Annotated in this window: 53 protein-coding genes (1 of these 53 only partly in view); 40 read left to right on the top strand and 13 right to left on the bottom strand. The window is 68.8% G+C overall.

Annotated elements, in window-relative coordinates; genetic code table 11:
• The 15 genes from BLU09_RS25800 to BLU09_RS25730 form a co-directional block, all read left to right on the top strand.
• Positions 1-2527: the 3' portion of a ligase-associated DNA damage response DEXH box helicase gene (locus BLU09_RS25800; RefSeq protein ID WP_090492149.1), read on the top strand. The gene continues 56 nt to the left of window position 1, outside the view; only the last 2527 of its 2583 coding nucleotides appear in the window; its start codon lies off the left edge, out of view; it ends in the stop codon at positions 2525-2527.
• Positions 2497-3150: a ligase-associated DNA damage response endonuclease PdeM gene (gene pdeM / locus BLU09_RS25795; protein WP_090492148.1), complete on the top strand. Its 654-nt coding sequence runs from the start codon at positions 2497-2499 to the stop codon at positions 3148-3150. The genes BLU09_RS25800 and pdeM overlap by 31 nt, the downstream gene beginning before the upstream one ends.
• A gap of 1 nt (position 3151) precedes the next feature.
• Positions 3152-3517: an HNH endonuclease gene (locus BLU09_RS25790; protein ID WP_090492147.1), complete on the top strand. Its 366-nt coding sequence runs from the start codon at positions 3152-3154 to the stop codon at positions 3515-3517.
• Positions 3518-3918: 401 nt separating this feature from the next.
• Positions 3919-4581, top strand: coding sequence for a cytochrome c3 family protein (locus BLU09_RS25785; RefSeq protein WP_090492146.1), 663 nt, complete (start codon positions 3919-3921; stop codon positions 4579-4581).
• On the top strand, positions 4578-7772 hold the full coding sequence (locus tag BLU09_RS25780; RefSeq protein ID WP_090492145.1) for a TAT-variant-translocated molybdopterin oxidoreductase: 3195 nt from the start codon (positions 4578-4580) through the stop codon (positions 7770-7772). The genes BLU09_RS25785 and BLU09_RS25780 overlap by 4 nt, the downstream gene beginning before the upstream one ends.
• A gap of 3 nt (positions 7773-7775) precedes the next feature.
• Complete coding sequence (gene nrfD / locus BLU09_RS25775; protein ID WP_090492144.1) at positions 7776-9215, top strand: NrfD/PsrC family molybdoenzyme membrane anchor subunit; 1440 nt, start codon at positions 7776-7778, stop codon at positions 9213-9215.
• A 5-nt stretch (positions 9216-9220) separates the two neighbouring features.
• Positions 9221-9766, top strand: coding sequence for a DUF3341 domain-containing protein (locus BLU09_RS25770; protein WP_011556030.1), 546 nt, complete (start codon positions 9221-9223; stop codon positions 9764-9766).
• Positions 9763-10356, top strand: coding sequence for a c-type cytochrome (locus BLU09_RS25765; RefSeq protein ID WP_090492143.1), 594 nt, complete (start codon positions 9763-9765; stop codon positions 10354-10356). Before BLU09_RS25770 ends, BLU09_RS25765 begins: the two co-directional genes overlap by 4 nt.
• A complete protein-coding gene (locus BLU09_RS25760) occupies positions 10353-11597 on the top strand; it encodes a hypothetical protein (RefSeq protein WP_090492142.1) in 1245 nt (414 codons plus the stop codon). The genes BLU09_RS25765 and BLU09_RS25760 overlap by 4 nt, the downstream gene beginning before the upstream one ends.
• Complete coding sequence (locus BLU09_RS25755) at positions 11594-12061, top strand: hypothetical protein (RefSeq protein ID WP_090492141.1); 468 nt, start codon at positions 11594-11596, stop codon at positions 12059-12061. The genes BLU09_RS25760 and BLU09_RS25755 overlap by 4 nt, the downstream gene beginning before the upstream one ends.
• A 36-nt stretch (positions 12062-12097) precedes the next feature.
• Complete coding sequence (locus BLU09_RS25750) at positions 12098-12979, top strand: SCO family protein (protein WP_090492140.1); 882 nt, start codon at positions 12098-12100, stop codon at positions 12977-12979.
• Entirely contained in the window at positions 12976-14022 is a 1047-nt protein-coding gene (gene coxB, locus BLU09_RS25745; RefSeq protein WP_090492139.1) for a cytochrome c oxidase subunit II, read from the top strand. Before BLU09_RS25750 ends, coxB begins: the two co-directional genes overlap by 4 nt.
• The gene (gene ctaD, locus BLU09_RS25740; RefSeq protein ID WP_090492138.1) at positions 14006-15676 is read left to right on the top strand and encodes a cytochrome c oxidase subunit I; all 1671 of its coding nucleotides are present in this window, start codon (positions 14006-14008) and stop codon (positions 15674-15676) included. The genes coxB and ctaD overlap by 17 nt, the downstream gene beginning before the upstream one ends.
• The gene (locus BLU09_RS25735; protein WP_090492137.1) at positions 15666-16334 is read left to right on the top strand and encodes a cytochrome c oxidase subunit 3 family protein; all 669 of its coding nucleotides are present in this window, start codon (positions 15666-15668) and stop codon (positions 16332-16334) included. Before ctaD ends, BLU09_RS25735 begins: the two co-directional genes overlap by 11 nt.
• Positions 16335-16348: 14 nt before the next feature.
• Positions 16349-16804 carry a cytochrome C oxidase subunit IV family protein gene (locus BLU09_RS25730; protein WP_090492136.1) on the top strand — a complete coding sequence of 152 codons (456 nt, stop codon included), beginning with the start codon at positions 16349-16351 and terminating at the stop codon, positions 16802-16804.
• A gap of 80 nt (positions 16805-16884) precedes the next feature.
• Here the strand turns inward: BLU09_RS25730 and BLU09_RS25725 are convergent, their stop codons facing one another.
• A complete protein-coding gene (locus BLU09_RS25725) occupies positions 16885-17877 on the bottom strand; it encodes a DUF481 domain-containing protein (protein WP_090492135.1) in 993 nt (330 codons plus the stop codon).
• A 211-nt stretch (positions 17878-18088) separates the two neighbouring features.
• On the opposite strand from BLU09_RS25725, the gene BLU09_RS25720 reads away from it, so the two are divergent.
• The 5 genes from BLU09_RS25720 to BLU09_RS25700 all read left to right on the top strand — a co-directional run bounded on the left by BLU09_RS25720 (position 18089) and on the right by BLU09_RS25700 (position 21429).
• A complete protein-coding gene (locus BLU09_RS25720; protein ID WP_090492134.1) occupies positions 18089-18760 on the top strand; it encodes a hypothetical protein in 672 nt (223 codons plus the stop codon).
• 76 nt (positions 18761-18836) lie between these two features.
• Positions 18837-19793, top strand: coding sequence for a GNAT family N-acetyltransferase (locus tag BLU09_RS25715; protein ID WP_244172021.1), 957 nt, complete (start codon positions 18837-18839; stop codon positions 19791-19793).
• A gap of 21 nt (positions 19794-19814) precedes the next feature.
• Positions 19815-20042, top strand: coding sequence for a hypothetical protein (locus BLU09_RS25710; protein ID WP_090492132.1), 228 nt, complete (start codon positions 19815-19817; stop codon positions 20040-20042).
• The gene (locus tag BLU09_RS25705; RefSeq protein ID WP_090492131.1) at positions 20039-20386 is read left to right on the top strand and encodes a YkgJ family cysteine cluster protein; all 348 of its coding nucleotides are present in this window, start codon (positions 20039-20041) and stop codon (positions 20384-20386) included. Before BLU09_RS25710 ends, BLU09_RS25705 begins: the two co-directional genes overlap by 4 nt.
• Before the next feature lie 56 nt (positions 20387-20442).
• A complete protein-coding gene (locus BLU09_RS25700) occupies positions 20443-21429 on the top strand; it encodes a hydrolase (RefSeq protein WP_090492130.1) in 987 nt (328 codons plus the stop codon).
• A 15-nt stretch (positions 21430-21444) separates the two neighbouring features.
• On the opposite strand, the gene BLU09_RS25695 is transcribed toward BLU09_RS25700, so the two are convergent.
• From BLU09_RS25695 to BLU09_RS25685, 3 genes are all read right to left on the bottom strand, one after another.
• The gene (locus BLU09_RS25695; RefSeq protein WP_090492129.1) at positions 21445-22047 is read right to left on the bottom strand and encodes a hypothetical protein; all 603 of its coding nucleotides are present in this window, start codon (positions 22045-22047) and stop codon (positions 21445-21447) included.
• Positions 22048-22865: 818 nt separating this feature from the next.
• Positions 22866-23273: a response regulator gene (locus tag BLU09_RS25690; protein ID WP_090492128.1), complete on the bottom strand. Its 408-nt coding sequence runs from the start codon at positions 23271-23273 to the stop codon at positions 22866-22868.
• A gap of 13 nt (positions 23274-23286) precedes the next feature.
• A complete protein-coding gene (locus BLU09_RS25685; protein WP_244172050.1) occupies positions 23287-23712 on the bottom strand; it encodes a DMT family transporter in 426 nt (141 codons plus the stop codon).
• A gap of 129 nt (positions 23713-23841) precedes the next feature.
• Between BLU09_RS25685 and BLU09_RS25680 the strand changes: the two genes are divergently transcribed.
• Positions 23842-25221 carry a DEAD/DEAH box helicase family protein gene (locus tag BLU09_RS25680; RefSeq protein ID WP_090492126.1) on the top strand — a complete coding sequence of 460 codons (1380 nt, stop codon included), beginning with the start codon at positions 23842-23844 and terminating at the stop codon, positions 25219-25221.
• 1 nt (position 25222) lies between these two features.
• On the top strand, positions 25223-26428 hold the full coding sequence (locus BLU09_RS25675) for a DUF790 family protein (protein ID WP_090492125.1): 1206 nt from the start codon (positions 25223-25225) through the stop codon (positions 26426-26428).
• A 29-nt stretch (positions 26429-26457) separates the two neighbouring features.
• On the opposite strand, the gene BLU09_RS25670 is transcribed toward BLU09_RS25675, so the two are convergent.
• Positions 26458-26823, bottom strand: a complete 366-nt coding sequence (locus tag BLU09_RS25670) for a helix-turn-helix transcriptional regulator (RefSeq protein WP_090492124.1) — start codon at positions 26821-26823, stop codon at positions 26458-26460.
• A 140-nt stretch (positions 26824-26963) separates the two neighbouring features.
• Between BLU09_RS25670 and BLU09_RS25665 the strand changes: the two genes are divergently transcribed.
• Positions 26964-27323: a response regulator gene (locus BLU09_RS25665; protein ID WP_244172020.1), complete on the top strand. Its 360-nt coding sequence runs from the start codon at positions 26964-26966 to the stop codon at positions 27321-27323.
• A 19-nt stretch (positions 27324-27342) separates the two neighbouring features.
• Complete coding sequence (locus tag BLU09_RS25660; RefSeq protein ID WP_090492122.1) at positions 27343-28173, top strand: metallophosphoesterase family protein; 831 nt, start codon at positions 27343-27345, stop codon at positions 28171-28173.
• Positions 28174-28256: 83 nt separating this feature from the next.
• Here BLU09_RS25660 and BLU09_RS25655 read toward each other — a convergent pair whose 3' ends face one another.
• The gene (locus tag BLU09_RS25655; protein ID WP_090492121.1) at positions 28257-30491 is read right to left on the bottom strand and encodes a M4 family metallopeptidase; all 2235 of its coding nucleotides are present in this window, start codon (positions 30489-30491) and stop codon (positions 28257-28259) included.
• A 317-nt stretch (positions 30492-30808) separates the two neighbouring features.
• Between BLU09_RS25655 and BLU09_RS25650 the strand changes: the two genes are divergently transcribed.
• Together BLU09_RS25650 and BLU09_RS25645 are read left to right on the top strand one after the other, a co-directional pair.
• Positions 30809-31786, top strand: coding sequence for an NADPH:quinone oxidoreductase family protein (locus BLU09_RS25650; protein ID WP_090492120.1), 978 nt, complete (start codon positions 30809-30811; stop codon positions 31784-31786).
• A gap of 146 nt (positions 31787-31932) precedes the next feature.
• The gene (locus tag BLU09_RS25645; protein ID WP_090492119.1) at positions 31933-32238 is read left to right on the top strand and encodes a hypothetical protein; all 306 of its coding nucleotides are present in this window, start codon (positions 31933-31935) and stop codon (positions 32236-32238) included.
• 22 nt (positions 32239-32260) lie between these two features.
• Here the strand turns inward: BLU09_RS25645 and BLU09_RS25640 are convergent, their stop codons facing one another.
• Positions 32261-32662 carry a hypothetical protein gene (locus BLU09_RS25640; RefSeq protein ID WP_090492118.1) on the bottom strand — a complete coding sequence of 134 codons (402 nt, stop codon included), beginning with the start codon at positions 32660-32662 and terminating at the stop codon, positions 32261-32263.
• A 175-nt stretch (positions 32663-32837) separates the two neighbouring features.
• Here BLU09_RS25640 and BLU09_RS25635 point away from each other — a divergent pair, with 175 nt between their 5' ends.
• From BLU09_RS25635 to BLU09_RS25625, 3 genes are all read left to right on the top strand, one after another.
• Positions 32838-33950, top strand: coding sequence for an XdhC family protein (locus tag BLU09_RS25635; protein ID WP_090492117.1), 1113 nt, complete (start codon positions 32838-32840; stop codon positions 33948-33950).
• Positions 33947-34531: a nucleotidyltransferase family protein gene (locus tag BLU09_RS25630; RefSeq protein ID WP_090492116.1), complete on the top strand. Its 585-nt coding sequence runs from the start codon at positions 33947-33949 to the stop codon at positions 34529-34531. Before BLU09_RS25635 ends, BLU09_RS25630 begins: the two co-directional genes overlap by 4 nt.
• A 136-nt stretch (positions 34532-34667) precedes the next feature.
• The gene (locus BLU09_RS25625; protein ID WP_244172019.1) at positions 34668-35234 is read left to right on the top strand and encodes a hypothetical protein; all 567 of its coding nucleotides are present in this window, start codon (positions 34668-34670) and stop codon (positions 35232-35234) included.
• A gap of 87 nt (positions 35235-35321) precedes the next feature.
• Here the strand turns inward: BLU09_RS25625 and BLU09_RS25620 are convergent, their stop codons facing one another.
• The 3 genes from BLU09_RS25620 to BLU09_RS25610 form a co-directional block, all read right to left on the bottom strand.
• Positions 35322-35966, bottom strand: a complete 645-nt coding sequence (locus tag BLU09_RS25620) for an HAD family hydrolase (protein WP_090492114.1) — start codon at positions 35964-35966, stop codon at positions 35322-35324.
• A 45-nt stretch (positions 35967-36011) separates the two neighbouring features.
• Complete coding sequence (locus BLU09_RS25615) at positions 36012-37745, bottom strand: DUF6311 domain-containing protein (RefSeq protein ID WP_244172018.1); 1734 nt, start codon at positions 37743-37745, stop codon at positions 36012-36014.
• A gap of 89 nt (positions 37746-37834) precedes the next feature.
• Positions 37835-41122: an ATP-binding protein gene (locus BLU09_RS25610; RefSeq protein ID WP_090492112.1), complete on the bottom strand. Its 3288-nt coding sequence runs from the start codon at positions 41120-41122 to the stop codon at positions 37835-37837.
• A 152-nt stretch (positions 41123-41274) separates the two neighbouring features.
• Here BLU09_RS25610 and BLU09_RS25605 point away from each other — a divergent pair, with 152 nt between their 5' ends.
• The 4 genes from BLU09_RS25605 to BLU09_RS25590 all read left to right on the top strand — a co-directional run bounded on the left by BLU09_RS25605 (position 41275) and on the right by BLU09_RS25590 (position 46028).
• Entirely contained in the window at positions 41275-42345 is a 1071-nt protein-coding gene (locus tag BLU09_RS25605; protein ID WP_090492111.1) for a hypothetical protein, read from the top strand.
• A 94-nt stretch (positions 42346-42439) separates the two neighbouring features.
• Positions 42440-43699, top strand: a complete 1260-nt coding sequence (locus BLU09_RS25600) for a hypothetical protein (RefSeq protein WP_090492110.1) — start codon at positions 42440-42442, stop codon at positions 43697-43699.
• 6 nt (positions 43700-43705) lie between these two features.
• Positions 43706-45400: a sensor histidine kinase gene (locus tag BLU09_RS25595; RefSeq protein ID WP_090492109.1), complete on the top strand. Its 1695-nt coding sequence runs from the start codon at positions 43706-43708 to the stop codon at positions 45398-45400.
• Positions 45401-45653: 253 nt separating this feature from the next.
• A complete protein-coding gene (locus BLU09_RS25590) occupies positions 45654-46028 on the top strand; it encodes a hypothetical protein (RefSeq protein WP_090492108.1) in 375 nt (124 codons plus the stop codon).
• A gap of 7 nt (positions 46029-46035) precedes the next feature.
• Here BLU09_RS25590 and BLU09_RS25585 read toward each other — a convergent pair whose 3' ends face one another.
• The gene (locus BLU09_RS25585; RefSeq protein ID WP_090492107.1) at positions 46036-46887 is read right to left on the bottom strand and encodes a DUF1206 domain-containing protein; all 852 of its coding nucleotides are present in this window, start codon (positions 46885-46887) and stop codon (positions 46036-46038) included.
• Positions 46888-47091: 204 nt separating this feature from the next.
• On the opposite strand from BLU09_RS25585, the gene BLU09_RS25580 reads away from it, so the two are divergent.
• On the top strand, positions 47092-47808 hold the full coding sequence (locus BLU09_RS25580; protein WP_090492106.1) for a hypothetical protein: 717 nt from the start codon (positions 47092-47094) through the stop codon (positions 47806-47808).
• 117 nt (positions 47809-47925) lie between these two features.
• Here the strand turns inward: BLU09_RS25580 and BLU09_RS25575 are convergent, their stop codons facing one another.
• The gene (locus tag BLU09_RS25575; RefSeq protein ID WP_090492105.1) at positions 47926-48786 is read right to left on the bottom strand and encodes a hypothetical protein; all 861 of its coding nucleotides are present in this window, start codon (positions 48784-48786) and stop codon (positions 47926-47928) included.
• Positions 48787-48993: 207 nt separating this feature from the next.
• On the opposite strand from BLU09_RS25575, the gene gstA reads away from it, so the two are divergent.
• The 5 genes from gstA to BLU09_RS25545 all read left to right on the top strand — a co-directional run bounded on the left by gstA (position 48994) and on the right by BLU09_RS25545 (position 54777).
• A complete protein-coding gene (gene gstA, locus BLU09_RS25570) occupies positions 48994-49602 on the top strand; it encodes a glutathione transferase GstA (RefSeq protein WP_090492104.1) in 609 nt (202 codons plus the stop codon).
• A complete protein-coding gene (locus BLU09_RS25565; RefSeq protein ID WP_090492103.1) occupies positions 49599-49958 on the top strand; it encodes a VOC family protein in 360 nt (119 codons plus the stop codon). The genes gstA and BLU09_RS25565 overlap by 4 nt, the downstream gene beginning before the upstream one ends.
• 71 nt (positions 49959-50029) lie before the next feature.
• Entirely contained in the window at positions 50030-51244 is a 1215-nt protein-coding gene (locus tag BLU09_RS25560) for a GIY-YIG nuclease family protein (RefSeq protein WP_090492102.1), read from the top strand.
• Positions 51245-52270: 1026 nt separating this feature from the next.
• Positions 52271-54040, top strand: a complete 1770-nt coding sequence (locus BLU09_RS38370; RefSeq protein ID WP_143043203.1) for a hypothetical protein — start codon at positions 52271-52273, stop codon at positions 54038-54040.
• Positions 54041-54195: 155 nt separating this feature from the next.
• Entirely contained in the window at positions 54196-54777 is a 582-nt protein-coding gene (locus BLU09_RS25545; RefSeq protein ID WP_090492099.1) for a hypothetical protein, read from the top strand.
• Positions 54778-55033: 256 nt separating this feature from the next.
• Here BLU09_RS25545 and BLU09_RS25540 read toward each other — a convergent pair whose 3' ends face one another.
• Positions 55034-56230 carry a hypothetical protein gene (locus tag BLU09_RS25540; RefSeq protein ID WP_244172015.1) on the bottom strand — a complete coding sequence of 399 codons (1197 nt, stop codon included), beginning with the start codon at positions 56228-56230 and terminating at the stop codon, positions 55034-55036.
• Positions 56231-56241: 11 nt separating this feature from the next.
• Between BLU09_RS25540 and BLU09_RS25535 the strand changes: the two genes are divergently transcribed.
• Positions 56242-56463, top strand: a 222-nt coding sequence (locus BLU09_RS25535; RefSeq protein ID WP_482805278.1) for a transposase, incomplete at its 3' end; no start/stop codon positions are given.

The raw sequence follows: 56463 nt of genomic DNA, 5'->3' as shown, positions 1-56463 counted from the left end.
CCTGCGCGCCACCACCGAGCCTCCGGCCGCAGAGGCGCCGCGCAAGCCCAGGCGACCTCGCGTCCAGCGCGCATCGACTCGAGCGCAAACGAATGAACCACCCCTGGAGCGGCTGCGCGGCTGGTTCCGTGCGAAGGGTTGGACGCCCTACCCGTTTCAAGAAGAAGCCTGGGCCGCCCATGCGCGCGGCGAAAGCGGGCTCATCCACGTCCCCACCGGCGCGGGCAAGACGTACGCGGCCTACCTGGGTCCGCTCGCGGACGTCGCGGCGCATGGACAGCCAGGGCTTCAACTCCTCTACGTGACGCCGCTGCGCGCGGTGTCCCGGGACGTGGAGAAGGCGTTGCGGGAGCCCCTCACCGTGCTGGACGCGGACATCGCCGTGGAGAGCCGCACCGGCGACACGTCCTCGTCGGTGCGCCAGCGTCAGCGGGAGCGCCTGCCGCAGGTGCTCATCACCACGCCGGAGTCGCTGTGCGTCCTGCTCACGCATGAGCGGGCCCCGGAGCTGTTCGCGTCACTGCGCTCCGTCATCGTGGATGAATGGCACGAACTCCTCGGCTCCAAGCGGGGCTCGCAGCTGGAGCTGGCGCTGGCCCGCCTGCGCCGCTTCGCGCCGGGCCTGCGCACCTGGGCGCTGTCCGCCACGCTGGCCAATCTGGAAGAGGCCGCCCGTCACGCCGTGGGCACCGGCCAGACGCCCACGATTGTGAGCGCGGCGTTGGAGCGGCCCATCGTCGTCGAGACATTGCTGCCCGAATCCGTGGATGCGTTCCCCTGGGCGGGCCACCTGGGCTTCTCCATGCTGGCCCGCGTGGGCGCGTGGCTGGACGCGGAGCGCTCCACGCTCATCTTCACCAATACGCGCTCCCAGGCCGAGCGCTGGTTCGAAGGCCTGCGCTTCGCCCGTCCGGAGTGGGAGCACCTCATCGCGCTCCACCATGGCTCCATCGAACGCGAGGAGCGTGAGCGCGTGGAGAGCGGCCTCAAGGAAGGCTCGCTGCGCATCGCGGTGTGCACCTCGTCGCTGGACCTGGGCGTGGACTTCGGCCCGGTGGAGCGCGTGGTACAGGTGGGCAGTCCCAAGGGCATTGGCCGCACGATGCAGCGCGCGGGCCGCAGCGCCCACCGCCCGGGCGCCACCTGTCACATCCTCTTCGTCCCCACGCACGCGCTGGAGTTGGTGGAGATGGCCGCCGCCAAGGACGCGCTCCTTCGCCGCGAGGTGGAGGCCCGCACGCCGCCGGGCAAGCCGCTGGACGTCCTGGCGCAGCACCTGGTGACGTGCGCGTTGGGCGGCGGCTTCACGCCCGACGCCCTGCGAGACGAGGTGCGCACCGCGGCGGCCTTCGCCGGCCTCACCGACGAGGAGTTCGCGTGGACTTTGTCCCTGGTCCGCGAAGGCAGCCCGACGCTGCGCGCCTACCCGGAGTTCCGGCGCGTGGTGGAGCACAAGGGCCGCTGCGTCGTCGCGGACGCGCGCGTGGCCCGCCTGCACCGCCTCAACATCGGCACCATCACCTCCGACGCGGTGGTGCAGCTGCGTTACTGGAGCGGCGGGCGCCTGGGCAGCGTGGAGGAGTCCTACGTCAGCCGCCTCAAGCCGGGCGACACCTTCATCTTCGCGGGGAAGAAGCTGGAGTTCAGCCGCCTCCAGGACATGACCGCCTACGTGCGGCCCGCGAAGACGAAGGTCACCCGGACGCCGCGCTGGGGCGGCAGCCGCCTGCCCCTGTCCGGCTCGTTGGCCGCCGCCGTTCGGCGCACGCTGGACACCGCGCGCCACGGCGATGTCACGTCGGACGAACTGGCCGCCGCCTGGCCCGTGCTGGACGCGCAGGCCCGCCTGTCCCGCATCCCCGCGGCGGACATCCTGCTGGCGGAGACGTGCCAGACGCGCGACGGGCACCATCTCTTCCTCTATCCCTTTGAAGGACGGTTGGTGCACGAAGGACTGGCGGCGCTGCTGGCACTGCGGCTGACGCGCCTGCGCAAGGCCACCTTCAGCCTGTCGGTGAATGACTACGGTTTGGAGTTGCTCACGCCCACGCCCTTCCCCTTCGAGGAGGCGCTGCACCCCGCGCTCTTCACCCGCGAGCGCCTGGAGGCGGACGTCCTGGAGAGCGTCAACGTCGGCGAGCTGTCAAAGCGCCAGTTCCGCGACATCGCCCGCATCGCCGGGCTGGTGCTGCCGGGCCTGCCCGGCGCGCGCAAGTCCTCGCGGCAGGTCCAGGCCAGCGCGTCGCTGCTGCACGACGTCTTCATCAAATACGACCCGGACAACCTCCTGCTCGTCCAGGCCCGCCGGGAGGTGCTGGAGCAACAATTCGAGGAGGGGCGCCTGGAGCGGACCCTGGAGCGGCTTCAAGCCGCGCCCCTGGAGCTCATCCATGTCCGCCGGCCCACGCCCCTGGGCTTCCCGCTCGTCGTCGAGCGCATCAGCGCGAGCCTGTCGAGCGAGTCCCTGCTGGAGCGGGTGGAGCGATTGAAGGAGCGATGGACTCGCGAAGATGCCAGGTCCGCGTAGAGGGCACCCTGCTGGAGCTGCTCCCGGAGCGCGCCCTGTACTGGCCCGACACTGGCACCCTGGCCGTGGCGGACCTGCACTGGGGCAAGACGGAGAGCTTCCAGCAGCACGGCATCCCCCTGCCCACGGGCGTGCTGGAGGACGACCTGGCCCGCCTGTCCGCGGCGCTCACCACCACCGGCGCCCGCCGCCTGCTCCTGCTGGGTGACCTCATCCATTCACGCCAGGGCCTCACCCCCGCCGTGGTGGAGCGGCTGGCGGAGTGGCGGGAGTCCCACGCCTGGGTGGAATGCGTCCTGGTGCGGGGCAATCATGACCGGCACGTGAAGACACTGCCTGTCCGCTGGCGCCTGGACGTCCGCGAGTCCTCCATCGACGAAGGCCCCTTCCACTTCGCCCACCACCCGGAGCCCGTTTCAGGTCGCTATGTATGGGCAGGTCACCTCCACCCCATGGTGCGGCTGGGCGGCAGGAGCGACACACTGCGTCTTCCCTGCTTCCAGGTGGGACGCGGCGTGGGCGTGCTTCCGGCATTCAGCGCCTTCACGGGCGGAATCAACGTCTCCCGCCGCGCGGGCGATCGCATTTTCGCCGTCGCCGGCCCCGCAGTCGTCGAGGTGTAGGATGAGCTACGCCAAACGCCGCAAGATACTGGGTATCATCGAAACGGATAATACCTTCGAGCGCGCCAACCACCGGGGCCGCGAGGCGTGGCTCGGCAAGTGCTTGCACTGCAACGCGCACTTATGGGTCGGCCTGGATGGCGAGCCGATCAGCCGCGCCACCATCGAGCACATCCTCCCGAAGACGGCCGGGGGCACCGAGGCGCTGAGCAACCTGGGTCTGGCCTGCGCCCGGTGCAATCAAGGCAAGGGCACCCGGCACGACGCCCGTTATCACCGGGACGCGCGCGCCCGGGAGCTGGTGGAAAGGCTTCTGGCCCGGCGCCTCGCGCGCTGGCGGAAGCCGGAGACCGACGACGCGCCGTGAAACACCCGGAGTGATCCTCCCCGACGGGTGCTTTGCTCAATCGTCCCTACCTCCCTCCAGAAGAGAGATTCATCACCGCGCGACCGCGACTTTCCGCCCTCGCACGAGGAAGTGGTATCCCCGTGCCGCCACATCTGAATGGTTGACACTGCCGTGTCGATGCCCGATGGTCCCGCGCCGCATTAGGGCAGGGAGAGGAGGAGGGCCCCGCCCACGGCATTACTAATAGAGGTTTCGTTGGACGTGTCCGCTTCGCCTTCAGTGCGCCAGGAGCTACCGCCCACCCGCCCCAGTGGGGCCGGGAATGCCCCTCCGCTCCCTGTGCCCGGTAACGCCCACGCCTCGCCTTTCGTTCCCTTCACGAGTGCTGTTGTCGAAGCCCCCTTGCCCATGGTCCAGGTATGAGCGGCCCTCTCTTCCCACGTTGGACGAACACGGTGTCGCGGCTGTCCGCCGCGGCGCTCCTTGCCGTGCCCGCCATCGGTATTGGCGGTCTCATGGCCTACGTGCGCTCGCCGTACGTCACTGGCCAGCAGCGGCCCATTGAACAGCCGATCGAGTTCGATCACCGCCACCACGCGGGTGATGAGCAGATTGACTGTCGGTACTGTCACTGGTCGGTCGAGGAGTCGCCCTCCGCGGGCATCCCCTCCACCACGGTGTGCATGTCCTGCCACGCACAGGTCTGGAACAAGAGCCCGTACCTCAACGAGGTCCGCAAGGCGTTCTTCTCCGACCAGCCCATCCCCTGGGTCCGCGTGCACAACCTGCCGGACTTCGTCTACTTCAACCACTCCATCCACGTGGCCAAGGGCGTTGGCTGCGCCACCTGCCACGGCCGCGTCGACCAGATGGCCGCCGTGGAGCAGGCCGCGCCGCTCACCATGGCCTGGTGCCTGGATTGCCACCGCAATCCGGAGCCCCACCTGCGTCCGGCGGAGTTCATCACGTCCATGACGTGGACCCCGCCCGAAGACAAGGCCAAGGCCGCTGAGCTTGGCCGCCAGTTGGCTGAAGCGTACGACGTCCACTCGCGCGAGAGCTGCTCCACATGCCACCGATGAACACGAAGCGCGACGGCGCCCCGTCGCAGGACACCCCCTCCTCCTTCGCGCTCCCGGTCGTCACGGACCGGCCTGCCGCCAAGTCCGACGTTGTCGGCGAGGCGCTCGAGCACGCGGCCGCCAACGCCTCCCCCTCCGAGCCCGGCTATGGCCAGACGTACTGGCGCAGCCTGGAGGAGAAGCTCGGCACGCCCGACTACCTGGAAGAGACGCGGCCGGAGTTCCCCGTCGGCGCGGACCTGGCCCCCACGGGCTTCGCCCGCCGCGAGTTCATGCACCTGCTGGGTGCCTCGCTGGCGCTGGCCGGCGCCACGGCGTGCAGCACCCGTCCGGTGGATGAGCGCATCCTGCCGTACACCAAGACGCCCCCCGAGCTCGTCCCGGGCAACCCGCTCCACTACGCGTCCGGCATGACGCTGGCCGGTCACACCTCCGGTCTGCTCATCACCGCCCGCGAGGGTCGCCCCGTGAAGATCGAGGGCAACCCGGACCACCCGGTCAACCAGGGCGCCGCTGGCCCCTGGGAGCAGGCGTTCCTCCTGTCCCTGTACGACCCGAGCCGCGCCCGCGTGCTCCGTCAGGGCAAGAGCCCCCGCGCCCTCCGCGCCCTGCGCGAGGAGCTGATCAACGCCACCAGCAAGGCCGCCGCCAATGACGGTGGCAGCCGCGTGCGCTTCCTGTCCGAGCCCGGCAACTCGCCGCTGACCGGCGACCTGCGCAGCCGCATCCTGAAGAAGCTGCCGAACGCGCGCTTCCACAGCTACACCGCGCAGACGCACGACACGCAGGACGAGGCGCTCCGCGCGCTCTTCGGCGGACAGCCCGTTTCGGCCGTCTACGACTTCGCCCAGGCGGACATCGTCCTGTCGCTGGACGCGGACTTCCTGGAGAGCCGCCCGGAGAACCTGGGCTACGCGCGCCAGTTCGCCAACCGCCGCGACCCGAACAACGGTCCGCTCAACCGGCTCTACGTGGCCGAGGCCCGCTTCTCCATCACCGGCGGCATGGCCGACCACCGCCTGCGCGTGAAGTCGCAGGACGTGCTCGCGGTCGCCGCCGCCGTGGCCCAGGCCGTGGGTGGCCCCGCCGCCTCGCTGGCTGGCGCCGCCGCCAACAAGGCGTCGCTGAAGTCGGACCACACCGCCTGGGTGCAGGCGGTCGTCGCGGACCTGCGCGCCGCGCGTCCGGGCCGCACCCTGGTGGTCGCGGGTGAGCGTCAGCCGGCGGCCGTCCACGCGCTGGCCCACGCCATCAACGCCGCGCTGGGCAACACCGGCACCACGGTGAAGTACGTGCAGTCGTCCATCGCGGAGCAGGAGGGCCTGAGCCAGGTCCGCGCGCTGGTGGAGGACATCACCGCCGGCCGCGTGGACACGCTGGTCATCACCAGCTGGAACCCGGTGTTCTCGGTTCCGGCGGACACGGGTCTGAAGGAGCTGCTGGACCCGGCGACCAACCCCAACCGCGGCAACCTCACCGTGCTCTACACGGGCCTCTACGAGGACGAGACCAGCCAGTACGCCGACTGGTTCGTCCCCGCGGCGCACCCGCTGGAGACGTGGAGCGACGGCCGTTCGTTCGACGGCACCGTGGCCATTGCCCAGCCGCTCATCCAGCCGCTCTACAACGGCGTGCCGGAGTCCGAGCTGCTGGCGATGTTCCTCGACGAGCCCTACCGCCCCGCGTACCAGATGCTGCGCGACTACTGGCAGGGTCAGTCCGAGGGCCAGGGTGACTTCGAGGCCCGCTGGGAGAGCTGGGTGTCGGACGGTGCCATCCCCGGCACGCAGGCCGCTCCGGTGCAGGGCGCTCCGGACTTCGGCGCCGCCTCCGCGCTGGTGACGGGCTACACGGCCCCCGCCACGGGCGAGCTCGAGATCAACTTCGTCTACGACTACAAGGTCTTCGACGGCCGCTTCGGCAACAACTCCTGGCTGCAGGAGCTCCCGGACCCCATCACCAAGATGACCTGGGACAACGCCGCGCTGCTGAGCCCGGAGACCGCCAAGGGGCTGAGCCTCGAGCCCGGTGACCTGGCGGAGCTGACCTACGGCGGCCGCAAGCTGACCGTGCCGGTCTGGATCACCCCCGGCCACGCGAACGACACCGTGACGATGGCGCTGGGCTACGGCCGTGATGGCCTGCACGAGCAGGTGGCCAAGGCGGTGGGCTTCAACGCCAACGCGGTGCGCACCGTGAAGGCCCCCTGGTTCGACGGCGGCGCCACGCTCACCAAGGTGCGCGGCAGCTACAAGTTCAGCCTGACCCAGACGCACTGGCGGATGGAGAACCGCCCGCTGGCGCTGGACATGCCGCTGTCCGAGCTGAAGAACCCGTCCATCGCGACGCAGCACACGCTCCACCGCGTCAAGAGCGAGCTGAAGTTCGGCGTCCAGGACAACCTGCCGGCCTTCGACTACAACAAGGGCCCCAGCAACCCCCAGGGCTACAAGTGGGGCATGGCCATCGACCTGTCCCGCTGCACCGGTTGCAGCGCGTGCGTGATTGCCTGCCAGGCGGAGAACAACATCCCCGTCGTGGGCAAGCAGCAGGTCTCCGTCAGCCGTGAGATGCAGTGGCTGCGCATCGACCGCTACTTCGAGGGCAGCGAGAGCGACCCCCGGATGGTCATGCAGCCGGTGATGTGCGTGCACTGCGAGAAGGCCCCCTGCGAGTACGTCTGCCCGGTGAACGCCACCGTGCACTCGGACGAGGGCCTCAACGACATGGTGTACAACCGCTGCGTCGGCACCCGGTACTGCTCGAACAACTGCCCGTACAAGGTGCGCCGGTTCAACTACCTGCACTACACGGCGGACAAGACGGCCACCGAGAAGATGCTGATGAACCCGGACGTCACCGTCCGCAACCGCGGCGTGATGGAGAAGTGCACGTACTGCGTCCAGCGCATCGAGCGAGTGCGCATCGACGCCCGCGTCGAGAAGCGCCTCATCAATGAGAAGGAGCTGCAGACGGCCTGCCAGCAGACCTGCCCCACGCAGGCCATCACCTTCGGCTCCCTCAACGACCCGCAGCAGCGCGTCACGCAGCTCCACGAGGACGAGCGCGCGTACAAGCTGCTCCACGAGCTGGGCACCCGCCCGCGCACCGCGCACCTCATCCGCGTCCGCAATCCCAACCCCGCCCTCGAGCCCGCCGCGACGGCCGCTGCGAACCAAGGGAGCCACTAAGCCATGGCTGAAACTGCTTCCACCACGTATCACGACCCGCTCGAGCCACGACCCCTCGTCGCGCCGCACCATGACGACGCGACCCTGAACGAGACGCTGCTGGACCATGTCTGGCGCAAGCCGGGCAAGGGCTGGTTCATGCTCTTCGGCCTGTCGCTCAGCGCCCTGGGCCTGCTCGTCATCGGTGTCACCTACACGCTGGCTCGCGGTATCGGCGTGTGGGGTAACAACCAGCCTGTCGGCTGGGCGTTCGACATCATCAACTTCGTCTGGTGGGTCGGTATCGGCCACGCCGGTACGCTCATCTCCGCCATCCTCCTGCTCTTCCAGCAGAAGTGGCGCACGAGCATCAACCGGTTCGCGGAAGCCATGACGCTGTTCGCCGTCATGTGCGCCGGTCTGTTCCCGCTGCTGCACACCGGCCGTCCCTGGTTCGCCTTCTGGCTGTTCCCCTACCCCAGCACCCTGGGCGCGTGGCCGCAGTTCCGCTCGCCGCTGGTGTGGGACGTGTTCGCCATCTCGACGTACCTCACGGTGTCCGCGCTCTTCTGGTTCGTGGGCCTCATCCCGGACCTGGCGGCGCTGCGTGATTCGTCCAAGACGAAGCTCCAGCGGACCATCTACGGCCTGTTCGCGCTCGGTTGGCGCGGCTCCGGTCGGCACTGGCACAACTACAAGATTGCGTACCTGCTGCTGGCCGGTCTCTCCACGCCGCTCGTGGTGTCCGTGCACACCATCGTTTCGTTCGACTTCGCCGTCTCCCTGCTGCCCGGCTGGCACGCCACCATCTTCCCGCCCTACTTCGTGGCCGGCGCCGTGTTCAGCGGCTTCGCGATGGTGATCACGCTCATCATCCCGGCGCGCAAGTACCTGGGTCTGCGGGACGTCATCACGGACCGCCACCTGGAGAACATGAACAAGGTCATCCTGGCGACGGGCCTGCTCGTCTCCTACGGGTACCTGATGGAGCACTTCGTCGCCTGGTACTCGCAGAACCAGTACGAGCTGTGGACGTTCTACGTGAACCGCGCCACGGGCCCCTACGCCGGCGTGTACTGGCTGATGATCGCCTGCAACGTCATCACCCCGAACATCTTCTGGTTCAAGAAGTGCCGCACCAGCATCCCCATCATGTGGGTGGCGTCCATCGCGGTGAACATCGGCATGTGGTGCGAGCGGTTCATCATCATCGTCACCTCGCTGAGCCAGGACTTCCTGCCGTCCTCCTGGGGCATCTACACCCCGACGTGGGTGGACTGGTCCATCTACATCGGCACGCTGGGCCTGTTCGGCACCCTGTTCCTCCTGTTCCTCAAGTTCGTGCCCGCGGTCGCCATCAGCGAGGTGAAGGAGCTCCAGCTCGAGCTCAAGCACGCCGCTCACCAGCACGGCTCTGATGATGCGCTCGCCGGCGCCGGCACCCTCACCCACGGAGCTCACTAAGAGCCATGGAAGCCACCGTTCTCGATTCCTGGGTCCTGGCGGAGTTCTCGACGCCGGACGCCCTCGTGACCGCCACCCGCCAGATGCGGGAGAAGGGCTTCGAGGGAATGGACACCTACTCTCCGTACCCGCTGCACGGCGGGTCGGAGGCCCTGGGTCTGCCGCCCTCGCGCGTGCCCTTCATCGCCCTGTGCGGCGGTCTGACGGGCGTGGCCACGGCGCTGGCCATGCAGACGTGGATGAACACCATCGACTACCCGCTCAACATCGGTGGTCGCCCGCTGCTGTCGCTGCCGGCGTGGGTGCCCATCACGTTCGAGCTGGGGGTGCTGTTCGCCGCCTTCGGCATCTTCTTCGGTCTGCTGGGGCTCAGCCGCCTGCCCCAGCCGTACCACCCCGTCTTCGAGTCCGAGGAGTTCCGCACCGCCTCCACGCACGGCTACTGGCTGAGCGTGCCCCAGGCGACGGGCACGGACGCGGCGCCGGTCATGGATCAGCTCAAGGCCCTGGGCGCGACCCAGGTGACCCTCGTCACGGGAGAGAAGGAATGAGGTGGCTCATCCCCGCCGCCGGACTCGCCACGCTCACGGGCTGCAATGTCAGCTCGGAGTTCCTCCAGCGAATGGAGCACCAGGCGAAGTACGAGTACTACGAGGCGTCCGACTTCTGGGCGGACGGTCGCTCCATGCGCACGCCTCCCGTGGGCACGGTTCCGCGTGAGCGCTTCGACAAGCTCCCCGAGCTCAAGGACCCCACCCAGCGCCAGGTGGCCCTCACCGGCCGCAGCGCCGGCCAGCCGGTGGCCCACCTGCCCATCACGGTGGACCAGAACCTGCTGACCCTGGGTCAGAAGAAGTACAACATCGTCTGCTCGCAGTGTCACGGCGTGCTCGGCGATGGAAACAGCATCGTCGCGGAGAACATGGCCCTGCGCCTGCCTCCCTCGCTGCTGGACCTGGAGAGCAAGCCGGACGGCCACTTCTACGTGGCCATCAACGAGGGATACGGCGTGATGCCGTCCTTCTCTGGTGAGCTCGACCTGCGCGAGCGCTGGGCCGTGGTCGCCTACGTCCGCGCACTCCAGACGGCCCGCAATACCCGCACGGACGGCCAGCAGCCCGTTCCGCAGGAGAACCGATGAGTCCCCCCGTCACCAACTCGCACACCAACTTCGGGCCGTACACCGGCACGCCGAAGCTCATGGTGCCCGCGTTCGCCGTGGGCATTCTCTGCCTCCTGGCCACGCTGGGTGGCTTCTTCGCCACCGACGCCAAGGGTGAGACGGCGCACGCCTATCTGATTGGCTTCACCTACTGGGTGGGCATCAGCGTCGCCTTCCTCATCATGCAGGCCATCTTCCACACGGCGAAGGCCAAGTGGCTCATCGTGCTGCGCCGGACGATGGAGACGGCCTCCGCGGTGGTGCCGGTGTTCTTCGTGCTGGCCCTGCCGCTGCTGGCCATGGCCACCTACCTCTACCCCTGGTGGGAAGGCTCCGAGCTGACCAAGGGCTACTCCAGCCTGGAGCTGGAGCACCTGAGCCACAAGCAGCACGGGTACCTGAACAACCACCTCTCGTTCCCCCCCGGCGTGGGCGTTCGCCACATCATCTACTTCGGCGTGTGGACCTTCGCGGCCTGGCGGCTGCGGTCGTGGAGCCTGAAGCAGGACACCGAGGGTGGACTCGATTTCACGGTGAAGCAGCGCAAGTTCTCTCCGGGTGTGCTGCCGTTCCTTGCCCTCACCATCACGTTCGCTTCTTTCGACTGGCTGATGAGCCTCACGCCGCTCTGGCAGTCGACCATCTTCGGCGTCTATTACTTCGCCGGAAGCTTCCTGGCGGCCTTCTGCATCCTGACCATCGTCACGGTGAGCGCCCAGGGCAAGGACCTCTACGGCAGCGTCGTGAAGCTGGACCACTTCCACAACCTTGGCAAGCTGATGCTCGCCTTCACCGCGTTCTGGGCCTACATCGCCTTCTCCCAGTTCATGCTGGTGTGGATCGCGAACATCCCGGAAGAGGCGCCCTGGTACGGCCTGCGCATGTTCGGCCCGTGGCGGTCGATGTCCATCGCCCTGTTCTTCCTCCACTTCCTGCTGCCCTTCGGCATCCTGCTGTCGCGCAAGCTGAAGCTGCAGCCTCGGAAGCTGGCGGTGGTGGCCGTGTACCTGCTCATCATCCACGCGGTGGACCTGTACTGGCTGGTGTGGCCGGCGCTGACCGGCGCCGCGGGCCCGACGTTCCACTGGTCGCTGCTCACGGCCTTCTTCGGCGTGGGCGGTATCGCGGTGGGCTTCGCCCTCTTCCTGGCGCGTGGCCACTACACGCTCACGGTGAAGGACCCCTACATCGCCGAGTCCTTGAGGTACGTGCAGCCATGAAGAAGACCCAGGTTGAGCTCGAGTCGCGCGTCATCGTCGGCGCGCACGGCGTGGCGGCGGAAGAAGACCACCTGGTCATGGGCAAGGTGGTGGGCGTCGGCGTGGGTGCGCTCGCCATCTTCGCGGTGGGCATCGTCTGGGCCTACACCATCCAGGTCCGGACCATGGCCGACATCCAGCCAGACGGTCCGCCGCCGCGTCCCGCGGCGATGGGCCAGTACGAGGTGGGCATCGTCAACCAGCGCCAGTTCGAGCAGGACTGGCACGCCGTGGACAAGATCAGCGGCCAGGACCAGGCGCTGCGCGCCGGCTGGGGTGACCAGCCGGGCGTGAAGCAGCACCCCGGCATCGACGCCGCGATGAAGACGGTCATCGAGCAGAAGCGCAACCCGCCCCCTGCCCCGACCCCCGCGCCCACCCCGGAGACCCCTCCCGGGCAGACGCCTCCGGCACCGCAGCAGTAGCCTTCACCGCTCCCCTGTCGTAAGAGCCGTCCTGCAATGATGTCCACCCGCTCCTACATCCTTCCGCGCGCCCGCCGCGCGGGCTTCCTCGCCGCGGCGGCGCTGGTGCTGGCCGTCGCGGTGCCGGCCTCCGCCATGCCAGGTGCCGGGAAGACGCCCCGGGCCATCCTGGAGGCTCAGCAGGACCTGCCGCCCCCCATCCAGGGTGTGGACGTGCAGGAGCATCTGGGGGAGCTGGTGCCCATGGACACCCGCTTCCTCGACGCCTCCGGGCGCGAGGTGCGCCTGGGTGACGTGGTGCCGAAGGCGCGGCCCACCCTGCTGACGCTCGTCTATTACAACTGTCCCATGCTCTGTAACCTGGTGCTCAACGCCCAGGTGCAGTCCATGAAGGAGCTCGGGCTCGAGCTGGGCAAGGACTACGAAGCCGTCACCGTCAGCATCGACCCTGACGACACGCCCGCCCAGAGCCTGGAGCGGCGGCGGCGGCACCTGCAGTCCATGGGCAAGCCGGAGACGGCCCCCTGGCACTTCCTGACCGGCACGGACGCGGAAATCCGCCGGCTCGCGGACGCCCTGGGCTTCAAGTACACCTACGATGAGAGCACGAAGCAGTACGCCCACGCAGCCGTGGTGCACGTGCTCACGCCGGAAGGCAGCATCTCCCGGTATCTCTACGGGACGACGTTTCCCCCCTCGGACATGAAGCTGGCGTTGCTGGAGGCGGCCAATGGCCGCGTGGGTACCAGCTTCGACCAGATCATCCTGTCCTGCTTCAAGTATGACACCGCCAGTCGGCGGTATGGCTTCTACATCTTCGGGTTCATCCGCCTGGGCGGCATAGCCGTGTTCTGCGCCCTGGCGACGATGCTGATCTACTTCTGGAGGCGCGAGCTGAAGAAAGGCGCGGCGGCATGAGCGAGCTTCTCAACAATATCCTGTTCCTCCCGGAGGCCGCGTCCACGTTCGCGGAGCGAATCGACACGCTGCATCACTTCGTCGTGGGTACGACGATGGTGATGTCGACGGCGGTCGGTCTGGCGGCCCTGTTCTTCTTCTTCCGTTACCGTCGTCGCCTCCCGGCGCAGGCGACGGAGTACATCGTCCCCACCCTGAAGACGGAGTTTCTCTTCGTCTCCGTTCCCCTCGTGTTCTTCCTGGCCTGGTTCGGTATCGGGTTCCGGGACTTCACGTGGGTCACCACGCCGCCCAAGGACTCGATGGATGTCTACGTCATGGGCAAGCAGTGGATGTGGAAGTTCTCCTACCCGGAGGGCCCCAACGGGGTGAACGTGCTGCACGTGCCGGCGAACCGTCCGGTGCGTCTGCTCATCACCTCGCGTGACGTGCTGCACTCCTTCTACGTGCCGGCCTTCCGCATCAAGATGGATGCGCTCCCGGGCCGCTACACGCAGATCTGGTTCGAGGCGACCAAGCCGGGCACGTACCAGGTGCTGTGCACCGAGTACTGCGGCCTGTCGCACTCGAAGATGCTGGCCGAGGTCGTCGTGCTTCCGCAGGAGGAGTACGAGAACTGGATCCAGGAGCAGCGCCGCGGCCGTCTGCAGGACCGTCAGGACGCGCTGGCGGACAACTCCCTGGTGCCGCCGGTGGCGCGCATGGTGGAGCAGGGCCAGGTGCTCGCGGGCACCCAGGGCTGCCTCAAGTGCCACTCGGTGGACGGCTCGCAGCACATCGGCCCCACCTTCCTGGGAATGTATGACCGCGTGGAGCAGCTCGAGGACGGGCAGACCATCCGCGTGGACGAGGCCTATATCACCCAGTCGATGATGGACCCGGGCGCCCACCTGGTGGCGGGCTACCAGAACGTGATGCCGACCTACCAGGGCAAGCTGCAGGGCCCGGAGACGGCCGCCATCGTCGAGTACATCAAGTCGCTTCGCACTCCGAACGTCCGTGAGGGCGCCTCCGAGGGACCCGCCTATGACGCCATCCAGTAGCATTGCAGCCCCGGGCGCCACCCCCGCGCCCGAGGAGCATCACGACCACCACCCGAACTACCTGGTCGACGGCACCACCATCAAGTCGTGGCTGCTGACGGTCGACCACAAGCGTATCGGGCTCATGTTCCTGTTCTGGGTCCTGCTGTTCTTCCTGGTGGGCGGCATCTTCGCGCTGCTCATCCGGGTGGAGCTGCTGACGCCGGGCCCGACCATCATGGACGCGATGACGTACAACCGTACGTTCACGCTCCATGGCCTGGTCATGATCTTCCTGTTCATGATTCCGGCCATCCCCGCCGTCTTCGGCAACTTCATGTTGCCGCTGATGCTGGGTGCCAAGGACGTGGCCTTCCCCCGGCTGAACCTGCTGTCGCTCTACATCTACCTGGCCGGCGCGGTGTTGGCGCTGTGGGGCATGCTCAACGGCGGCCTGGACACGGGCTGGACGTTCTACACCCCGTACAGCGCGCACACGACGGCCACGGTGGCGCCGGTGCTGTTCGGCGCGTTCATCATCGGGTTCAGCTCCATCGTCACGGGCATCAACTTCATCGTGACGTGCCACACCATGCGCGCGCCGGGCATCACCTGGTTCAAGATGCCGCTGTTCGTGTGGGCCATCTACGCCACCAGCGCCATCCAGGTGCTGGCCACGCCGGTCATCGGCCTGCTGCTGGTCCTGGTGACGGTGGAGAACCTGTTCGGGTTCGGCATGTTCGACCCGGCGCGCGGCGGCGACCCGGTGCTCTTCCAGCACCTGTTCTGGTTCTACAGCCACCCGGCCGTGTACATCATGGTGCTGCCGTCCTTCGGCGTGATGAGCGAGATCGTCGCGACCTACAGCCGCAAGAACATCTTCGGCTACCGCGCGGTGGCGTACTCCAGCCTGGGCATCGCCTTCGTGGGCTTCTTCGCCTGGGGCCACCACATGTTCGTGTCCGGCCAGTCCACCTTCGCGGGCGGTCTGTTCGGCGTGCTGACCATGCTGGTGGGTGTGTTCACCGCCATCAAGGTCTTCAACTGGGTGGGCACCGTCTACAAGGGCGCGGTCGAGTTCAAGACGCCCTTCGCCTACTTCTGCGGCTTCCTGTTCTTCACCGTGTTCGGTGGCATGACGGGCATCGCGCTGGGCACGGTGTCGCTGGACGTCGCCTGGCACGACACCTACTTCGTGGTGGCGCACTTCCACTTCATCATGGTGGGCGCGACCATCATGGCCTTCCTGGCCGCCCTCCACTACTGGTTCCCGAAGATGTTCGGGCGCACGTACCACGAGGGTTGGGGTCTGGTGTCCGCGGCGCTCATCATCCTGGGCTTCAACGCCACGTTCATTCCCCAGTTCCTGCTGGGCAACAACGGCATGCCGCGCCGCTACTACGAGTACCCGGAGCGCTTCCAGGCGCTGAACGTGGCCTCCACGGCCGGCGCGACGCTGCTGGCGTTCGGGTTCATCATCATCGCCATGTACCTGACGTACGCCCTGATCTACGGCAAGGCGTCCGGCAAGAACCCGTGGCGCAGCAAGGGCTACGAGTGGCTGTCCGAGTCGCCGCCGCCGACCCACAACTTCGTGGGGCCGCAGCCGGTGTTCCCGGAGGAGCCCCACTTCTACGTGGACCCCAAGAAGGCCGAGGTGCCCGATGCAGTCTAGTTCTCACGCCGCCGGGGGCGCCGCCCTGCCCGTCCCCCGGCTCGCCGGCCACTTCGCCTCGCTCGAGGTGCAGAACCACGCCGCGCGCCTGGGCATGTGGCTGTTCCTGGCGACGGAAATCCTGCTCTTCGCCGGCCTCTTCATCTGCTACGGCATCTACCGCTTCCTCTTCCCGGAGGCGTGGGCCGCCGCCAGCCGCAGCCTGGACCTGACGCTGGGCACCGTCAACACGGTGGTGCTCATCACCTCCTCGCTCACCGCGGCGCTCGCGGTGCACTACGCGAAGGAGGGGAAGAACAAGATGGTCGCGGTGCAGATTGGCCTCACCCTGGTGATGGCCGTCGGCTTCCTCGTCATCAAGTACTTCGAGTACCACCACAAGTTCGAGATTGGCACGCTGCCGGGCCGCTTCTACTCGTACGAGGGCATCCAGCTTCCGGGCGTGCCCCTGTACTTCACGGTCTACTTCTGCGCGACGGCCCTGCACGGCATCCACGTCGTCATCGGCATGATCGTGCTGGCCTTCTCCATGGTCCGCGCGCTGAAGAAGGCCGACTTCGGGCCGAACAACTTCACCATGGTCGAGCTGGGCAGCATGTACTGGCACCTCGTCGACCTGGTGTGGATCTTCCTCTTCCCGATGCTGTACCTCGTTTGAAGGGTTCCTCCACCATGGGCATTGCCAACGAATCCCGGCAAGAAGAACAGAACATGCGCGAGGAGCACCACGGAGCGGGCCGTTACTGGCTCATCTGGGGCCTGCTGCTCGTGCTGACGGTCGTCACGGTCGTCACCGGCCGCATCCACATCCCCACCTGGGGCCTGGTGCTGGCGCTCGTCATCGCCTCCACCAAGGGCACGCTGGTGCTGCTCTACTTCATGCACCTGGCTGACCACCGCGGCGCCAACCGACTGGTATTCGCTGTCTCCATCATCTTCGTGGTGCTGATGCTCGCCATTCCGATGGTGGACCTGGGCACCCGCTTCCGCGGCGCCACGCCTCCGGGTTCGACGTACAGCGACCTGCAGGCGATCGACATCGGCGCGGACGCCGAGGAAGGCCGCTACGGCGGCGCCCTCCGCAAGCAAGGGAAGATGGGCGAGGAGTCCGGCGCTCCCAAGCAGTAAGGCGGTCGGGGCGGCCACCGCCCCACGCCACCCACACGCGGCGCCGAGGGACATCCCCGGCGCCGCGTTGCTTTTGCGGGCTACAGCATCACTTCGAAGTTCAGCGCCAGCGCGGTGTCCGTGGACACCTTGCCCGGAGGCGGCGCGCTGTCGTGCTTCACCAGGAAGCTGGTGCCCAGCGACAGCTGCTTGGTGAGCCCCACGGAGAGCTGCGTCTGGCTGTTGAAGAGCATGCGCGAGTCGCCGATGACGCTCACCAGCACCTCCACGTCCTCCTTGAAGGTGACGTTCTGCGCCAGGCCGTAGCGGAACACGGCGCCGAAGCGAGGGCCGCCCAGGTCGACGTCCGGCAGGTTCAGCCGCGTGGGGTAGTACTGGAAGCGCGTCTCGTTGGCGTAGCGGAAGGCGGCGTCCGTGCGGAGGTAGGACTCGCGGCCCTTCTCCTTCTTCTCGTCCCACCACAGCACGCCCAGACCGCCTTCGCCGAAGGTGCGCGACTCCACGCTCTTCACGTGGTCCGTCTCCGCGCCCCCCAGCAGGTAGCCGCTGATGACTTCGGTGAAGCGCCGGTCGCCGCGCAGCTCCAGGCCCGCGTTGAACGCCACCACCTGGGACTCGGCCTCCTCGCCCGTCACCTCGGGCGGACGGCTGCGGCCATAGGAGCCGTAGGACTTGATGGCGTAGATCCAGTTGTCCGTCGTGCGCTGGGCGCTGGCCAGGCCGCTCACCGTCAGGGTGGAGGCGTTACCCGTCAGCGAGATGAGGCCCAGGCCGACGGTGACGTCCCACTCCCCCTGCTTCTTGTCGGTGGCGGGCGCGGGCGCGGCCGCGGGGGCCGGGGGCGGAACGGTGGCGGCGGCGGCGCGCTCGGCGGCCTCGGCGGCACGGGCGCTGGCCTCGGCGGCGCGCTCAGCCGCGATGGCGGCGCGCTCGGCGGCGATGGCGGCGCGCTCCTCCACGCTGGGGGGCGCGGCGGGCGCGGTCTCCGCGGCGGGAGCCGGCGGCGTGGAGGAAGTGGGCGCAGGCGTCTGGGCCTGCAGGGACGTGGCAATCAAGAAGGCAGCGGAAAGCATCGGGTCTCCAGGTCAACGACGCCGGCAAAAGCCTGAGTCCGGGTGTGGAAGTCCTGTGTTCCCCCCCGATGCCGACGCAGCTCCCTTCCTGCTTCAAAGGCCCGCCGCGCTTCAATGGCTTAATGGTCGAATTCGGACACGCCCCGCCGCCACCGCACCGGGTGGGTCCGTTCCCACCGCCGTCCAGGCAGCTGTTGAAAGAAAAAGGCCCATGCCCCTGCGCCCCGCTCCGCTCCTGCTGCTCTGCGCCCTGCTCGTCCCCGCCGCGGCCTCCGCCCAGCGCGTCACCGTCCCGGTGGACGTGGGGGTGGGGCCCGCGGCCTTCGCCTTCTTCGGCCCCGTCTTCGACGACCAGCCCATCCACACCGGGCTGAAGCTCTCCGTGGAGGCGGTGCTGGACAAGGAATGGCTGAAGAAGAACCAGCGTCGCGTGCCCCAGCGCTACCGCAAGTACGCCAAGAGCCTGGATGAGGTCCGCATCTCCCCGTCCATCCTCATCCCGGACGCGCTCATCATCTCCCCCAAGCTGCGCAATACCGGCATGTACGGCGCCACCTGGAAGCCGCTGTCGCTGGGGGTGCCGCTGACGTCCAGCCCGGCGCGGCTGTCGCTCGGCGCGGGGCTGCTGCTGACGTACGTCTACATGCACTCGGACACGCTGCCCAACACGCACTTCCTGCGGCCCGGCGCGGAGGTGGGCATCGACCTGGAGCTCCAGCTCTCCAAGAGCTTCCTGCTAGGCGTGGGCTGGGAGTCCGCGTTCTACGTCCCACAGGAGCTGGGAGGCCTGGGCCTGCCCGAGCGCCTGCGCGATGGCATCTTCCACGTGGGACAGGCCTACCTTCAGCTCCACTTCCGGTTCCCCTACACCGTGCGCTTGTAAGGCGGAAGGCAGGCAGGCCTCGCGGGCCCTCCAGGGCTGCTGCGAAGCGTCGCGCGCGCGACTACCCTGCCCCGCCATGCATCTGGTCGTCGCCAACGAAGCACAGAAGGCGGAGAGAGACCGCCACACCTATACCGCCTGGGGGTCGCCCCTCACCGTCGAGCAGTTCCTCGAACGGGAGCAGCGGCTGCGCGCCCATCCCTGGAGCCGGGACACCATGCGCACCTGGCTGCTGTGCGATGACGCCGGCCGCGTGCTCACCTCATGTGAGACGTTCCGCACGCCCAGCTACCTGCGCGGCCCCGACTGTCAGACGACGCGCGGCGACAGCTTCGTCATCGCCAGCGTCTACACCGAGCCGGCCCTGCGCGGACACGGCCATGCCACGCGGCTGATGGACCAGGTGGCCGCGGAGTTGGAGCGCACGGCGCCAGACGCCCAGGCCGCCGTGCTCTACTCCGACGTGGGCGCCCGCATCTACCGGCGCTCTGGCTACCAGGAGGTCCCCGCCTGGGACTGGCACCTGCCGGTGGGCAATGGGCCCGTGATTCGCAAGGTGGACGCGCTGTTGGAAGACGCGGACGTGCCCTCGGCGCTCGAGCGGATGCGGCGGCCGGAGGTGCCCTTCTACCTGTGGCCGGACGCCACGCAGGTGGACTGGCACCTGGAGCGCGAGCGCATCTACGCGGAGCTGCTGCGCCGCCCCCGGCCCCGGGCCTGCGGCGCGGTGGTGGGCGCGTCCACGGCGCTGTGGGCGATGATGGCCCGCCAGGGAGAGCTGGTGGTGCTGATGCTGGACGCGCGCTCCGAGGACGACGCCGCCGCGCTGCTGGAGGCCGCGGGGGCCCAGGCCCACAAGGCCGGACTGTCCAAGGTGGTGCTGTGGGAGGAGCCCGGCACCATGCCGTGGGTGGCCCGGCTTCCAGAAGCCAGCCGCGAGGCCCGGGATGGCTCGCTGCCCATGGTGCGGCCCCTGCGCGAGGGCCTGCCCACTGCCGCGGACATTCCCTTCGCTCGCGCGCTGTGGGCGTGAGCGTGCGGCTAGGATGCGCGCATGGCCCGCAGAACCCGCATCATCGAAGGCACGGGGAACTGCACCTCGTGTGACACGAAGTCGATTCGCGCCCGGCACAAGCGCTGCCCCCCGTGCAACAACCCGCGCGAGCTGACGGGCCAGGAGTCGGAGTTCGACTTCGGCGGCGTGGACGCGGCCAGCGGGACGTCGCGCGCGCGCCTCACCGTGACGAACCTGGGCACGGGGGAGAAGGTCGTGCCCCGATGAGTGCCCCCCACGCCAAGCCCGTGGAGTGCACGCGCTGCGGCGCCTGCTGCGTGGCGCCGGACATCGCCGCGCTGGACAAGCCGCTGGGCCTGCGCTGCCCACACCTGCAAGAGGACAACCTCTGCGGAGTCTACGAGGAGCGGCCCGCCATCTGCCGCGACTACCAGGCGGATGAAGTCTGCACCCTCATCGAGGCCCCCACGCTGGAGGAGCGCGTGGAGAAGTACCTGGGCCTCTTCGGGCTCCAGGCGGAGGCCCACGCCTTGCGCGAGCAGGGCTGTGCGTCCATGCGCATGGCCCGCCGCCTGGCCCCCCTGCGCCGCCCTGATGGCGCCAAGGACTAGGCGCCTGGCGGCAAGAGCGCTTGTCGTCCCCGCGCACGGGCGTTATCCCCCCGGCCGTGCGATTCCAGCCCACCCAACCCTTCGTGCCCGCACCCGGCCTGGCCAACGAGCACGCGCAGACCATCTACGCCTCGCTCGTGCGCCCCACCCGCACGCCCGCGCTGCGACGCGAGCGCATGGAGTTGCCAGACGGCGACTTCGTCGACCTGGACACCTTCGACGGCGCGGCGGGCGCGCCGCATGTCGTGGCGCTGCACGGCTTGGAGGGCTCGTCCCGCGCGGGCTACGTCACCGCCATCCTGCGCGGTGCGAGGACGCGCGGCTGGGGCGCCACCGCGCTCAACTTCCGCTCATGCAGCGGCGAGCCCAACCGGCTGGCGCGCTCGTACCACTCGGGCGACATCGACGACGCGCTCCGGGTGCTGAACGAGACGCGCGCCCGCGTCACCGGCCCGCTGTTCGCGGTGGGCTTCTCCCTGGGCGCCAACGTGCTGTGCCGGCTGCTGGAGACGCTGGGCGACGACGCGCCCGTAAAGGCCGCCGCGTCCGTCAGCGCGCCGTATGACTTGAGCGCCTGCTGTCGCAAGCTCGACGCGGGAGGCCCCTTCCACCGGCTGTACCGCGAGCGCTTCCTGCGGACGCTGAAGCAGAAGGCCCGCGAAAAGCTGCGCCACTTTCCGGAGGCCTTCGACGGCCGGGCCATGGAGGCGGCGCGCACCATCCGCGCCTTCGACGACGCGGTCACCTCCGCGCTGCACGGCTTCCGCGACGCCGCCCACTACTATGCGGAGTCCTCCGCCGGCCCCCGGCTGCACGCCATCCGCCGGCCCACGCTGCTGCTGAGCGCCGCGGACGACCCGATGCTGGAGACGCCCGTCATCCCGCCCGCCGCCGCCGCGAATCCCCACCTGAGCGTCGTGGTGACGGAGCACGGTGGGCACGTCGGCTTCGTCGGCGGCCAGGTACACCGGCCCCACTTCTGGGCGGAGGCGCAGGTGCTGGCCTTCTTTGACGCGGTGCTGTCCCAGCCGCGCGCGAACTGAGGCAGCGGCCTCGGTTCAGCCAAAGGACAACAGGATGCCGAGCTTCGCGGTGGGCTCGATGTTGCTCAGGCTCCAGCCGTGGAAGTTCGCGGGCTCCAGCGCGTCGCGGAACTGCTCGTCCACGCCGACGATGCCCGGGCTGTAGAGCCGCATGATGCTGAAGCCGCCGCGCACGAAGAAGGTCAGCCGCTTCGGGGCCTGCCATTCGAAGCCCAGCAGGGCGCTCGCGTAGGAGTAGCCCACGCGCTCCAGCGAATGGATGGGCATCTGCGTGCGGTCCACGATGCGCCGCTCCAGGCCTTCACCATTCGCGGGCCGCGCATGCCCAGCCTCCAGCGTCAGCGCGGGCGTCAGGCGCCCCTTCAAGGGCAGCAGCGTGAGCCCCACGCGCGCTCCGGGACGGACACCATTGTGCGTGCCACCCACGTGGAGCCGGAGCATTCGCGTGGGCCGGAAGGAGAGTGACAGGCCCGCGCCTTCGGGTGCGCTGGCGTCCAGCATCAATCCGAAGGGAGCCAGCCGCTCCGGGTCCTGGGTCCGCCGCTGGAGCCCCGAAGCTAGCGCTGCCTGTGCCGTCAGCAGCACCCCTACCGCCGCCAGCGCAGATACCACCCCCATGCCCTGCCTCCCGTGACGCATGCCCCGTCCCGCCCATCCTCCCACACCGCCGCCATGACTGGCTTCTCGGGTGAAGCGACCGCTCACTCGCCCCCTCCCTGCATCCGCGGCCATGGAGTCCCCTGACTGCCCGCCTGGCCAGCGGCGGGCGGGAGCCTTGCTCCACCCGCCGCGACTGGACCGCGAGCGAGGGAGAAGACGCGACGGGCTCCGAGAGGCCCCCACCTCACCGGAACCCGCGCCCCTTTTCTCCATGCCGTCGAGTCCCCGCGGCGCTCCGCCCCCACGAAGCACCCCGGCCCCAACCGTCACGCCCCCCCAATCCGTCCTGCCCCGCCCTGCTGGCGCGAACCCGCCGCGCTTCGCCCCCACGAAGCGCGGCAGGGTCCGCCCATCCGCCGTCCTGTCCCCTGTCCCACCGCGAGCCAGGCCCTGCCGCCACGTCCGCCGCCGCCCTCGTCCCCCAACGAAGCGCCGGCATGCCGCGCCGTCCTCCTCCCCCATCCCACCGAGGCCCGCCTCCCCACTCCAGGCGCCGCCCCAGCTCCGTCCCGCCCTTGCAACCCGCGACCCGCACCGGCGTCCCACACCCGCCAACCATCCCCATCCGCCGGCCCGCGTCGCACCGTGCCCAACGCCATAGCATTCGCCGTGCCGTGCCCGCCGGGGCACGGAACGCGAATCATTTCAGCCAGTTACAAGAAGTCGAAGCCAGGGGGCGGAAGCGGAGCCAGACGGCGGCCGGAAAAAACTACCTTCGCGGGCCGAACAGCCTGCCCCGGCGTACCGGTCCCCTGTTGATGCGACGACGAAGCCCTTCAGGCGCGCCCGACGGGTGGGCGCCACAGCCGGAGCAGGTCCTGGGCGAGCAGCTCGTGCATGGCCTGTTGAAGCGAGACGAGCATCTGATGGAGTGACTCGGCGGTGTCACCGTGGGCTTCGAGCACACGCTCGTGCCGCCCGTCGAAGACGCGCAGCCTGCCCGGGACGAGCGCGATGACGGGAAGCGTCGGGTGACGTTTGCGGAGCAGGCCCAGGAAGAGCGGGTGGTCCTCATCCGGGCGGCGCACGTCCACCACCACCAGCGCGGGAGGCCGGGACGTCAGCGAGGCGAAGGCGTCGTCCGCATCCCCGGTGACGGAGATGGCCAGGTCTGGCGCCTCGAGGATACGGCGCAACAGCTCGCGCGAAGGCGCGTGAGGACTGACGATGAGGACCCGGCGCATCTTGCAACTGAATCTAGCCCTTCCAGACGGCGATGGTGGCGCCGATGAAGGCGAGCCCGGAGCCCAGCACCCGGGGGAACGTCACGGGGCGGCCTTCCACCATCGCATCCCACACGAGGCTGGTGAGGAGCTGCGCCGCCATCAGCAGCAGGACGGACTGCACTGCCCCCAGGCGGCTCATGGCCAAGGGCATGCCCAGGACGATGATGACGCCGCACAGCCCCGGCAACAGGTGCCAGGGCGTGAAGCCACTCAAGCGGCCCTGGCCCGCCGCGGCCTCCGGCCAGAGCCCCGGCACCGTGCGCACGACGAGGTACACCGCGAAGGTGGCCACCGTCGCCACCACCATGTTCAGGAGCACGGCGCTCATCAGGCCCCACTGGCCCCCGAAGCGACGGTTGAGACCAGCCTGAGCCACGACCGCCAGGCCACACAGCATCGGAACGAGCGAGACGAAACGCATGCCGCGCGTTGGGTACCGTGAACAGCGCATGCCTGCAAGCCTGCCTTCCGGGCCTTCGATGAGACTGGCGAAACCCAGGATGACCGGCTAGGTCCCTACACGCCGATGCCGTCGCCCACCGAGCTCCACTTCGACTGCGGCACCCTGGTCGCGCCCACACTGCCGGAAGATGCCCGCCTGCGAGCCCTCTTCCAGAAGGACGGGCGCACCGGCGTCTACCGCGCGCCCGCGTGGCATTACCGCGAAGCGGTGCTGCGGCTGCGGGAGCTGGGCATCCCCTACGAGGACAAGGCGAAGCGCTTCGAGCCGCTGGAGCTGCCGCTCACCTCGCCCATCCAACCCTTTCCGCATCAGCAGCAGGCGCTGGAGGCGTGGACACGCGCGGGCGGGCGTGGCCTGGTGGAGCTGCCCACGGGCGCGGGCAAGACGCTGCTGGCGGTGCTCGCCATCGCCCACGTGAAGCGGCCCACGCTGGTGGTGGTGCCCACGCTGGACCTGATGACGCAGTGGCAGGGCGTGCTGGCGCGCCACTTCTCCGTGCCAGTGGGCCTGCTGGGCGGCGGCGTGAATGACCGGCAGCCGCTGACGGTGACGACGTACGACTCCGCGGCGATGCAGACGGAGTTCCACGGCAACCGCTTCGGCCTGCTGGTGTGCGACGAGTGCCACCACCTGCCCGCGCCCAGCTACCGCTTCATCGCGGAGGGCTCGCTGGCGCCGTACCGCCTGGGCCTCACCGCGACGCTGGAGCGCGCCGATGGCGGCGAGCGCGTCTGCGAGGAGCTGTTGGGTCCCCGCGTGCACCGCTCGGACATCCGGGAGCTGCAGGGTGAATACCTGGCGCCCTATGACGTGAAGCGAGTGGAAGTCCCGCTGACGCCCGACGAAAAGGCGCGCTACGACACGGCGCGCGCGCTGTACCTGGGCTTCGTGCGCAGGCTGGGCGTGCCGCTCTCCGCGCCGGACGGGTGGGCGCGCTTCCTGGCGCAGAGCCAGCGCAGCGACGAGGGCCGCGCGGCGTACCGCGCCTACCGCGAGCAACGGCGGATTGCGCTCACGTCCAGCGGCAAGCAGGAGGTGCTGTGGCGCATCCTCCTGGAGCACCGGGACGACCGTGTCCTCGTGTTCACCGACGACAACGAGACGGTGTACACGCTGGCGCGCCGCTTCCTGCTCCCCGCGCTGACGCACCACACGCCCGTGCCCGAGCGCAAGGCGTTGCTGGCGGCCTTCGCCTCCGGGGAACTGCCGGTGCTGCTGACCTCGCGCGTGCTGAATGAAGGCGTGGACGTGCCCGAGGCGCGTGTGGGCGTGGTGCTCAGCGGCAGCGCGAGCGTGCGCGAGCACGTGCAGCGGCTGGGGCGCATCCTGCGCAAACGGCCGGGGAAGCGCGCGCTGCTGTACGAGGTGTGCTCCGCGCAGACGGCGGAGAGTAGCATCAGCGAGCGGCGACGCCAGCACGGCGCCTATCAGGAGGGCGGCTGAGATGCTGACACGCGAGCTGCTCAACTTCCGCGTGCGCCAGGGCGTCCTGCGCCCCGTCTTCGTGAAGCGCGATGACACGGAGCTGCTGACCTTCGCCCAGGACCTGCTCGCGGAGGTGGCAGCGTCGCGCGGCGGCCAGCGCGACGATATCGAGGAGTCGCTGGGCTTGAAGGCCGGTGCCTTCACCAGGCCCAAGGTGGCGCGCGGCCTGGTGAAGCTGGTGCTGGACCGGCTCCTCTTCGACGAGCCCGCGCCCGGCGTGACGGAAGCCCGTTGGGAGCGAATCAAGGCGGCGGGGCAGGTCCTGCGTGCACTGCCTCCCGACGCCACGGTGGAGGACTTCGAGGCACGGCTGGCCCAGACGCTCCCCGTCCCCCTTTCCGAGGCCCGAGAGGCGCTGTACTCGGACCTGCCCGGCCACCGCCGGCTGGTGGGGTGGGACGGCGAGGCGCTGGACGCCCAGGACCTGCTGGACCGCTACAACCTGGCGCTGGCGCAGGGCCCCCTGCTGTCCGCGCGGCGCCTCCGCCTGCGAGCCCAGGCGCCGGACCTGCTGCGCGTGCGCAAGGTGCTCCGATGGCTCAAGTTCTGCCGCCTGGTGGCCGAGGTGTGGCGCGACGACGACAACTGGGCGCTCGACGTGGAGGGCCCCGGGGCCATGCTGGCGCTCCAGAAGAAGTACGGCCTGCAACTGGCGACCTTCCTGTCCGTGGTGCCGGTGCTGGAGCGCTGGGAGCTGACCGCCACCGTGGAACCTTCAAGGCGACAGGCCACGCTGATGCTCAGCCACAAGGACCCGCTGCGTTCGCCCCTACCCGCCGCACTGGGTCACATTCCTCCGGAAGTGGCCTCCCTCGCGGAGGGCTTCGCGGATGACGCCTGGGAGCTGGACCTGACGCCGCTTCCCCGGCACGTGGGCGCCTCCGGACTGTGCGTGCCGGACCTCACCTTCCGCCACCGTGCGTCCAAGAGAGAAGTCGCGCTGGAACTCTTCCACGCGTGGCATGCGGCGCCCCTGGCCCGGAGGCTGACAGAGCTGCGCTCGCGGCCGGACGCGGGCCTGCTGCTGGGCGTGGACCGGGCGCTGGCCAAGGAAGCCATGGAGCGAGAGACGCTGGAGGCCCACCCGCAGGTGGTGCTCTTCAACGGCTTCCCCTCCGCGCGCAAGCTGAGGGAGCGCCTGGCGAAACTGGAGCCCGGGCGGTGAGCGCCGCGCTCACCTGCCGGCACCATGCGTCAGCCGCGCGGCCTGAACTGCGCCGCGAGCACGCTGAGAATCCGAATGGACGTCCGGTCCAGCTGCTTGGCCCGGCGCATGAGCCGCCGCAGCTCCGCGGACTCACCGTAGTCGCTGGGCGGCTCGGCGGCCCACTTCACCTCCTGCACCGGCTTGAGGCCCAGCGCCTCGTCCGCGGAGATGGAGAGCACCGTGCACAACCTGCGGAACGTCTGGATGCTCGGCAGCATGTGACCGCGCTCGAGCCGGCCATAGACTTCGCTCGCGATGCCAATGCGCTCCGCCACGTCGGCCTGGGTCAGGTTCAGTCGGGTCCGAGCAAGGCGAGCCGCTCCGCCAAGGCGGGATGCGAGAGTCTTTTCCATGGGTCGTTAACCTAGCGGGTCCGCACATGTCGATATGACTTGAGAGGTTGGCATCCAAGAACTTCCTGAGTAGTCTTGTAGGTAGGCAACCTCGTGCGTTTGGCCAACCACACAGGTCTCACCCTGCTGGCGCGAAGACCATGCTGACCTTCTTGTTCGTGGACGAAGACCCACGTTCACTCGCGGCGCTGCGGCGCCTCGTGAGGGATTTACCCGGCGGCAAGCGCTTCGCCCGCTGCGTGGCGGAGGCCCTCGCGCTCGTGAAGGAAGAAGCGCCGTCCGTGGTGGTGACGGGCGATCTGCTCCCGGACGGAGACGGGCTGGGGCTGCTGGAGCAGGTGCGTGCGAGCCACCCCCGCACCGCCTGCGCGCTGCATGCGGTGATGCCGCCCCTGGCGCGGGACATCACCTGGATGGACCGCGCCGCGCCACCCTCGGAGGTGCATGCCCTGCTGCGGATGCTGGGCATCGGTGCAGCATCGATGGGAAGCCCGCGTTAAGGTGCCCGCTCGACGCGCCATGAAGCTCTACGCCATCAGCGACCTGCACTTGCGCCACAACGACAACCGCCTGGCGCTCCAGGCGCTTCCGGCCCATCCGGAGGACTGGCTCATCGTCGCGGGGGACGTGGGCGAGACGCTGGCGGAGATGGAGCTCATGCTGAGCACCCTCACCCAGCGCTTCCGCCAGGTCATCTGGGTGCCCGGCAACCATGAGCTGTGGACCCTGCCGTCGGAGCAGCCGCAACTGAAGGGCGAGGCGCGCTACCAGCGGCTGGTGAGCCTGTGCCGCAGCTACGGCGCCCTCACGCCGGAGGACCCCTACCCTCGCTGGCCCGGCCCTGGCCCCGAGCGCGTCATCGTCCCCATGTTCCTGGGCTACGACTACACGTTCCGCCCGGACCATGTGCCCGCGGACAAGGCGCTGGAGTGGGCCTGGGAGGATGACCTGCTGTGCACCGACGAGGTGCTGCTGCACCCCGAGCCCCACGCCAGCCGCGCAGCCTGGTGCGCCGCGCGCGTCGAAGCCACGCGGGCCCGGCTGGACGCCCTGCCCCCGGGCTGCGCCACCGTCCTCGTCAACCACTACCCGTTGCGCTACGAGCACGTGCGGCTGCCGCGCATCCCCCGCTTCTCCATCTGGTGCGGGACGAAGCAGACGGAGGACTGGCACACCCGCTACCGCGCGGAGGTCGTCGTCTCCGGCCACCTCCACATGCCCGCGACGCTGTGGCGTGACGGCGTGCGCTTCGAAGAGGTGTCGCTGGGCTACCCCGTGCAGTGGAAGTACCGCGGCGTGCACGCGTGGGAGAGCTGCCTGCGCGTCATCCTCCCCGGCCCCACGCCGTAGAAAGCACGAAGCCCCGGGCGCCGCGTGAAGCGGAGCACCCGGGGCCTCACCGGCGCGGACCCAGGCCGCGCCGTCACTTCAGGCTACTTGGGCAGCGGCTCGAGGAAGGAGCCGATGAGGACGATGCCCTCGAAGCCATCCTTCGCGCCGTAGACCTCGATGTAGTAGCGGCCGGCCGGAGCGTTGATGAGGTTGCACTTCTCCGACTGGTGGTCCTTCACGCTGCGGCAATCGTAGTCCGCGTGCGTCGGGGCGCCACCGCGCTTGACGTAGAGGTCGGGGTTGCCCTTGCCCTCGCCCGTCTGGATGTAGATGTTGTTCTTCCCCTGGCCCGGGCGACGCTCCGGAACGTCGAGGATGAACACCTGCGAGGAGCCCGCCGCGCCCGAGAGGTTCTCCACGGCGACGCCGCTCTCGATGGGGACGTAGCCACCCTCCCAGGTCACGGTCAGCGTGGCGCCGGAGTACGCGCGGAAGCCGTTCAGCATCGCGTACCACTTGCCGTGCTGCGGAGCCGCGAAGTTGCAGACCTCGTTGTTGCCACTGGCGTACGGGCGGCAATCGTACAGCGCGGTGGTGGGCGCGCTGTTGTAGCGGACGTACAGGTCGGCGTCACCCGTGCCACCCGACAGGGTGAAGCGCAGGTTGTAGGCACCTTCCGGCACCGTGACCTCGAAGTACTTCTTCTCGTTGGCGCCACCCGACACGACGACCGGCGTGTCCTTGCTGATGGGGTCCGTCGGCGGAGGCGGAACCGGGACGCTGACGCCAACGGCCTTCCACGCGTTCGACACCGACTCGATGGTGGCGGCGTCGTAGCCGAGCTGCGCCGCGGCCTGCTCCGAGATGGTCTTCGCGGCCTCGAAGTTGGACGTCGGCACCATCAACGTGTTGGCCTTGTAGAAGATCTGCGCGGCCTTCTCGATGCCGATGCCCGCCACCACGATGGTGCTCTTGCCGCGCGGGTGCGTGCCACCCTGCGACAGGAGGTAGAAGGCCAGGTTGGAGATACCGGAGCTGTAGTGCACGCCGGTACCGGGCACGTAGTTGTGGTAGTGGTCGAGCGAGTCGCCATCCAGCGCCGGGTCGTTCATGTAGCGCAGGGCGTCGTTCGGGATGGACGGGGTCCACACGTCGTCGCCAATCAGCCAGTGACGCGGGGAGACCTCATCCGCGCCGTCGCCGTACCACTCGCACACCGCGCCGAACACGTCGGACATCGACTCGTTCAGGCCGCCGGACTCACCCGAGTAGATGAGGTCCGACTCGTTGTCCGTCACGGCGTGGGTCAGCTCGTGCGCCGTCACGTCCAGCGAGTTGGCCAGGTTGGTGGCCGTCACGCCGTCGCCATCGCCGTACACCATCTGGGTACCGTCCCAGAAGGCGTTCACGTAGTTGACGCGGTGGTGCACGGTGCTGATGAGCGTGCCGCCCGCGTTGTCGATGGAGTCACGACCGAACAGGGTGTTGTAGCAGTCGTAGACGGTGCCCAGGTGGTCGTAGTTGGTGTTGACCACGGGGTCCGCCACCGGCGCCTGGCCCTCGGTGCGAACGACCGGACCCGGCAGGGTGGTGGTGTTGTTGCCGTTGTGGAGGCGGCGGTCGAGGGACTCCTTGATCTGCGGGATGCGCAGCATCACATCCGCGTTGCGCGCGTCCACCAGGACCCAGTCGCGAACAGGCGTGCCGTCCGCCTTGTTGCCGTGCTGGACGACCTTGTACATCAGGCGCAGCTCGTCATCGATGCGCCAGTACACCAGCTCCGGGTTCTTGTCGGTGACCCAGCCCTTGAGCGTCTCGCGGTCGGAGTCCACCGCGGACGTGGCAACCTCACCCGCGATGGTCGCCTTCAGCTCGGCGCGCAGGTCGCTGCGGACGTTGGTGTTCGCCGCGAAGACCTTGCCGTTGCGCGCGTGCAGGATCAGCTCGCCGCCCAGCACCGGGATGTCGTTGTGCTTCACGGCATAGCGGTAGTGGCTGTCACCCTGCTTGTCCGTGTGCGCCTTCTTGAAGACCAGGTTGCCCGGCTCCAGGCGGAACGTCGGCGCCACGGCGTCGACGACCGAGGCCAGCGCGGACGCGTTGAGCGCCTTGGGACCCGCGGCCGGAATATCCGGCAGAGCAATCGACAGACCGGTGACGAACTGCGCCACCTTCTGGTTGTCCGTCAGAATGACCTTCGCGCCATTCTCCAGCATCGCCGCCTTCGCGGCATCCGTAGGCTTGTCGGCCTCGGGGGCAGGGGTGGACTCGTTGCAACCGACAACGACAGACAGCGCCGCGATACCGAGCGCTCCGCGCACTCTCTTCTGCACCATGTAATCCTCCTAAGCGGAAAGATTAGGAGGCACGATGACACAGGGATGACGCGTATTTCAAGGTTGCGCGATTATTTCAGTTTCTATCCTCTTCTTAGATTTCAGGCTATTTACGATTATTCCTTTAGTTTCATGGATTTGCGAGGTCCACTGCGAGTGAGAGCCACCTTCCACGTGACGTGACAGGTCGTCCAGGCAGACCTCGGTTTTCCACAGGTCGTGTGAACTTTGTGCCGGACTCGGGGTCCGCCCGCGCGCGTGAGGCAACACTGGCATCGACGTGGCTGGCCATTACGCTTCCTGTCCGGGAGGCAACGATGCGCGCATTGCAGCTACAGCGGCTGGACGGCCCTGACGGGCTCCAACTGGTGGACGTGCCCGAGCCCGAGGCGGGGGACTCGGTGCTCATCGACGTGGTGGCGGCCGGGGTGAGCTTTCCGGACCTGCTGCTCACCCGGGGGCAGTACCAACTCAAGCCCGCCCTGCCCTTCATTCCGGGCGTGGAGGTGGCGGGCGTGGTGCGGCAGGCCCCCGCGGGCGCGGCGGTGAAGCCCGGGCAGCGGGTGATGGCCTTCAGCTTCGGGTTGGGCGGCTTCGCCGAGGTGGCCGCGATTCAGCCGGAGATGGTGTTCCCCATCCCCGCGGACTGGAGCTTCGAGGCGGCCGCGGGCGTGGTGATGAACTACCACACGGCGCACTTCGCGCTGCACCGGCGAGGCCGGCTCAAGGCGGAGGAGCGCGTCGTGGTCCATGGCGCCGCGGGAGGCGTGGGCACGGCGGCGGTGCAGGTGGCGCGCGGCGCGAAGGCGCGCGTCATCGCCGTGGTGAGCGACGAGCGCAAGGCGGACGTCGCCCGGCGGGCCGGCGCGCACGAGGTGCTGCTGTCGACCGGAGACTGGGTCGCGCAGGTGCGGGAGAAGACGGGCGGCCTGGGTGCCAACGTGGTGGTGGACCCGGTGGGCGGCGACATCTTCGACAAGAGCCTCAAGTGCCTGGCGCCCGAAGGGCGGCTGCTGGTGGTGGGCTTCGCGAGCGGCCGCATCCCCGAGGTCCCGGTGAACCGGCTCCTGCTGCGCAACATCGACGTGGTCGGCGTGGCCTGGGGCGGCTTCCTCCTGCACGAGCCATCCCTGACGCCCACCATCGCCAAGGACCTGGAGGCCATGGCGGACCAAGGTGTGCTCACGCCCGTCGTGGGCCCGGTGTTCCCGCTGGAGCAGGGCGCGCAGGCCCTGCGTGAACTCGACGCCCGGCGCGCCACGGGCAAGGTGGTGCTGCGCATGCGCGAAGGCTGACCTGGCCTGGAGGCACCGGCGCGAACGTGCTCGCGCCCGGTGCCCGTTGATTGATCGCCGGGCATGCGGCCTGCCGCGTGTGGCCATGCCCGGCGCTGCCGACTTCGCGGAGGGGACACCACCTTGGTGCAGGAGGTGACGGCACCATGACGGATGACATTTTGGAGCGGCAGCACCAGCGCGAGCGGGAACAGGAGCGCAGGCGGCTGCGCGAGGAGGAGCAGAAGGACCTGGACGTGGAGTCCCACCGGGGACCGCGTCCCCTGGAAGGCTACGCAGGGGGCCACACCTCGTGGACGGACCAGCAGGATGACGACTCCGCCCGTCAGGTTCATGCGGGCGATGCCCAGGCCTCCTGGGAAGCCAGCGAACGACAGGCGCGACTGGAGCCGGAACCCGAGCCCGCGCGCCGTGAGGACGAACCGCCGCCGGGTGGCGAGCGCTCCCGGTGAAGCGCGGCCCACGACGCGTGGGTCAACGAAGCTCGGGCACCTCGCGCTCCAGCGTCTCCGCCGCGCGTGCATCCTTGGGCAGGCCGAAGCGCTGGCGCGAGCACGCCAGCAACTGCCCCGCGTAGACGGTGTCCTCGAGCGCCTCCTGGAAGCGACCCAGCCGCGCCAGCGTGCGTGCCCGCTCGTCCACCAGCCGTGCCAGGATGCGGGCCTGCTCCGCGTGTGAGAACAGGCGGACCACGGAGCGCGCGTCGAAGCACACCAGGGTCTCGAACTCCATGCCCAGCGCGGCCGTGCAGGCTTCGCGGATGTGCAGGAGGCTCGTGTCCAGAGCCGCCTCCGCCCGTGCCCGGGCGATGTCCGGAGCCAGACGGCCGAGCTCACGCACGGCATTCAGGGTGAAGGCGTAACGCAGGACGGGCATGCGGATGGGAACTACACCCCAGCCGCGAGGATTCATCCAGTCGCCGCGTGTGTCGAGTGTCGCCCCAGGCCCGCCCCGGGGCGCTCCCGCGAAAGAACGTCACTGGCCGGGATGGAATGGCGCCGACTACAGTTTCTCGTCGCGTTCCAGTCACCCCCACCAAGGACGACGAGACATGAAGGACCTGGACGCCATCCTCCGCGCGCGGGCGCAAGCTCGCGGCCCCCTGGTCCTGGCCACGGTGGTCGAGGTATCGGGCTCCGCCTACCGGCGGCCGGGTGCGCGGATGTTGATGAGCGAGGACGGATGGCTCGCGGGCGGCATCAGCGGCGGCTGCCTGGAGGCCGACGTCGTCCGCAAGGCCTTCTTCTGGACCAACACCGGGCCCCGCCTGCTGCGCTACGACTCCACCAGCGACACCGCGGAGGACGAAGGTGCCTTCTCCTTCGCGCTGGGCTGCAACGGCGTGGTGGACGTGCTGCTGGAGCGCTGGGAGGCGGGCGCGGGCGAGGCCCTCGCCTTCGCCGCCGAGGCGCGAGAAGCGGGACGCCGGGCGGTGGTGGCGACGGTGTACCGGGGCCCCGCGAACGCCGTGGGTGCCCGCTTGAGGCTCCGCGATGACGGCACCGAAACGGGCCAGCTGTCCGGCGCACTGGGAGACGCCGTGCGCGAAGCCGCACGCGAGGCGCTGGAGGCGGGCCGGACGTGGAGTGGCCCCTGCGGCGGCGCGGACGTGCTGGTGGAAGTCGTGGAGCCGCCCCATCCCCTGGTGCTCTTCGGCAGCGGCTTCGACGTGGCCCCGGTGGTGAACCAGGCCGCGGCCCTGGGCTGGCATGTCACGGTGGTGGCGGACCGGCCCGCGCAGGCCCTGCGGCGCCGCTTTCCCCAGGCCCATGCGGTGGTGTCGGCGAAGGCTCCGGACGCACCCGGTGCGGTGCCCCTGTCGCCCCGTGCGCTGGCCGTGCTGATGACACACAGCCTGCCGCAGGACCGCGAGCTGCTGGCGGGGCTCCTCCCACGGCCCCTGCGCTATCTGGGCGTGTTGGGACCTCGCTCGCGCACCGAGCGATTGCTCGCGGAGCTGCCCTCCCCGCCCACCGACGCGCACCTGGAGAAGCTGCACGCGCCCGTGGGCCTGGACCTGGGCGCGGAAGGCGCGGAGGAAATCGCCCTGTCCATCATCGCCGAGCTTCAAGCGGTGGTCGCCGGACGCGAGGGCGGCAAGCTTCGCGAGCGGCGCGCGCCCATCCACACCGCCGCGCCCCCGCCGGTGCGGAGGCTCGCATGACGGTGGGCGTGGTGCTGCTGGCCGCGGGCGGCTCCTCGCGGCTGGGCCACCCCAAGCAGCTGGTGCGCTACCAGGGCTCGACGCTGGTGCGGCGCGCCGCCGAGGCCGCGGCATCCTTGCGGTGCGGCCCCGTGGTGGTGGTGCTGGGCGCGTCGCGGGATGCGGTCGCAGCGGAGCTCACGGGCCTCGCCGTGCGCACCGTGGACCATGCGGACTGGGCCGCGGGCCCTGGAGGCTCCCTGCGCGCGGGGCTCGGCGCGCTGCGGGAGACGGAGCCCCCCGCGCTGGACGCCGTGCTCGTGTTGCTGTGCGACCAGCTTCGCGTGGATGCCGCGCACTTGCGCACGCTGCTGGATACCTTTGAACGGACTCGCGCGTCCGTGGTGGCCTCCGCCTACGAGGACACGCGAGGCGTCCCCGCCCTCTTCGCGCGTGACGTCTTCCCGGAGCTGGAGGCGCTCAGCCCGGACCAGGGCGCGCGCGGTGTGATTGCGCGCGTGGCCTCGCGCGTGGTGGACGTCCCGCTGCCCGGGGGGGGCGACGACGTGGACACGCCCGAGGATGTCTCGCGGCTGACGTGAACCGAGGCCGCATCCGTCGCGCCGCGAATACGCGCATCGGCCCCGAGGCGGGCCCTCTGGTACGTCAGTGCGTATTGCCACCGCCGCGCACCGCTCCCCACCTTCTGCGCGCAGGACTTTCAGCAAAGGGGGGCTCATGTCCAGACTCAGGTTCCCGGCGGCGCTGGCCGCCTCGGCGGTGATGTGTTTCTCGGTCGGCTGCTCCAGAAATGCCAAGACATCCCAGGGCGGGATGCCACCCACGGCGCAGCAGATGCCACGGCAGGGCGAAGGCCTGCCGCCCAACGCACAGGCGGAGATGAAAACGGACTGCCCCATGGACGTGTCGGGCGCGCAGGCGCGGGCGGAGGACATCCCGGAGGGCGTGGCCCTCATCATCGTCACGCCGGAAACCGACAAGGTGGCGGACCTCCAGCAGCGCAGCCGGAGGATGATGCAGTTCCAGCAGGAGCACGGCACGGGCGGCAGCGGCATGGCCCAGCCACCGGGCGTGGACTACAACGAGATGGGCGGCCGCGAGGAGCCGGGCTCCGCGGGCGCACCGTCGGTGCCGTCCATCGCCAGCGTGCATGACTCACCGGAGGGCGTCGTCATCGTCTACACCGCCGTCGACCCGGCCCGGCAGGACAAGCTGAGCTCCGAAATCCACCGGAACGCGAAGTACCTGGACACGGGCAAGTGCCCGGGGATGGCGGCGGACTGAGCGCGACCTGAGGCCAGCGCCCGAGGCCCTGCCCCCCGTCATCCAGGTGGGCCGTGCGCTGGCTTCAACCTCCGAAGACGCCCGCTGTCACGCCAGTGGCGGCAGGTGCGTCAGGAGCCGCTGCAGGTCCGGCTGAAGCTCGTCCGGTGAGGCGCTCGCGAGCACATCCACCGGATGCGTGCCCCAGGTGACGGCGTAGGTCCGCAGCCCCGCGGCCTGCCCCGCGCGCAAGTCCAGCGCGGTGTCCCCCACCATCCACAGCCCGCCCGTGCCCAGCGCCGCCAGCGCGTGGTGGATGACGTCGGGCGCGGGCTTGTGCGGAAAGCCATCCGTGCCCTGGACGTGGTGGAGCAGCGAGCCCAGGCCCATGGCGTCCACGAACTTGCGCGCCATGTCAGGGCGCTTCGTGGTGGCCACCGCCAGCAGGTAGCCCCGCTCGCGCAGCGCGCGCAGCACCTCCACCACGCCCGGATAGGGCCGCGAGCGCCGGTGGAAGTTGAGCGGGTAGTGCTCACGGTAGGCCACGCACAACGCGGGGACGTGGTCCGGCGCGAACTGGCCGTACATCCAGTCCAACGGATGGCCGATGAGCGCACGCACCTGCTCGTAGGTCGGCGCCGGAAGCCCCAGGTGCCCGAAGGCGTGGAGGAAGCTGTCGATGATGTCCGGCAGCGAGTCCACCAGCGTGCCGTCGAGGTCGAAGAGGATGCCGCGAGAAGAGGAAGCGCTCACGCACCTTCCATACCCCCTCTCGCGCCCCCTGTCCTCCCTCCGGACTCAGGGCGAGGCGCGCTCCAGCGGAGCCGCGGGCGCCTGCTCCAGGACGCACATCCACAGTCGCTCCTCCTGCACACAGCGCGTACCGCGAATGGCGCGGAACTCATGGAGCCGCTGCGGAATGGAGAGGTAGAGGGTCTCCGGGTCGAGCTTGCCCGCCCGGATATCGTCGTCGAGCCCCAGGCAGTAGGGCTGCGCGCGCGCGTCATCCAGTCGCGCGACGTAGCCGCTGTTGAAGGTGAGCCCCAGCAGGTAGGCGCGATAGGCCCAGCGGTGGAAGTCCATGGGCCCGGCGCGGCAACCCCGCCCGGAGCCGTCATGTATCTGCGGCGGGTAGAGCACCAGGTGCTTGCGTCCCACGGCGGCCTCGCGCAGCGCCTCGGACGGCTGCGTGTTCCAGGCCGGCCCTTCCTTCGCTTGGTGGCCCCGCCCCAGGTTCACATCGAAGCCCTGCAGCACCAGCGCCAGGGCCAGCAGCGACGGCGCCACCGTGGGCCGAGGCAGGCGGATGAGCGCGAGCGCGGAGCCCAGCGCCAGCAGATAGTACAGCGGCCACACGAAGCGGCCGGAGGAACGGAAGGGCTCCACCCACCGCATCACCGGCGCATAGAGGCCCGTCAGGTCCGCGATGAGCTCGCCTTGCAGGGTGATGCGCGAGGACAGCGCGAAGAAGCCCAGGCCCAGCGCCACCAGCCCCACCGGCGCCAGCCTGCGCCACTGCCGCGCGACGAGCGGCGCGTCCCGCACGAGCAGGATGAGCGCGGCCCAGAGCGCGAAGAGCACGCCCAGCCCCAGGTAGCCGAAGCCTTCGTACTGGGCGCCCTGCCTCGGCAGCGCCCCCAGGAAGCGCGACCAGGACTCCCGGTAGCCCATCGGATTGACGAACGCCAGGAGGTCCGCGGAGAACCCACCGAAGGCGCCAGCGCCCAGGGTGCGGACCGTGCCGAGGTAGCCCAGCACGTAGAACAGCACCAGCACCACGCCCACGTTCACCACGGCGCCCAGCAGGGGCCACCGCCAGGGCAGCCTCCGCTCCAGCGCGGTCCGCATGCACAACGCCAGCGCGAGCGGCAGCACCATGGCGGTAATCACGGGGTGCACGCCCGCGGCGAACACGCACAGCGCCAGCGCGATGCCCAGCGCCTGCTTCGCCTCGCGCGCATCCCGATGCGGAATCAGGTTCAGCCCCACCAGCAGCACGATGGCCCAGTGCGCGCACAGCGCTTCGTGCGCCATGCTCATGCGCGCCAGCAGCGTGGGCGACAGCACGAGCAGCGCGCCCACCAGCCACTGCTGCGGCACCGTCGCGCCCATCCGCCGCGCCACCCACGCGGACGAGGCGCCCTGGAGCACCAGGCACAAGCACATCCACGGACCGATGTATTGGAAGTCGGCGGGCAGCAGGCTGGAGAACGGCCGCAGCAGCAGCGCCACCCAGGGGATGGCATCCATGTAGCCGAGCGTCGTCCCGAGCGGATGCAGGTAGCCGTCGATGGCGCCCAGCGGGAAGCGGAGCGGCTCGTTGCGGAAGAACAGCCAGCCCAGCAGGTGCTGGCTGAAGTCGTCACGGATGAGCCACGACAGGCGGGTGGGATTCAGCGCCGCCGGACCGTAGATGGCCAGGAACGCCAACAGCCCCACCCCAGCGGCCCCCAGCGGGCCCGCGTGCGCCACGACGAACGATGCAACCGTGTCCAGGATGCGCCGCAGCCGCTCGGGCAGGGCGGGCCTCATGGGCGGCACTCACGCGAGGCGACGGAGACGAAGGTGACGCGCGCTTCGGGCATGGAAGCGCCGCTTGAAGCACAGCCGTTTCAGGGGCGTCAAGCAGCCCCGGCGCAGACAGGGGCGCCCCGGCCCTCCACCTCCAGGGCCTCCACGTCCTCGGGCTCCGAGGTGAGCCGCCACAGGGCTTCCTCCAGAAAGCCCAGCGCGCCACGCAGGTCCGACGAGGCGGCCTCTGGCGGGGCGCTCCGGGCCCGCGCGATGCGCTGGCGGACCGACTCGAAAGCCCGCTGCACCCGCGCGACGTCGTCCCGGGCCGCCCTGGCCTCCGCCAGGTCCACCACCGCGCGAAGCAGCGCGGCCAGCTCACGCAGCACCGGGTCGTCCCGCAGCTCCGGCGCGCCCTCCAGCACGACGAAGCTCGCCTCCGCCGCCGCTGCGTCTCCCACGCACGCCTCCACCACGGCCCGGTACACCGCGAAGCGCAGCACCTGCCCGCGCGACACGCGCCCCAGGCCGGACACCGCCTCCGACAGCCGGGCCCAGGCTTCGCTCCACGACCCCAGGGCCAACTCCGCGCGCCCCAGCTCGCCCAGCGCGGTGCCCTCCAGCAGCCGCTGCCCCAACTGCCGGCCAATGCGCGCAGCGGCAAGCAGGTGCTCGCGCGCCTCCTGCGGGCGCCCCTCCTCCAGCAGGTAGCAGCCCAGGTTGAGGCGAGCCAGCGCATGCCCCGCCCGGTCTCCCACACTGGCCGAGCGCACCATCGCGTCCTCCAGCAGGCTCATCGCCTCGCGCGTGCGCCCCATCTCCCCGATGGCCACCGCGCAGTTGGACAGGAAGCCCACCTCGAACGTCACGTCGCCCACGCCGTGGAAGAGCGCCTGCGCCGCGCGCAGGTGGGGAATGGCAGCCTCCGCGCCGCAGCGGGCCTGCTCCACCAGCCCCAGGTTTCCCACGGTGTAGGCGTCCAGCCAGCGGTCGCCCTCCGACGACAACAGCCGCGCCTCGCGCACCAGCGCCCAGGCCTGGGACAGCTCACCTTCGTGCCGAGCCACAATCGACAGGTCCACCAGCACGCGCTTCTCGCCCGCCACCGCGCCCAGCGTCCTCAGTGATGCGCGTGCGCACTCCAAATCCCGGCGGGCCGACACCAGGTCGCCCGCCTCCAGGAACACGCGGCCACGCACCGCCACGGCCTCGGCCACCAACCTGGGCGCGCCCATCACCCGGTCCGTCAACGCCAGCGCCGCGTCCAACCGTTCGAGCAACAAGCGCACCGGGCCGCGCGTCACCACCTCCGGCTCCAGCGCCACCAACGCCTCCAGCGCCCGCTCCACCGAACGCGACGTCGCGGGCGTCACGGCCAGGGCGTTGTCACACGCCGCCAGGAGGTTCTCCCGCTCCAGGGCCAGCCGCTGCAAGGCCTCCGCGCCGCCCTGGCTGCGCACCTGCGCGCGCAGGCCGTGGGCCAGCGACAGGTACCAATCCGCGTGCCGCTCCGCCAACGCGGCCGCATTGCCCACGCCCTCTTCGGCCAGCCGGGCCGCGGCGTACTGACGGATGCTCTCGTACTGGCCCAGCCGGGAGTCACCGCCGGGCAGCTCCGCCTCCAGCACGCGCAAGAGCGACTTGACGCGCAGCGACTGGAGCACGTCCAGCACGGAGGGCCCGTCCGGGGGCAGCCCCAGCACCGCTTCCGCCGCCTCCAGCGAGAAGCCGCCACGGAACACCGAGCAGCGCGCCAGCGCGGCCCGCTCCTCCGGCTCCAGCAGGTTCCAGGACCAGTCGATGGCTCCTCGCAGCGTCGCCTGCCGCGCGCGGCCATCACGCCGTCCCGTGCGCAGGAGCTCGAAGCGACGCGTGAGCCGCTCCCGAAGCTGGCTCACGCTCAACAGCGCCATGCGCGCGGCGGCCAGCTCGATGGCCAGCGCGATTCCATCCAGCTGCCGCACGATGTCCGCGACCATCGGCGCCTCGCCGGCCGTCAGCTCGAAGCAGCCTCGGGCTTCACGCGCCCGCTGCGCGAACAGGCGCACCGCGTCCGACCGGACCAGCTCCTCCAGCCGGGACTCGCCCTCCTCCGGCACCGAGAGCGGCGCCAGGTCCAGCAGTCGCTCCCCGGGTAGGCTCAGTGCCTCGCGCGACGTCGCCAGGAAGCGCGCGCGAGGCGCCAGTTGGAGCCAGCGCCCCAACGTGGCGGGCAGGTGCTGCACGGCCTGCTCCAGGTTGTCGAGGATGAGCAGCACGTCACCACAGTCGTTCAGCGCGCGCCCCAGCCGCTCCGCCGGCTCGGTCGGGTCACCATCCGCGCGCAGGGGGATTCCCAGCGCATGGCCCACCGACAGGCAGAGCGCCTCCGCTGTCTGGGCCTCGGCCAGCTCACACAGCCACACCCCGCCCTCCCATTCCCCCGACTCCAGCTCCAGCGCACCAAAGGACGTGGCCAGCCGGGTCTTGCCCATGCCACCCGGCCCCAGCAGCGTGACGAGCCGCGCGCCATCCGCGAGCCAGCGGCGGAGCTGCCCGAGTTCGAGGCCTCGCCCCACCAGTCCCTCTTGGAGCACGGGCACGTTCCCCTGGCGATCTCTCGGCGCACGTGGAACCCCGAAGCGCCGCTCCGACAGGTGCGCGGGCAGCACCTCCACCAGGGCCACGGCATCATCGATGCCCTTCAATCGGAACGCGCCCAGGGGACGCACCGCGGGCCGGCCCAGCGGCTCCAACGCCTGCGCGGCCTGCGCCCAGGCGCCGCCACTCACCAGGACCTGACCTCCATGGCCCGCGGCCGCCACGCGCGCCGCCACGTTCACCATGCGGCCCAGGTAGTCCGTCCGGCCGGAGCGCGCGTCCACGCGGCACTCCGGCTCGCCCACGTGCACGCCCATGCGGACCCGCAGGCCCCGGAACAACAGGCCTCCGGGCCCCACCTCTTCGGCGGCCTCGGGCTGGGAGAGGATGTCCACCGGCCAGGGCGCGCGCAGCAGCGCGTCCTGCGCAGCCAGGCACCACGTCAGCGCCTCCAGCACCGAGGGGAACGCAATCATGAAGGAGTCCCCCTGCGTCTTCACCTCGTAGCCGGTGCTGCCGACCAGCAGGGAGCGCAGGACGCGGTCATGCACCTCCAGCGCATCACGCATGCCCGCGCCACAACGCTCCCACAGCCGCGTGGAGCCCTGGACGTCGGTGAAGACCAGCGCCACGGAGCCCTCGGGAGGCGTCGCGGAGGCCGGCTGGGACTCCTGGCCGGGCAGTGCCCTCAGCATGCCCGCCGCGGAGCCTGCCAACCTTCTGGAGGACACATCACCCATCGCACGCTCCTGCGATGCCCGTTCCCGCTGAAGAGATGACACCACGCGGAACGAACACCGCCCATGCGTGACGGGCACATGCTCCGGGCCTCAACACAGACAGCATCCGGCACGAGACGCTCGCGCGCGGACGCGTCCACAACGCCACGGCACCCTCGCCCCAGGAGGCACCGCCAGTGTGAACCCCCTGCCCACCTCCAGCACGCCTCGACTGTCAGCGACTACAAACATTGCCCGCGGGTACGGGTTGCCCGCACGCATCCCTGGTGCAATTTTTCGCGCCGGCCACCCTTCACCCTGCCCGCACTCCTCGGGGTGGCCCCGCCCGGACACTTGCACCGCGAGCCGTCCGGCGACCTGGACCCACTGGGGAGTCGATGAAAAAGACACTGCTTCCGAAGACGTTTCCGATGCTCGCCCTGACGATGCTTGGCATTGCTGGCTGCGAGCCTCCGCCGCCAGACGCCGCGTCCCCGACCGGCGCGCGGACGCAGCCGCAGGAGTCGTTCAACGGGCTGTCCTTCAATGGCCTGTCATTCAACGGGTTGTCCTTTAATGGATTGTCATTCAACGGGCTGTCCTTCAATGGCCTGTCGTCGGAGGCCTTCAACACCTGGTTCCAGGCCAATCCCTCACTGGCCGACATGGCGATGCGCTACGTGGTCCGCTGCGCCGTGCCCGCGGGGCAGACGCGGACCTACACAGAGCCCGTGATGGAGCTGTCGTACATGTGGGAAGGTGGCCTGGGGCTGGCGCCGGACTGGGCCAGCGGCAGCCCGGCCACGCTGGCCGAACAGCAGGTCGTCTCCGCGTGCCTGGCGGCCCACGCCAACCGGCTGGGCGAGGAGCTGCTCATCTCCATCCTCGGCCTGGACGGCGCTGGCGCCGTCATTCCCTACACGGCGCAGGAGCTCGCCACGCATTCCCGGCAGGAGTCGTGTTTCTTCGGCAACCTCTTCAACTCCGAAGGCGTCCACGTGGGCGCGGAGCGCGCTCCGCTGAGCCCCCAGGAGAGCACCTCGCGCGCCTGCGCGGGCCTGCTCCACGATGGCACGGAGACGCTCGTGCCCTGCGCCCCCATGGTGTACGTGGGCGCCTGCACGTCCCACTGCGCGCTGGACTCGAGCGGCCTCTACTACGAGACGTGCACGCTCGGCGGTGTCACCTACCGCCCCATCACCACGCGGCTGTCCCCCACGAATGTGAATGTGTGTGGAGACAGCGTATGTCAGGCCACGGAGCAGTGTGGCACCTCCAACCGGTACGACAGTTGCGCACAGGATTGCGGCCCCTGCCCGTGAGGTGAGCCGCGCGAGCGTCTGCTGTTGGACGCTTGACGCGTGCGCGTGGCGGAATGGATTGGAAGGCGCATGGGCGTGGCTACTTCCCTCTCTCATGCACCTCACCCCATCCCGTCCCATCCCCCTGGGCCTGCCCCGCGCGCTGCTCGTCGCGAGCGTGCTGCTGGCCTCGACGTCCCACGCCCAAACCACGCCGCTGGAGGACAACAACCGCATCACCGCGGGCTACATCGAACTGGCCTATGAAATCGGCGGGCTGTTGGACCCCACCCTCACCCCGGGTGGCACCAGCGCCGTGCGGCCCAACTGGTTCGTCTTCGCGCCGCATGCCTCTCGCACCGGCGGCGAAGGCCTTCTCGGCGCGTCACTGGCCCGCAGCGTCATCCGCGCCGCCCGCGTCCAGCCGTCCCTGTCGCTTCAGCAGGCGCTGGGACGCGTGGGCCTCACGGGCGCCCTGCATCTGTCCGTCCAGCAACTGGGCCTGCAACTGGTGCTGTCGGGCCTGCCCTTCGACGTGGCGGCGTCGCTCGCCTCGCTCACCACGGCGCTCAATGGCGCGGCCCTGCTGGACGCGCGCACGTTGCTCACCACCACGGCCCGCTTCGCCGCGCTCTACGCGAGCGCGCCAGGCGTGCTCCCGCTCGACAAGGCGGAGCGCATCGTGGACACGCTGGAGCACACGCTGAACGAGAGCAACCTCGCCATCTTCACGGACATTGGCGGCTCGGGGCGCCTCTACATGGACTGGCGCGCGGGGGCCGGCGTGGTGACGCCCGAGCGCGTGCTCACGGAGTTCACGCTGGTGGACGCGGTGCCCACCCAGTCCCGTCAGGCGTATGACTACGCGCTCGCGCACGCCTTCGACACGCCGCGCCCGTTCGAGTTCGACACCCTCTTCCCCGGCATGCACTGGAAGAGCCTGCTGGTGGCGGCCTTCGCGCTGTACGAAGAGGCCCGCCTGGCGCCCACGCCGGCCGCGCGTGACGCGCTGATCGCCATGGGAAACAACTACATCGCCTGGCGTGAGCAGCACGACATGGCCCAGCCTGTCTTCTCCCCCGCCGTCCAGCGCCCGGACGAGGTCTCTCGCGTCGAACTGCTGCGCGCCATCACCCCGCTGCTGACCACGGACTTCGGGACGATGACGTGGACGTACGCGGACTTCGCCTACAGCCAGCCGGACCGCGACGGCAACCCGCTCACCTCGCCGCCCACTGAGTACAACTGGGCCCTCTTCTGGGACCGCTGGACGGGCATTCTCTTCGCATTCGACGCGGCCTATCTTCAGCCCACGGCGCTCTGGGTCATGCCTGAACCCCTGGTGGACCCCACGGCGGCAGCGAACGGAGGCTGAGCGCGCATGGGCGAGTCGGGGCGGCCTGGGGGGGGCCGAAAACGGGGGCGCAGGGACCGGCGCCGTGAGCCTCCTGACTCACCAGGAGCCCCCGCGAGCGCCACGCCGGGCGGCTTGACGCCTCCGGATGGCCGGGAGACCTTCCCGGCCCCCATGAGACTCGCTCCGTCTTCCGAGCCCGGTCGTCCCTCGGAGCCGCCCCCCGCAGTCACCACCGAGCTGCCTGCTCACGCCGCCGACGAAGTCGGCCTGTCCGCCGAGGCCCGGTTGTGTGTGCTGCAGGAGATGATGGGCGAGGCCTTCTTCACGCTCGACGCCCACGGCCGCGTCCGCGAGCTGAACACGCACGCCGCCGCCCTGCTGGGTGTGTCGGCCGAGCAGGTGCGCGGCCACGAACCCTGGCTTGCGCAGCCCGGGCTGTCGGGCACGGTGCTGCACGAACGGTTGATGACGGCGCTGACCACGCGCGAGGGCGGCCGCTTCCTGGCGGAGCTGCCGTCGCGAACCTGGCTGGAGGTGACGGTCCGCGTGGTGGGTGACGAGACGTGGGTGCTGGCCACGGACATCACCCAGCGCCAGCACGCGGAGAACGAAGTGGCGCGCACCGAGGAGCGCTTCCGCCAGCTGGGCGAGCGCTTCCAGGTGGCGCTCGATTCCGCGCAGATGGCCGTCTGGGAGACGAACCTCGTCACCGGCCAGGTGTTCCGCTCCGAGGCGCATGACCGGCTCTACGGCTACGCACAGCCGCAGGCGGAGTGGACGCACGAGAAGTTCCTCGCCTCCATCCACCCGGAGGACCGCGCGGAGGTGGAGGCCCAGGTCGCCGCGCTCTTCACCCGGCACGTGGACGCCTACACGTCCACCTTCCGCACCTGCTGGCCGGACGGGAGCTGGCACTGGCTCACCAGCCGGGCAACGGTGATTCGCGATGCCACGGGCAACGTCGTGGTGGTGCGCGGGGCCATCCTGGACATCACCGCGCTGAAGGAGACGGAGGCCGCGCTGCAACAGGCGGTGCGCACGCGGGACGACTTTCTCTCCATGGCCAGCCACGAACTGCGCACGCCGCTGACGTCCCTGCGCCTCCAGTTGCAGCTGCTGCGGCGCCTGGGCGCATCCACACCCGGCGCGACGCTCGGCTCGGACAAGGTCGCCGGGAAGCTGGACAACACGGAGCGCCAGTTGCGCAGGCTGGGCGCGCTGGTGGACAACCTGCTGGACGTCAGCCGCATCCAGACGGGGAAGCTGGACTTCCAGTTCGCCGACGGAGACCTGGCAGGCGTGGTGTCGGACGTCGTCTCCCGCTTCGCGGAGGAGGCCCGCCTTGCGGGCGTGCGCCTGGATTCGCACGTGGACGCGCCGGCCCCGTGCCGCTTCGACCGGCTGCGCATGGAGCAGGTGGTGAGCAACCTGCTCACCAACGCCTTCCGCTACGGCACGGGCAAGCCGGTGAAGGTGTCGCTGACGCACACACCCGACAGGACCCGGTTGGTGGTGCAGGACAGCGGGCCGGGCATTCCCGCCGCGGACCGGGATCGCGTCTTCGAGCGCTTCACCCAGGGCGACAACGCCCAGCGGCGCGGCGGCCTGGGGCTGGGGCTCCACATCGTCCGGCAAATCATCGACGCGCACGGCGGCCGCGTCCACGTGGAGGAAGCGCCTGGAGGCGGCGCCGCCTTCGTGGTGGATTTGCCACGGTAGGGCAGGCGCCACCCCGTTCCGCGGGGCGGGCACGGCATCCACTTGTGGACACATGCGGGGCGCAGCCCACGGGGTGACACCCGGCCCTTCCTCCGATTTCTTACACCCTGACGCCTTTCGGGAAGGACTTGGCGTCATCAGTGAATCGGGGTTCGCCGAACACGTGCAATATGCCGTCCCGGTTCGGCGTCCAAACGGGCGTGGTTGGTTGCTCGTCATGGCCGCGCCAGTCGTTCCGTCAGGAGGCGCTCCGATGTGGATTGAGAGCATCATCATGCCGCGCGAGGACGACTCGGAGCCCTACGTCCCGGCGCCACAGCGGGACCGGCGCAGCGGGCTCGCGGCGGCGTTGGAGGAGAGCCGCAAGCTGCGCGACACGGTGCAACGCTTCGTGAGCGCCCACGACTTGTCGGACGGCGTGAGGTGGCTCAGCGAGCCCGGCCTCCTGCCCGTCATCACCATCCACTGCACGGACTTCGCGCTGGCGAAGCTGCGCGAAGCCGCGGACTTCGTGGTGGGCTGCGCGGCGCCCATCGACGTCTACCCCGCGCTGGTCGGCGCGCAGGGCCAGGTGGCACCCGAGGCCCTGTTCACCTCGGCCGTGCCCCACCTGCAGCGCCGCATGTAGGGCCGCATCACGGCGTGGGGATGCGCCGGTAGCGCGCCACGCACAGTTGGTAGACGGCGTAGGCCACCAGTCCCAACGCCACCAGGCCCAGCAGCCAGGGTCCGAAGGGCTGGCGCGCCAACGTTCCCAGCGCTTCCCCCAGGCCGCCCGCCTCTGCCGGGTCCGCGCGCAGCGCCGCCTGGATGAAGAACCAACCCACCAGCAGGAACACCACGCCGCGCGCCGCGACACCGGCCTTGCAGATGCGCTCCACCCAGGTCCGCTGGCGCGCGGCCAGTCCGGACAGGCTCAGTTCCTCCAACATGCGTCCCTTCCAGGCCTGGTAGAGCTGGTATCCGGCGAACGCCATCACCGACAAGCCCACCACGACGACCAGGACCTGGCCAAAGGGTTGGGACAGCAGCTTGGCGGTGAGTCCCTGGTTGCCGCCGCCACCGCCGCCACCTCGGCCGCGAAGGAGGTTGAAGGCCGTGAGCGCGAGGCTGGCGTGAATCACGCCGCTGCCCGCCATGCCCACGCGCGCCGCGATGCCCTTCCCGGAGCGACCTTTGTCTTCCAGGTCCCAGGCGGCCTGGGCGAAGCGCCACAGCGCGAAGGCGACGAGTCCCACCCCCAGCAGCACCAGCAGCACCGAGCCGAAGGGCTGGCGCGCCACCTCCTCCACGGCGCCATGGGTGTCTGTCGCCTGGCCTCCTTCACCCGCGGCCAGCATCAACGCCAGCACTCCAATCACCGCGTAGACCGCCGCGCGCGCGGCGTAGCCCACGCGGGCCGCCCACTCCACACCGCTCCGGCTCGCGCCCTGCCCCGCCCGAGCCACCCGATGGAGGTCGGGCCGGCGCAATGTCCCCGTCGCCATGTGTCCTCGTTCCTTTCCGGCGCCACCGCCATGTCCGAGCAGGAACGATGCACATGGATACGCCGCGCCCCAACGGACGCTCGCCTGTCCGCTCGCCCGGGATTCCGGGGTAGCTTCCCCGCTTCAACCGAAGCGCTGGCGAGGAGGTATCGCGGTCTGACCTGGGCGCTTGCGCCCCCATTCCATGGAAGGCACGTCACTCACATGCGGCTCATCATCACGTTCCTGCTGGGTGTGGTCTGCGGCGGCATCGGCGTCTGGCAAATCAAGCCGGATGCGACTCCATCTCCCATGGAGAACGCAGCACCACTGCCTGCTGTCGCCACCAGGCAGTCACCCACTCCAGGCCCATCCACTCCCGCCGTCCGGAGCAAGGCCCCTCACACGCCTTCGCCCGTCACCCCAGCACCGCCCTCACCCCACGCCGCGCCAGGGACGACGGCCCAGCTCGAATCAGAAAAGCAGACACACGTCGCCAGCCTGGAGGAGAAGCTCCAGCTGGAGCGAGCGCTCCGAGCACTCGACCAAGGCGAACCGGTGCCCGCCCCCGCTTCCCTCGACGCGAGATTCCAGGAAGCAGCACTGGTGGAGTCCATCGGGAAAGCGCTCGCCCAGGCTGGATTCGAAGATGCCTCTGTCTCCAGCATCGACTGCACCGAATATCCCTGCATCGTGTATGGCGAGGGAATGGCGGGCCGTGATGACTTCGAGCGGCTCTCGGAAACGAGCGCGTTTTCAGAGTATCGCACCGACCGGCAACAAGCCTTCGGGTGGCGGATGGGGGGAACCGATGCGCCAGAGAAGCGCTACTTCGGGCTGGCGCTGTACTCGCGCGACGAATCGCCCCAGCGCCAGGAAGCGCTCAATCAGCGCATCCAATACCGCAGCCGGCAGATGCAGCAGACCCTCCCGCGTCCGTGAAGTGACGACGGGCGTCCCTCGCAATCTCGCAGCCTTGAAGCGCACGGCCAGACAGCCCGTCCTGAGGGCCGCATGGCCGTGCCCATTCCTCTTGCCACGGAGCTTCGTGCGGACGCCCTAGTCGCAGCCGACGCGCTGCGTGCTCACCACGACGTTGTCAATCCACGTCTCGGAGCCGGACGCCCCCAACGGGTGGACGAAGCCGTAGCCCACGGAGAAGTTGTTGAAGGCGCGCATGCCGATGTTGGTGAAGTCGTGCGCAAGCGTGCCGTCCACATAGACGCGGGTGTTGCCGTGCGTGCTCGACGTGCTGTCGCGGCGGACCTCCCACTCCAGACACACCCAGCGCCCCGCCTCCATGCCCAGCCGGACGGGCTCGGGCTGGCGGTTCCAGCCCTGCCCTTCGCGGAAGGACCAGTCATCCAGCGCGAAGCCGCTGTCCTGCATGACCTGGAGTTCGAAGCCACCAAAGTCCGCGCCGAAGTTGGACAGCACGAAGAAGGTGCCCATCTGCCCGAACACTCCCGGCAGCGAGCGCATGTAGACGTGCGCGCGCACGAAGAGCCGGGTCTCGAAAGCCGGGATGCTCTTCTGCCACTGCGCGATGGCCTTGCCAGCACGCTGCCGCTCGTCGTGTCCATCCTCGGTGAGGACGTGCAACGCGCCCGGGCCGTTGCGCGTCCGCGTGCTGTCCACCTGGAGGGAGGCGTTCTCCGCGCTGGCGCTCCATCCGTTGGTGTCGTTGCCGCTGTCGAACAACTCGCAGAGCAGCGCGTTGGAAGGACAGGTCCCGGGCTCGGTGCTGGGCCCCGGGTTGTCGTCGCCCGCGTCCGTGCCGGAATCCGTTCTCGCGTGGGTGCCCGCATCAGTGCCGGCGTCATTGCCAGGGGAGGGGTCGTCACCATCGTCCGAGCACGCCGGCAGCACGCCCAGGGACAGGACCGCGAGAGGGAGCAGGAAAGACTGCTTGAGACGCATAGGTTCAGGTATCCGGACAGGCCCGCGGGGCCGGGCATGCGCTGAGGGGATGCGGTCGGGCGGGCTCCCCGGACCGGTGCCGACCGTCACGAATCCCTATCACTCGCAGTGCCTGCGGGTCACCTGGGCAGGGCCGACCCAGGGGGCGGCCCGACCTGCATCCGAATTCGTGGCGAACGGCGCTGGAGTCGTGCAGGAATCCGCGCCATGAAACTCTTCTACTCCCCTGGCGCCTGTTCGCTGTCGCCCCACATCATCCTGCGTGAGGGCGGCTTCTCCTTCACCACCGAGAAGGTGGACATCCGCGCCAAGAAGACGGCGGCGGGCGAGGACTTCCACGCCATCAACCCCAAGGGCTATGTCCCGGCGCTCCAGTTGGATGACGGCAGCCTGCTGACCGAGGGCCCCGCCATCGTCCAGTTCCTCGCCGACCAGGTCCCCGACAAGAAGCTGGCCCCGGCCAACGGCACGCTGGAGCGCTACCGCCTCCAGGAGATGCTCAACTTCATCTCCACCGAGATTCACAAGGGCTTCAGCCCCCTGTTCAACCCGGCGTTCCCGGATGACGTCAAGCGGCTGACGCGTGAGCGGCTCGCGCAGCGCCTGGGCATGCTGGAGGTGGTGGTGGCGAAGCAGGCGTTCCTGCTGGGCGACCAGTTCACCGTGGCGGACGCGTACCTCTTCACGACGCTCAACTGGGCTGGGCACACCAAGGTGGACCTGGAGCCCTTCCCCGCGCTGCGCGCCTATCACGCCCGCGTGGCGGACCGGCCCTCCGTGCAGGAGGCCCTGAAGGCGGAAGGCCTCGCGAAGTGACGGCGGCCTTCGTCAAGCTGCTCGTCACGGACAGCGCGCGCTCGGTGGCCTTCTATGAGGCGCTGGGCTTCACGCGCGTGAGCGCCGAGCCCCCCTTCGTCCACCTCCGGTGGGCGGAGGCCCTGGACGTGTACCTGGTCACCCCGCCGCCGCAGCTGAAGTTGGAAGGCCGGCGCGGCACGGGGGTGCTCGTCGGCCTCCGCGCCGAGGCGCCCCACAGCCTGGACGAGGTGCTCCTGCGGGCCCAGGCCCTGGGCGCCGCCGTGGACGGCCCCACGGTTCAGCCCTGGTACACCCGGGAGCTCATCGTCACCGACCCGGACGGCTACCGGCTGAACTTCATCGAGCCGGCGTAGCCGCGCTTCACCGCGGGCCAGGGCGCGCGGCCTTCACTTGAGGCCGCCGCCCTGCGTTCCCGCGCCACCGCCTGCCCTCCAGAGGCGACGTCCGGCAGGCACCTCCCCGAGCGGCTTCGGCTCACAGAGGAGCCGGACAGGTCCGGGGCATGGAAGCGACGGTCCTCGCCGGTTACGGTGCGGGCCTCCGCTCCCGTCTCATGGAATCCCGCGTCGCCGCCCTCTTCGCCCACGTGCGCGAGCACGCCGAGAATCGCCCAGGCATCTACCGGATGCTGGGGCCTTCGGACGAAGTGCTCTACGTGGGCAAGTCCGTGCGGGTGCGCACGCGGCTCTTGTCGTACTTCCGCGCGGAAGCGCACGAGAAGGCGGCGGAAATCATCGCCCACGCGCACCGCATCGCCTGGGAGTACACGCCCAGCGAGTTCGCCGCGCTGTTATACGAGTTCCGCCTCATCAAGTCACAGCGCCCCCTCTACAACGTGGAGCACAAGCGGGACCGGGGCCACTGCTTCATCCATCTGACGCGCGAGCCCGTCCCCCGGCTGCGCGTGGTGGGCCACGCCAGCAGCGAGAGCGGCGACTACTACGGGCCCTTCCACGGACGGAGCGCCATGTCCGACGTGGTGCGCGCGGTGAGTGACTTGCTGGAGCTGCGCGACTGCGCGGCGGACACGCCCATGCGCCTGGCGGACCAGGGCCAGCTCTTCCCGCTGAAGCAGGAGCCGTTGTGCATGCGCGGGCAGCTCTCGCGCTGTCTGGCGCCCTGCGCCGGCGGCTGTACTCGCGCGGAGTACGACGCGCGCGTCGCCCAGGCCCGCGCCTTCCTCGAAGGGACGTCCGACACACCGCTGACATTGCTGCGTGAGCGCATGGCGCTGGCGGCCCGCAGGCTCCAGTTCGAATACGCCGCGGAGCTGCGGGACAGGGCGGAGCGGTTGGAGCTGATGCGCGGCTGGGTGGTGGAGCTGAGCCGGATGCTCAAGCGCCTCTCTTTCGTCTACACGGTGCCCGGCCATGGCGGCGATGACCGCGTCTACGTGGTGCGCCGGGGCAGCGTGCGCGCGGAGCTGCCCGCGCCCGTCACGCACGAGCAGCAGCAGGCGCTGGAGGCGAAGGCCCGTGAAATCCTCGAGCGGCCCGAGCCTGAGACGCTGGGCTTCCGTGCACACGAAGCGCAGGAGGTGATGCTCATCGCCCGCTGGTTCCGCCTGCACCCTGAGGAGCTGAACGAAGGGCCCTACCAACCGGTAGGGCCCTTTTGTTTTACACGGGCCTCGCGATGAATATCGCGGGGCCTTCGTGCTTAAGCCGCTGAATCACAAGGGAATCTGGCTCGCGGTGCTGCAGAGGGCGTTCTCGGCCCTTTGCCCCGCAGAGCGAGATACCCCCTCTTCTCGGCCACCTCCCGGGCTCTCTGGAGCGCTCTTTCGCCCGTTTTGGGGAGAGAGAGGCCGAGAGTGGTTAACAGGTGCTGTTAACTTTTGGGGAGGCGGTTAACAACATTCCCCTGGAGACCTGCTCTTTCCGCTCTGCGGTTTCTGGAAAGGCGTCTCTCTCTGCTTTCTAGTTTCGTCTCTTGCCTAGTTCACGGCTCCCGATGAATGGGCCGCAAGGCTGGCGTGGGCCATCCCACCCCCTACTCAAGGTGAAGGCGATCGCGGCAGGCCACAGATCTGCTCGACGCCAGCTCGCTTCAGCGGCCCCACTCGCCGCAAACCCGCCAGTCAGCTCCAGAAGGCCTCGCGAGAGATTCAAGACCTTGGCGCACGGGACCGACGACGCGCAGTTCCGCGCTCGGGGTTGGGCTCGCTCCGGCTCGGGAGCTCCGCCCCCATTGTGGAGTGCCTGCCGTAGAAGTGGACAAACAAGGCGCCGTGTTGGACGGCGGCCTACGCCTGCGGCCTTCGAGTAGCCACTGGCTGTCTCCCGACGCAACCCAGCCGCTCTCTCGATGCGTCGTAGACTCCAACCCAGCCGCCAAAGGCAATGGCCTGCCGCTTACAGTCACTCGTCACGCTTGAGGACCTGCCCTGCGAGGTCAAGCACATGATCCATCCGACTGGTGGCCTGGGTCGCAAAGCCTTGAATGAACTTTGGGGGTAATATTTCCCTGCCCCATGGAAATTGGCTCCGTAGACACCGCCTCTTCCTCTCGCCTGCCGATCGTAAGCATCCCTCGCTTCGGTGGCTCCCGACAACATTGGGGCTCGCTTGCCTAAATCATTTGAGTAGGCCAAGCAGAGAGGCCCAGGTGCTTATACTCGCTCGTGCCCCACTGCTGCGTTACGCTGTGCGATGGAGACGATGACATGCGCGACCACACTTGGTTCGAGATGAGGGACATTCGTAAGCGTTGGTTCTCCAAGGCTGTATGGATTCCTCTACGCGTATACGAGGAGAGCCACACTGGCGAGCGAGGAAGCATCGGTTTCGAAGAGGAAGTCTTCGCTTTGGGTTCGGTAGCATTCCACACAAAACATCGCCAAAGGGCCGAGGCGCTCGGGTGGTCAGACATCGGTATCGGCCACGCACAACGCTCACTTGTGCTTGAGTCAGGATACAAGCCTGCTGACGTATTCCAGGCGCGGGATGGTACCTGCCTGGGCATTGACCTCGTCCTGGGACAAGAGTTCGATGGTTCCGAGGAGCACGTATGGCACCTCCACCAGGACCTCATTATCGCACTCGGTCTCCTACGCGAGGGAGACGTCTGGCTTTGTCCTCAGGAGGGCTATGAGGAGGTTGCACATCTAAAGCGGAGTGCATCAGGAGCGCCGGTGAGGCTTGAGATTCGCGCGAGTCACCTTGGTGACTATTTGGCCGCGCGCGATCTGGCCCTTCGTGTGGCGACATACCGCATTCGGAGCACCGTCGAGGAGGAAACAAGCCACATCCCGTGGAGTTCAGAGGATCTGCGGGAACTGGTTGGAGGAGACAGGTTCGAGGCACGCGTTCGTGCAATACATGAAGGGGGCTCAGTTTTTGGGGCCCAAACGGCCGTCTTCCACATGGGGCGAACGGACGTCGATGCGGAAGAGGATGTGCCAGTTTTTGGCGCACCCGAAGAATCGAACATTCAGACGCGCTCGTGGAGTATGAAGTCTCAGCGGCGCATGCTCTTTGACGTCTCAGGCGAGCTCTGGCGCACTGAATGGTTCGAGCCTGCAACAACGAGCCCACGCGTCCGGGGGGACAAGGCGCCATCGAGCTGCTTCTTCATCACGGAGCCATCTGGGAAACGGGAGAGCGCCGACAACCTCCGGGACGAAGCGGTGCACCGGTGGCTATGGTTTCGGCCAGGCGTCATCGGAGAACTTGCACAACGCCGTGGGGGGGCGTTGCATTGGTACACGCGCGATACAGGGGAGGTTGCCCCCGTCTACGGTTACGGCATTCACTTCGGCGTGAACCAGAAGGAGTTGATCAATGTTTATGCCCTCGACATTGCGCGTCTCCCTGAGTGGCAGAAAGTTATTTGGATGGGGTTCAATGCTGCTCCGGACGGAAAAGTGAGTGAGGAGTTGCTCCTTTCGCAGATGAGAGCGGATCCGGCAGAGACAATCGCACCAGAAGAACGCTTCGCTTTAGCGCTCGCACGGCTTGATGCGGCTTGCAACTCTCGTTGGAAGGCTCCGCTATTACGGCAGCATCCCCAAGGGCCGACCATCCTCCGTACAATTCATCGGTTTCGTGCCCTGAATCCTGAAGGATTACTGGCCCTCGCGAAGGATATAGCACGATTAACGGTAGACAGCATTGACGTCGGCCCCTTGCAGACGCTGGTCCCTTTAACAAAGGGAGAGAAGCGCGGTTCCATCAAGTCACTGGAGCATGCCCTCGCCACGATTGTCCAGCCCGAGGAAGCAAGGCGCATGATGAGTCCGCTCGTAGGCGTGTACGAGCTTCGTCTGAGCGATGCGCACTTGCCTGCTGCCAACATGGACAACGCCTTCTTACTTGTAGGCATCGACCTCTCCGCCTCCACCATCCGTCAGTCTATGCAGATGATGGAGGCGGCCGCCATTGCCTTCGAGGAAATATCGGACACAATCGAAAAACGTATGCTGGCGCCAACATAGGCGATGAGCCAAGTGCACTCGCACGGGTGAGATGCCTACCGTCGCATTGCAGGGCAACCTGGGAGAGCCGTTTACAGCAGCGGCGGCGGAATTTCCGGAGACGCATGAGCTATACGCAAAATCGAGTCACTGATGACAGACGAAAGGAGTACGTGATGACGAAAACGAAGACGAAGACGAAAATGGCGAACGAGGCGGTGAAGAGCCCGACCAAGCGCTACGAGTACACGGTCGAGGAACTCTCCAGTGCTGCGATGATCACGGATGATTGGCGCACGGAGAAGTCAGAAGGCGCGCTGGTGCATATCGTGCTGCTGCATGAGTCCCTCGGTGGCGCGAAGATGGCGGACGACGTCGTCAACGGCTACATCCACCCGACAATCTACAACCTCACCAAGTTGTTGTGTACCGCCATGCGCAAGGAGTTCAAACCCGAGATGGCATACAGCATTTTCGAAGGTGGCCGTACGGAGTGCATCCGGTTATTTGAAGCGCTCGGGTTGCACGTCCACTCCGATCACCAACTGAGGCACTCGGCACGCAGAGTTGGGGAGAAGGCCTGGGCTGTGAAGTGGAAGGACACCCCCACGAAGGACGTCATCATCGTTCAGGCGGTCACGCAGGATGAAGCCGAGCGGATGATGCCCGGGTATGAGCCGGGGAAGGTGGCGGCGGTTGAGATTAGCCAGGACGAGGCTATTGCGATGATTGAGGGCCACCGAGCCACGCGCCAATAGCTGGTACCGCGCCAGTGCCTCCCCTGAACTCGGTCGCGGCGAATTGCGCGCGTCAAGGCTGCGTCAATGCCTAGCGAGCAAGGCACCACGTGCTGCCATTACTACAGCGAGCGGGAAAGTCCCCCACTGAGCCATAGAGCGAGGTAGGGACGAGGGGCTCTGGAAATGGGTCCACGTCATTTCTTAGAGCCCTCAGATTAGGCCGCTCTGCGCGCCAGCCAGCACCTCCTGGCGCGCAAAGAACATCAGCGCCAAGTCAGGGCCGGTACCGCTCCGCTTCCTTGAAGAACTGCGTGAGCGAGTAGTCCAGTAGCGACTGGCGGGACTGCATGTACCGACGCGCGCGGAGGAAGGGCAGCCAGACGCGCTTGCCCACCCGCACCTGGGACTCTTCCATCTTCTGCCGCAGCACCCATGTCCCGCCCAACCGCCGCACCAGCACGTCCCCCAGGTAGGCTCCGAGCGCCGGTGCGGTGTGTCCATCGATGAGGTGCCGCTCGTACCGTTCAGGGAAGTCTTCCTTCCAGAAGAAGAAGTCGAGGGCTGTGAGGGACTCGGCCGTCTCGTCCATGATGGAGGGCACCTTCGTGTGCAGCCCAGCCACGAGACCTTCGGACAAGTCTCCGTAGGACTCGAGGACGCGCTCCGGATTCTCCACGTCCGATGGAAGGGCAACCGGCAACCACTCTTCCGACTCAGGAGGCCGGAAGGCGTTGAGTTCGGCAATCTTCCGCTGCCGCTCGCTGATGGCGAACTCATCCGGCAGCCGCGAGAGGAACGGCGCCACGTCAGGGTGGAAGCGCGGCTCAACGGGTACGAGCGCTGCGCTGCGCTCCCGTAGCGTGCGCAGCACCGTGTCGAAGTCGAAATCCGGCCGCAGGTGAACGTGCGCGCGGGCCTGGGCAACACGCGCCTCGTCGCTCGCGAATTCGGAGGGAGTTGGCCACAGCACCAGGAGGACAGAACCATTAGGCAGCTCCTCCACGAGGTGCGCAGGCGTCGAGAGCATCCGCTCGCGACCTACGCTCTCCACGAGCTTAGGGCCGAAGACCTTCAGCCAGAACAGCTCATAGATCTTGTCGAACCCATCCCGTTTCCATGTCGCAGCGTCACGGCCGAATGCGGGAGAGTCCGCCAACTGCAAATCTGCCAAACCATGAGCTACCGAATGATGAGCAGGGTACCGAGTGGCCCAGGCACGAACCACAGCCACAAAATCTCGACAGGCCTCTACCGCGGCAAAAAACGTGAGCGGCTGTATAGTGAGACTGATGCTCAACTCGGACGCCCGCTGAGTGAGCCCGAGGTCGAGTGCCATCGAAACAACAGGGCTCTCCGCGCGAGACAGCCCAATGATTGAGCCGTACTCATCGCGCCGCTCCTCTAGCAGGCTGTTGAGAAACCCCTCCGAGGGATCGACACCCCGCCGCGTGACGTGGTGTCCTCCGCTCATCGGAGGCAGTGATGCGCGGACGGCCCAAGCAACAGACGACGCTGTTCAGCCTGCGGACGCCGGGAGACCGGGTGCCCGCAGGCCATCCGCTGCGCAGGGTGAAGGACATGGCGGACGCCGCGCTGGCGGCGCTCTCGCCGACGTTCGATGAGATGTACAGCGGCACCGGGCGGCCGAGCATTCCGCCGGAGCATTTGCTGAAGTCCTGTCTCCTGATGGCGTTCTACTCGGTG

Origin of the sequence: Myxococcus virescens (genome assembly GCF_900101905.1) — a bacterium.
GTDB classification, from domain to species: domain Bacteria; phylum Myxococcota; class Myxococcia; order Myxococcales; family Myxococcaceae; genus Myxococcus; species Myxococcus virescens.
The sequence above is the reverse complement of the archived record's forward strand: the minus strand, read 5'-3'. Positions and strand labels throughout refer to the sequence as shown.

Bases quoted from the DNA above. Each gene is read 5' to 3' on its own strand.
- pdeM (WP_090492148.1), top strand. From the start codon at position 2,497: ATGGACTCGCGAAGATGCCAGGTCCGCGTAGAGGGCACCCTGCTGGAG.
- BLU09_RS25790 (WP_090492147.1), top strand. From the start codon at position 3,152: ATGAGCTACGCCAAACGCCGCAAGATACTGGGTATCATCGAAACGGAT.
- BLU09_RS25785 (WP_090492146.1), top strand. From the start codon at position 3,919: ATGAGCGGCCCTCTCTTCCCACGTTGGACGAACACGGTGTCGCGGCTG.
- BLU09_RS25780 (WP_090492145.1), top strand. From the start codon at position 4,578: ATGAACACGAAGCGCGACGGCGCCCCGTCGCAGGACACCCCCTCCTCC.
- nrfD (WP_090492144.1), top strand. From the start codon at position 7,776: ATGGCTGAAACTGCTTCCACCACGTATCACGACCCGCTCGAGCCACGA.
- BLU09_RS25770 (WP_011556030.1), top strand. From the start codon at position 9,221: ATGGAAGCCACCGTTCTCGATTCCTGGGTCCTGGCGGAGTTCTCGACG.
- BLU09_RS25765 (WP_090492143.1), top strand. From the start codon at position 9,763: ATGAGGTGGCTCATCCCCGCCGCCGGACTCGCCACGCTCACGGGCTGC.
- BLU09_RS25760 (WP_090492142.1), top strand. From the start codon at position 10,353: ATGAGTCCCCCCGTCACCAACTCGCACACCAACTTCGGGCCGTACACC.
- BLU09_RS25755 (WP_090492141.1), top strand. From the start codon at position 11,594: ATGAAGAAGACCCAGGTTGAGCTCGAGTCGCGCGTCATCGTCGGCGCG.
- BLU09_RS25750 (WP_090492140.1), top strand. From the start codon at position 12,098: ATGATGTCCACCCGCTCCTACATCCTTCCGCGCGCCCGCCGCGCGGGC.
- coxB (WP_090492139.1), top strand. From the start codon at position 12,976: ATGAGCGAGCTTCTCAACAATATCCTGTTCCTCCCGGAGGCCGCGTCC.
- ctaD (WP_090492138.1), top strand. From the start codon at position 14,006: ATGACGCCATCCAGTAGCATTGCAGCCCCGGGCGCCACCCCCGCGCCC.
- BLU09_RS25735 (WP_090492137.1), top strand. From the start codon at position 15,666: ATGCAGTCTAGTTCTCACGCCGCCGGGGGCGCCGCCCTGCCCGTCCCC.
- BLU09_RS25730 (WP_090492136.1), top strand. From the start codon at position 16,349: ATGGGCATTGCCAACGAATCCCGGCAAGAAGAACAGAACATGCGCGAG.
- BLU09_RS25725 (WP_090492135.1), bottom strand. From the start codon at position 17,877: ATGCTTTCCGCTGCCTTCTTGATTGCCACGTCCCTGCAGGCCCAGACG.
- BLU09_RS25720 (WP_090492134.1), top strand. From the start codon at position 18,089: ATGCCCCTGCGCCCCGCTCCGCTCCTGCTGCTCTGCGCCCTGCTCGTC.
- BLU09_RS25715 (WP_244172021.1), top strand. From the start codon at position 18,837: ATGCATCTGGTCGTCGCCAACGAAGCACAGAAGGCGGAGAGAGACCGC.
- BLU09_RS25710 (WP_090492132.1), top strand. From the start codon at position 19,815: ATGGCCCGCAGAACCCGCATCATCGAAGGCACGGGGAACTGCACCTCG.
- BLU09_RS25705 (WP_090492131.1), top strand. From the start codon at position 20,039: ATGAGTGCCCCCCACGCCAAGCCCGTGGAGTGCACGCGCTGCGGCGCC.
- BLU09_RS25695 (WP_090492129.1), bottom strand. From the start codon at position 22,047: ATGGGGGTGGTATCTGCGCTGGCGGCGGTAGGGGTGCTGCTGACGGCA.
- BLU09_RS25690 (WP_090492128.1), bottom strand. From the start codon at position 23,273: ATGCGCCGGGTCCTCATCGTCAGTCCTCACGCGCCTTCGCGCGAGCTG.
- BLU09_RS25685 (WP_244172050.1), bottom strand. From the start codon at position 23,712: ATGCTGTGTGGCCTGGCGGTCGTGGCTCAGGCTGGTCTCAACCGTCGC.
- BLU09_RS25680 (WP_090492126.1), top strand. From the start codon at position 23,842: ATGCCGTCGCCCACCGAGCTCCACTTCGACTGCGGCACCCTGGTCGCG.
- BLU09_RS25675 (WP_090492125.1), top strand. From the start codon at position 25,223: ATGCTGACACGCGAGCTGCTCAACTTCCGCGTGCGCCAGGGCGTCCTG.
- BLU09_RS25670 (WP_090492124.1), bottom strand. From the start codon at position 26,823: ATGGAAAAGACTCTCGCATCCCGCCTTGGCGGAGCGGCTCGCCTTGCT.
- BLU09_RS25665 (WP_244172020.1), top strand. From the start codon at position 26,964: ATGCTGACCTTCTTGTTCGTGGACGAAGACCCACGTTCACTCGCGGCG.
- BLU09_RS25660 (WP_090492122.1), top strand. From the start codon at position 27,343: ATGAAGCTCTACGCCATCAGCGACCTGCACTTGCGCCACAACGACAAC.
- BLU09_RS25655 (WP_090492121.1), bottom strand. From the start codon at position 30,491: ATGGTGCAGAAGAGAGTGCGCGGAGCGCTCGGTATCGCGGCGCTGTCT.
- BLU09_RS25650 (WP_090492120.1), top strand. From the start codon at position 30,809: ATGCGCGCATTGCAGCTACAGCGGCTGGACGGCCCTGACGGGCTCCAA.
- BLU09_RS25645 (WP_090492119.1), top strand. From the start codon at position 31,933: ATGACGGATGACATTTTGGAGCGGCAGCACCAGCGCGAGCGGGAACAG.
- BLU09_RS25640 (WP_090492118.1), bottom strand. From the start codon at position 32,662: ATGCCCGTCCTGCGTTACGCCTTCACCCTGAATGCCGTGCGTGAGCTC.
- BLU09_RS25635 (WP_090492117.1), top strand. From the start codon at position 32,838: ATGAAGGACCTGGACGCCATCCTCCGCGCGCGGGCGCAAGCTCGCGGC.
- BLU09_RS25630 (WP_090492116.1), top strand. From the start codon at position 33,947: ATGACGGTGGGCGTGGTGCTGCTGGCCGCGGGCGGCTCCTCGCGGCTG.
- BLU09_RS25625 (WP_244172019.1), top strand. From the start codon at position 34,668: ATGTCCAGACTCAGGTTCCCGGCGGCGCTGGCCGCCTCGGCGGTGATG.
- BLU09_RS25615 (WP_244172018.1), bottom strand. From the start codon at position 37,745: ATGAGGCCCGCCCTGCCCGAGCGGCTGCGGCGCATCCTGGACACGGTT.
- BLU09_RS25600 (WP_090492110.1), top strand. From the start codon at position 42,440: ATGCACCTCACCCCATCCCGTCCCATCCCCCTGGGCCTGCCCCGCGCG.
- BLU09_RS25595 (WP_090492109.1), top strand. From the start codon at position 43,706: ATGGGCGAGTCGGGGCGGCCTGGGGGGGGCCGAAAACGGGGGCGCAGG.
- BLU09_RS25590 (WP_090492108.1), top strand. From the start codon at position 45,654: ATGTGGATTGAGAGCATCATCATGCCGCGCGAGGACGACTCGGAGCCC.
- BLU09_RS25585 (WP_090492107.1), bottom strand. From the start codon at position 46,887: ATGGCGACGGGGACATTGCGCCGGCCCGACCTCCATCGGGTGGCTCGG.
- BLU09_RS25580 (WP_090492106.1), top strand. From the start codon at position 47,092: ATGCGGCTCATCATCACGTTCCTGCTGGGTGTGGTCTGCGGCGGCATC.
- BLU09_RS25575 (WP_090492105.1), bottom strand. From the start codon at position 48,786: ATGCGTCTCAAGCAGTCTTTCCTGCTCCCTCTCGCGGTCCTGTCCCTG.
- gstA (WP_090492104.1), top strand. From the start codon at position 48,994: ATGAAACTCTTCTACTCCCCTGGCGCCTGTTCGCTGTCGCCCCACATC.
- BLU09_RS38370 (WP_143043203.1), top strand. From the start codon at position 52,271: ATGCGCGACCACACTTGGTTCGAGATGAGGGACATTCGTAAGCGTTGG.
- BLU09_RS25545 (WP_090492099.1), top strand. From the start codon at position 54,196: ATGACGAAAACGAAGACGAAGACGAAAATGGCGAACGAGGCGGTGAAG.
- BLU09_RS25540 (WP_244172015.1), bottom strand. From the start codon at position 56,230: ATGAGCGGAGGACACCACGTCACGCGGCGGGGTGTCGATCCCTCGGAG.